Origin of the sequence: Leucobacter sp. NPDC058333 (assembly GCF_042726155.1) — a bacterium.
Lineage (GTDB): Bacteria > Actinomycetota > Actinomycetes > Actinomycetales > Microbacteriaceae > Leucobacter.
In genome coordinates, this window is record NZ_JBHXHV010000002.1 from 1 (window position 1) to 57,294 (window position 57,294).

50 protein-coding genes, 2 tRNA genes and 1 riboswitch (1 of these 53 only partly in view) are annotated in these 57,294 nt (G+C 65.2%); of the genes, 17 read left to right on the forward strand and 35 right to left on the reverse strand.

The window, feature by feature from the left end; translation table 11 throughout:
• Window positions 1-412: 412 nt before the first annotated feature.
• On the forward strand, window positions 413-1,762 hold the full coding sequence (tgt, locus tag ACFWHR_RS07970) for a tRNA guanosine(34) transglycosylase Tgt (RefSeq protein WP_382447764.1): 1,350 nt from the start codon (window positions 413-415) through the stop codon (window positions 1,760-1,762).
• Between the two features lie 13 nt (window positions 1,763-1,775).
• Here the strand turns inward: tgt and ACFWHR_RS07975 are convergent, their stop codons facing one another.
• From ACFWHR_RS07975 to ACFWHR_RS07990, 4 genes are read right to left on the reverse strand one after another with little or no spacing between them, the layout of a single operon-like run.
• On the reverse strand, window positions 1,776-2,762 hold the full coding sequence (locus ACFWHR_RS07975; RefSeq protein WP_382447765.1) for an NAD(P)/FAD-dependent oxidoreductase: 987 nt from the start codon (window positions 2,760-2,762) through the stop codon (window positions 1,776-1,778).
• A 19-nt stretch (window positions 2,763-2,781) separates the two neighbouring features.
• Entirely contained in the window at window positions 2,782-4,302 is a 1,521-nt protein-coding gene (gltX, locus tag ACFWHR_RS07980; RefSeq protein WP_382447766.1) for a glutamate--tRNA ligase, read from the reverse strand.
• Between the two features lie 10 nt (window positions 4,303-4,312).
• On the reverse strand, window positions 4,313-5,650 hold the full coding sequence (locus ACFWHR_RS07985; protein ID WP_382447767.1) for an MFS transporter: 1,338 nt from the start codon (window positions 5,648-5,650) through the stop codon (window positions 4,313-4,315).
• Window positions 5,651-5,658: 8 nt separating this feature from the next.
• Complete coding sequence (locus ACFWHR_RS07990) at window positions 5,659-6,618, reverse strand: LysR family transcriptional regulator (protein WP_382447768.1); 960 nt, start codon at window positions 6,616-6,618, stop codon at window positions 5,659-5,661.
• Window positions 6,619-6,711: 93 nt separating this feature from the next.
• On the opposite strand from ACFWHR_RS07990, the gene ACFWHR_RS07995 reads away from it, so the two are divergent.
• Window positions 6,712-7,776 (forward strand): aminotransferase class V-fold PLP-dependent enzyme, encoded by a 1,065-nt coding sequence (locus ACFWHR_RS07995; protein WP_382447769.1) that lies wholly within the window; start codon window positions 6,712-6,714, stop codon window positions 7,774-7,776.
• A 3-nt stretch (window positions 7,777-7,779) separates the two neighbouring features.
• Here the strand turns inward: ACFWHR_RS07995 and rlmN are convergent, their stop codons facing one another.
• From rlmN to ACFWHR_RS08060, 13 genes are all read right to left on the reverse strand, one after another.
• Window positions 7,780-9,033 (reverse strand): 23S rRNA (adenine(2503)-C(2))-methyltransferase RlmN, encoded by a 1,254-nt coding sequence (gene rlmN, locus ACFWHR_RS08000; protein WP_382448249.1) that lies wholly within the window; start codon window positions 9,031-9,033, stop codon window positions 7,780-7,782.
• Between the two features lie 99 nt (window positions 9,034-9,132).
• A complete protein-coding gene (locus tag ACFWHR_RS08005; protein WP_382447770.1) occupies window positions 9,133-9,570 on the reverse strand; it encodes a DUF779 domain-containing protein in 438 nt (145 codons plus the stop codon).
• 46 nt (window positions 9,571-9,616) lie between these two features.
• Complete coding sequence (locus ACFWHR_RS08010; RefSeq protein ID WP_382447771.1) at window positions 9,617-11,140, reverse strand: aldehyde dehydrogenase family protein; 1,524 nt, start codon at window positions 11,138-11,140, stop codon at window positions 9,617-9,619.
• A gap of 148 nt (window positions 11,141-11,288) precedes the next feature.
• Window positions 11,289-12,668 (reverse strand): transcriptional regulator, encoded by a 1,380-nt coding sequence (locus ACFWHR_RS08015; protein ID WP_382447772.1) that lies wholly within the window; start codon window positions 12,666-12,668, stop codon window positions 11,289-11,291.
• Between the two features lie 148 nt (window positions 12,669-12,816).
• On the reverse strand, window positions 12,817-13,917 hold the full coding sequence (locus ACFWHR_RS08020) for a YbdK family carboxylate-amine ligase (protein ID WP_382447773.1): 1,101 nt from the start codon (window positions 13,915-13,917) through the stop codon (window positions 12,817-12,819).
• Window positions 13,918-14,054: 137 nt separating this feature from the next.
• A complete protein-coding gene (locus tag ACFWHR_RS08025; RefSeq protein ID WP_382447774.1) occupies window positions 14,055-14,849 on the reverse strand; it encodes a fumarylacetoacetate hydrolase family protein in 795 nt (264 codons plus the stop codon).
• Entirely contained in the window at window positions 14,846-15,955 is a 1,110-nt protein-coding gene (locus ACFWHR_RS08030) for a branched-chain amino acid aminotransferase (RefSeq protein WP_382447775.1), read from the reverse strand. The genes ACFWHR_RS08025 and ACFWHR_RS08030 overlap by 4 nt, the downstream gene beginning before the upstream one ends.
• Window positions 15,956-15,989: 34 nt before the next feature.
• On the reverse strand, window positions 15,990-17,054 hold the full coding sequence (locus tag ACFWHR_RS08035; protein WP_382447776.1) for a 3-isopropylmalate dehydrogenase: 1,065 nt from the start codon (window positions 17,052-17,054) through the stop codon (window positions 15,990-15,992).
• A 78-nt stretch (window positions 17,055-17,132) separates the two neighbouring features.
• On the reverse strand, window positions 17,133-17,582 hold the full coding sequence (locus tag ACFWHR_RS08040; RefSeq protein WP_382447777.1) for a hypothetical protein: 450 nt from the start codon (window positions 17,580-17,582) through the stop codon (window positions 17,133-17,135).
• 92 nt (window positions 17,583-17,674) lie between these two features.
• Window positions 17,675-17,747 (reverse strand) — tRNA-Glu (locus ACFWHR_RS08045).
• Between the two features lie 114 nt (window positions 17,748-17,861).
• Complete coding sequence (locus ACFWHR_RS08050; RefSeq protein WP_382447778.1) at window positions 17,862-19,028, reverse strand: AI-2E family transporter; 1,167 nt, start codon at window positions 19,026-19,028, stop codon at window positions 17,862-17,864.
• Between the two features lie 75 nt (window positions 19,029-19,103).
• Window positions 19,104-20,534, reverse strand: coding sequence for a threonine synthase (gene thrC, locus ACFWHR_RS08055; protein ID WP_382447779.1), 1,431 nt, complete (start codon window positions 20,532-20,534; stop codon window positions 19,104-19,106).
• A 100-nt stretch (window positions 20,535-20,634) separates the two neighbouring features.
• A complete protein-coding gene (locus ACFWHR_RS08060; RefSeq protein WP_382447780.1) occupies window positions 20,635-22,149 on the reverse strand; it encodes a GuaB1 family IMP dehydrogenase-related protein in 1,515 nt (504 codons plus the stop codon).
• 199 nt (window positions 22,150-22,348) lie between these two features.
• Between ACFWHR_RS08060 and ACFWHR_RS08065 the strand changes: the two genes are divergently transcribed.
• Entirely contained in the window at window positions 22,349-23,299 is a 951-nt protein-coding gene (locus tag ACFWHR_RS08065; protein WP_382447781.1) for a DUF4190 domain-containing protein, read from the forward strand.
• 107 nt (window positions 23,300-23,406) lie between these two features.
• On the forward strand, window positions 23,407-23,889 hold the full coding sequence (mscL, locus tag ACFWHR_RS08070) for a large conductance mechanosensitive channel protein MscL (RefSeq protein WP_382447782.1): 483 nt from the start codon (window positions 23,407-23,409) through the stop codon (window positions 23,887-23,889).
• A 35-nt stretch (window positions 23,890-23,924) separates the two neighbouring features.
• Here the strand turns inward: mscL and ACFWHR_RS08075 are convergent, their stop codons facing one another.
• The gene (locus ACFWHR_RS08075) at window positions 23,925-25,334 is read right to left on the reverse strand and encodes a dipeptidase (RefSeq protein ID WP_382447783.1); all 1,410 of its coding nucleotides are present in this window, start codon (window positions 25,332-25,334) and stop codon (window positions 23,925-23,927) included.
• A 113-nt stretch (window positions 25,335-25,447) separates the two neighbouring features.
• On the opposite strand from ACFWHR_RS08075, the gene ACFWHR_RS08080 reads away from it, so the two are divergent.
• Entirely contained in the window at window positions 25,448-25,894 is a 447-nt protein-coding gene (locus ACFWHR_RS08080) for a YdeI/OmpD-associated family protein (protein ID WP_382447784.1), read from the forward strand.
• A gap of 11 nt (window positions 25,895-25,905) precedes the next feature.
• Here the strand turns inward: ACFWHR_RS08080 and ACFWHR_RS08085 are convergent, their stop codons facing one another.
• On the reverse strand, window positions 25,906-26,964 hold the full coding sequence (locus ACFWHR_RS08085) for a YihY/virulence factor BrkB family protein (RefSeq protein ID WP_382447785.1): 1,059 nt from the start codon (window positions 26,962-26,964) through the stop codon (window positions 25,906-25,908).
• 139 nt (window positions 26,965-27,103) lie between these two features.
• On the opposite strand from ACFWHR_RS08085, the gene ACFWHR_RS08090 reads away from it, so the two are divergent.
• Together ACFWHR_RS08090 and ACFWHR_RS08095 are read left to right on the forward strand one after the other, a co-directional pair.
• A complete protein-coding gene (locus tag ACFWHR_RS08090; RefSeq protein ID WP_382447786.1) occupies window positions 27,104-28,204 on the forward strand; it encodes a DNA alkylation repair protein in 1,101 nt (366 codons plus the stop codon).
• Window positions 28,201-28,833 carry a GyrI-like domain-containing protein gene (locus ACFWHR_RS08095; RefSeq protein WP_382447787.1) on the forward strand — a complete coding sequence of 211 codons (633 nt, stop codon included), beginning with the start codon at window positions 28,201-28,203 and terminating at the stop codon, window positions 28,831-28,833. The genes ACFWHR_RS08090 and ACFWHR_RS08095 overlap by 4 nt, the downstream gene beginning before the upstream one ends.
• Here ACFWHR_RS08095 and ACFWHR_RS08100 read toward each other — a convergent pair whose 3' ends face one another.
• Window positions 28,834-29,517: a FadR/GntR family transcriptional regulator gene (locus tag ACFWHR_RS08100; protein WP_382447788.1), complete on the reverse strand. Its 684-nt coding sequence runs from the start codon at window positions 29,515-29,517 to the stop codon at window positions 28,834-28,836. It abuts the gene before it with no gap.
• A gap of 69 nt (window positions 29,518-29,586) precedes the next feature.
• On the opposite strand from ACFWHR_RS08100, the gene ACFWHR_RS08105 reads away from it, so the two are divergent.
• Entirely contained in the window at window positions 29,587-31,362 is a 1,776-nt protein-coding gene (locus tag ACFWHR_RS08105) for a 2-isopropylmalate synthase (RefSeq protein WP_382447789.1), read from the forward strand.
• A gap of 34 nt (window positions 31,363-31,396) precedes the next feature.
• Here ACFWHR_RS08105 and ACFWHR_RS08110 read toward each other — a convergent pair whose 3' ends face one another.
• The 4 genes from ACFWHR_RS08110 to ACFWHR_RS08125 form a co-directional block, all read right to left on the reverse strand.
• Window positions 31,397-33,928 carry a M1 family aminopeptidase gene (locus ACFWHR_RS08110; protein WP_382447790.1) on the reverse strand — a complete coding sequence of 844 codons (2,532 nt, stop codon included), beginning with the start codon at window positions 33,926-33,928 and terminating at the stop codon, window positions 31,397-31,399.
• Window positions 33,929-34,118: 190 nt separating this feature from the next.
• Complete coding sequence (locus ACFWHR_RS08115; protein WP_382447791.1) at window positions 34,119-34,322, reverse strand: hypothetical protein; 204 nt, start codon at window positions 34,320-34,322, stop codon at window positions 34,119-34,121.
• A 78-nt stretch (window positions 34,323-34,400) separates the two neighbouring features.
• Entirely contained in the window at window positions 34,401-34,916 is a 516-nt protein-coding gene (locus ACFWHR_RS08120; RefSeq protein ID WP_382447792.1) for a hypothetical protein, read from the reverse strand.
• Window positions 34,917-34,946: 30 nt separating this feature from the next.
• The gene (locus ACFWHR_RS08125; protein WP_382447793.1) at window positions 34,947-35,363 is read right to left on the reverse strand and encodes a DUF4383 domain-containing protein; all 417 of its coding nucleotides are present in this window, start codon (window positions 35,361-35,363) and stop codon (window positions 34,947-34,949) included.
• 215 nt (window positions 35,364-35,578) lie between these two features.
• Here ACFWHR_RS08125 and ACFWHR_RS08130 point away from each other — a divergent pair, with 215 nt between their 5' ends.
• The 3 genes from ACFWHR_RS08130 to ACFWHR_RS08140 are packed head-to-tail and all read left to right on the forward strand — an operon-like array spanning window position 35,579 to window position 38,663.
• Window positions 35,579-36,706 (forward strand): type III polyketide synthase, encoded by a 1,128-nt coding sequence (locus ACFWHR_RS08130; RefSeq protein WP_382447794.1) that lies wholly within the window; start codon window positions 35,579-35,581, stop codon window positions 36,704-36,706.
• Window positions 36,703-37,422: a methyltransferase domain-containing protein gene (locus ACFWHR_RS08135; protein ID WP_382447795.1), complete on the forward strand. Its 720-nt coding sequence runs from the start codon at window positions 36,703-36,705 to the stop codon at window positions 37,420-37,422. Before ACFWHR_RS08130 ends, ACFWHR_RS08135 begins: the two co-directional genes overlap by 4 nt.
• Complete coding sequence (locus ACFWHR_RS08140; RefSeq protein WP_382447796.1) at window positions 37,419-38,663, forward strand: FAD-dependent oxidoreductase; 1,245 nt, start codon at window positions 37,419-37,421, stop codon at window positions 38,661-38,663. Before ACFWHR_RS08135 ends, ACFWHR_RS08140 begins: the two co-directional genes overlap by 4 nt.
• Here ACFWHR_RS08140 and ACFWHR_RS08145 read toward each other — a convergent pair.
• The 3 genes from ACFWHR_RS08145 to ACFWHR_RS08155 are packed head-to-tail and all read right to left on the reverse strand — an operon-like array spanning window position 38,633 to window position 41,358.
• A complete protein-coding gene (locus ACFWHR_RS08145; protein WP_382447797.1) occupies window positions 38,633-39,406 on the reverse strand; it encodes an ABC transporter ATP-binding protein in 774 nt (257 codons plus the stop codon). The two genes, ACFWHR_RS08140 and ACFWHR_RS08145, sit on opposite strands and share 31 nt — an antisense overlap.
• Window positions 39,403-40,260, reverse strand: a complete 858-nt coding sequence (locus ACFWHR_RS08150; protein WP_382447798.1) for an ABC transporter permease — start codon at window positions 40,258-40,260, stop codon at window positions 39,403-39,405. Before ACFWHR_RS08150 ends, ACFWHR_RS08145 begins: the two co-directional genes overlap by 4 nt.
• 3 nt (window positions 40,261-40,263) lie before the next feature.
• Complete coding sequence (locus tag ACFWHR_RS08155) at window positions 40,264-41,358, reverse strand: ABC transporter substrate-binding protein (protein ID WP_382447799.1); 1,095 nt, start codon at window positions 41,356-41,358, stop codon at window positions 40,264-40,266.
• 31 nt (window positions 41,359-41,389) lie between these two features.
• Window positions 41,390-41,490, reverse strand: a riboswitch (TPP riboswitch).
• Window positions 41,491-41,553: 63 nt separating this feature from the next.
• Here ACFWHR_RS08155 and ACFWHR_RS08160 point away from each other — a divergent pair.
• Window positions 41,554-42,216 (forward strand): YkoF family thiamine/hydroxymethylpyrimidine-binding protein, encoded by a 663-nt coding sequence (locus tag ACFWHR_RS08160; RefSeq protein ID WP_382447800.1) that lies wholly within the window; start codon window positions 41,554-41,556, stop codon window positions 42,214-42,216.
• 49 nt (window positions 42,217-42,265) lie between these two features.
• Here the strand turns inward: ACFWHR_RS08160 and ACFWHR_RS08165 are convergent, their stop codons facing one another.
• A complete protein-coding gene (locus ACFWHR_RS08165) occupies window positions 42,266-43,105 on the reverse strand; it encodes a glycerophosphodiester phosphodiesterase family protein (protein WP_382447801.1) in 840 nt (279 codons plus the stop codon).
• A 33-nt stretch (window positions 43,106-43,138) separates the two neighbouring features.
• Window positions 43,139-44,515, reverse strand: coding sequence for a cytochrome P450 (locus ACFWHR_RS08170; protein ID WP_382447802.1), 1,377 nt, complete (start codon window positions 44,513-44,515; stop codon window positions 43,139-43,141).
• A gap of 141 nt (window positions 44,516-44,656) precedes the next feature.
• Between ACFWHR_RS08170 and ACFWHR_RS08175 the strand changes: the two genes are divergently transcribed.
• The 5 genes from ACFWHR_RS08175 (at window position 44,657) to ACFWHR_RS08195 (ending at window position 50,550) form a co-directional block, all read left to right on the forward strand.
• Window positions 44,657-45,217 (forward strand): ArsR/SmtB family transcription factor, encoded by a 561-nt coding sequence (locus tag ACFWHR_RS08175; RefSeq protein WP_382447803.1) that lies wholly within the window; start codon window positions 44,657-44,659, stop codon window positions 45,215-45,217.
• A complete protein-coding gene (locus tag ACFWHR_RS08180) occupies window positions 45,214-46,095 on the forward strand; it encodes a M23 family metallopeptidase (protein WP_382447804.1) in 882 nt (293 codons plus the stop codon). The genes ACFWHR_RS08175 and ACFWHR_RS08180 overlap by 4 nt, the downstream gene beginning before the upstream one ends.
• 58 nt (window positions 46,096-46,153) lie before the next feature.
• Entirely contained in the window at window positions 46,154-47,173 is a 1,020-nt protein-coding gene (locus ACFWHR_RS08185; protein WP_382447805.1) for a DUF4031 domain-containing protein, read from the forward strand.
• A gap of 1,041 nt (window positions 47,174-48,214) precedes the next feature.
• Window positions 48,215-49,207 carry a CBASS cGAMP-activated phospholipase gene (locus ACFWHR_RS08190; protein WP_382447806.1) on the forward strand — a complete coding sequence of 331 codons (993 nt, stop codon included), beginning with the start codon at window positions 48,215-48,217 and terminating at the stop codon, window positions 49,205-49,207.
• The gene (locus tag ACFWHR_RS08195; RefSeq protein ID WP_382447807.1) at window positions 49,204-50,550 is read left to right on the forward strand and encodes a cyclic GMP-AMP synthase DncV-like nucleotidyltransferase; all 1,347 of its coding nucleotides are present in this window, start codon (window positions 49,204-49,206) and stop codon (window positions 50,548-50,550) included. Before ACFWHR_RS08190 ends, ACFWHR_RS08195 begins: the two co-directional genes overlap by 4 nt.
• 261 nt (window positions 50,551-50,811) lie before the next feature.
• Here the strand turns inward: ACFWHR_RS08195 and ACFWHR_RS08200 are convergent, their stop codons facing one another.
• The 6 genes from ACFWHR_RS08200 to ACFWHR_RS08225 form a co-directional block, all read right to left on the reverse strand.
• Window positions 50,812-51,903 (reverse strand): hypothetical protein, encoded by a 1,092-nt coding sequence (locus ACFWHR_RS08200; RefSeq protein WP_382447808.1) that lies wholly within the window; start codon window positions 51,901-51,903, stop codon window positions 50,812-50,814.
• A 699-nt stretch (window positions 51,904-52,602) separates the two neighbouring features.
• Window positions 52,603-52,677, reverse strand: a tRNA-Gln gene (locus ACFWHR_RS08205).
• Between the two features lie 121 nt (window positions 52,678-52,798).
• Complete coding sequence (gene lysA, locus ACFWHR_RS08210) at window positions 52,799-54,145, reverse strand: diaminopimelate decarboxylase (protein WP_382447809.1); 1,347 nt, start codon at window positions 54,143-54,145, stop codon at window positions 52,799-52,801.
• A 52-nt stretch (window positions 54,146-54,197) separates the two neighbouring features.
• A complete protein-coding gene (locus ACFWHR_RS08215) occupies window positions 54,198-54,665 on the reverse strand; it encodes a hypothetical protein (protein ID WP_382447810.1) in 468 nt (155 codons plus the stop codon).
• A 131-nt stretch (window positions 54,666-54,796) separates the two neighbouring features.
• A complete protein-coding gene (locus ACFWHR_RS08220; RefSeq protein ID WP_382447811.1) occupies window positions 54,797-56,335 on the reverse strand; it encodes an APC family permease in 1,539 nt (512 codons plus the stop codon).
• A 179-nt stretch (window positions 56,336-56,514) separates the two neighbouring features.
• Window positions 56,515-57,294 carry the final stretch of an aminotransferase class I/II-fold pyridoxal phosphate-dependent enzyme gene (locus tag ACFWHR_RS08225; RefSeq protein ID WP_382447812.1) on the reverse strand. It continues 852 nt past the right edge of the window, so only the last 780 of its 1,632 coding nucleotides appear in the window; its start codon lies beyond the right edge, outside the window — the gene reads right to left on this strand; the stop codon is at window positions 56,515-56,517.

A 57,294-nucleotide genomic window follows, 5' to 3' on the forward strand; every position in this document is an offset into this window, starting at 1 on the left:
TGTCGGGGATTATAAATTAAATTGGCATAAGACAATTTAAGTGCACACTATTGAGTTCTCAAAGACCAGACACCACCCGTCACCCCCAACCAAGGGAAGCTCCGAACGACAACCTGTCTAACTTACCACAAAACCTGTGGCGAGAAGCGCATGTAAATGAGCCGGACCATTTTCAAGTCCGGCTGCGTCGCGCTGACAAAGGAATACATTACGGTCACCACCCGTCCACCAGCAACTACAGCCCACATCCCGGGCGTGTCCCCGCACGAAACCGCCAATCCACCCACGAGACACCCCACCGACACACACGGTCCCCGAACCCCAATGTGGCGGGAATCAACTCCGAAACCGGTGAAACTGGCTCCGACACCGCGTACGCCGGGCGCGTCACCACGGGTGATTAGATAGTGGAGTGAATGTACCCACCGCTACGCCGGCTTCCCCCTCCCCCTCGGACTTCGTGTTCGAGGTCGATCATCGTCTCTCCTCCGGCGGCGCCGTCGGCTCAGATGGTGCCCCTCTCGGGCGAACCGGAACGATTCAGACTCCGCACGGTGTGATCCAGACCCCGGCCTTCATTCCGGTCGGCACCAAGGCGACCGTGAAGTCCCTGCTTCCCGCGACCGTACGCGAACTCGGTGGTCAGGCCGTCCTGGCGAACGCGTATCACCTGTTCTTGCAGCCGGGCAGCGATCTTGTCGACGAGGCGGGTGGGCTCGGCAAGTTCATGAACTGGGACGGCCCGACCTTCACCGACTCCGGCGGGTTCCAGGTGATGTCGCTCGGCGTGGGCTTCAAGAAGGTGATCTCGATGTCGGAGTCTGCGCACTCGGGCGCCGAGGTGATTGCGAAGAACAAAGAGCGTCTCGCGCACGTCGACGAAGACGGCGTCACGTTCAAGTCTTTCTTGAACGGTGACAAGCACCGCTTCACGCCCGAGGTGTCGATGCGCATCCAGCACGAGCTGGGCGCCGACATCATGTTCGCGTTCGACGAGTGCACGACGCTTCTGAACACTCGTGAGTACCAAGAAGACTCGGTCGCACGCACCGAGCGCTGGGCGGTGCGATGCCTCGATGAGCACGCTCGGCAGACCGCCGACCGCGGTCACCGTCCCTATCAAGCCCTGTTCGGTGTGGTGCAGGGAGCGCAGTACGAAGACCTGCGTCGCCAGGCGGCCGGGGGTCTCGCCCGGTTGACCGGCGCGGAAGCTACCGAGCAGCAATTCGATGGCTTTGGCATTGGTGGTGCGCTCGAGAAACAGGAGCTCGGCACCATCGTCAGCTGGGTGACCGACGAATTGCCGGAGGCGAAGCCCCGCCACCTGCTCGGCATCTCGGAACCCGACGATCTCTTCGCTGCCATCGCGGCCGGCGCAGACACATTCGACTGCGTCGCGCCCTCGCGACAGGCACGCGGCGGATCAATGTACTCCCCCACTGGTCGCATCAATGCGAAGTCAGCCGGTCAGCGCCGCAAGTTCGAACCGCTCGACGACGAGTGCGACTGCTTCACCTGCGAGAACTACACCGCTGCGTATCTGCACCACCTCTTCAAGGCGAAGGAAATGCTGGGCTCGACCCTCGCGACTATCCACAATGAGCGCTACATCGTACGACTGGTCGACCGCATTCGGACGAGCATCGTCGACGGCACGTTCGCTGAACTGCGCGACGAGGTGCTCGGCCGCCAGTACGGCACCGAGTTCGCGCGCGCAGCCGCAGCTCGTACGGCGACCGCTGGTGTGACGGCTCGCGACTAAACGTCGGGCTCGTCTACTCGTCGACGAGCCCGACGCCCAGCGCGCCGTGGATCATGTCGAGATTGAGTTTCGCGGCGACGCGCGCACCATTTCCGGCCGCGATCACCAGCTGTTGTGGTCCGGGCGGGACGATGTCGCCGACCCCGTAGACCCCCCGAATGGAGGTCTCCCCGCGCTCGTCGACCACGACGAGTCCCCAGGTGTCACGGGCGATGTCGAGATCACCGAGAAACTCGACCGGGGCGTGCCAGCGCGGGCGCACGAATCCGCCGACGCGCGGAATCACCTCACCGTCGGCGAGGCGCACTCCGGTCATCTCGGCACGTTCACCCACGATGTCGTCAATGGCGCGACGCTCCACCCGGATACCAATCCGCTCGAGCTGCGCCTGCTGCTCCGGCCGCACGGTGTCGGCCCCATGAGTGAAGACAATGAGATCCGAACTGAAGCGGCTGATGAGCAGCGCGCGCGCGAACACATCGCTCGTCTCACCGATCAGCGCGAGCGGCTTGTCGGTTTTTTCGAAACCGTCGCACTCGACGCAGCTGTGCAGCGCGGTGCCGTAATATGCGCGAATCATCGGGAACGCCGGCAATTCTTCGGTGAGCCCGGCCGCGATCAGCACCCGGCGAGCAACGAATTCGGCGTCGGCCGAACCGCGAATCCCGGTGCCTCGCACAGTGAACCCGATCCCGTCAGGGAAGCCCGCAGCGCGAGCCTCGTCCGGGGAGAGCGGCGTGACCTCACGCGTGATCGCCTGAGTGTAAATCGCGGTCGGGTAGCTCTCGAATTCCTCACGGCCGAGCCGACGCAGCTCAAGCGGCGACGCACCGTCGCGGGTCAAGAAACCGTGCGATCGAAGCGTTGCCGAGTGCCGCGGCCGATTGCTGTCGAGGATCGCGATGCGACGGTTCGCACGCACGAGTTGCAACCCCGCCGATAAGCCCGCTGGCCCACCGCCGATGATTGCCACGCCGATTGGCGCCTCGCTGCTGGTCATGTGCTTCCGTCTCCGAACGCTACGCCGTCAGGTGCGCTTCCAATCGGCGCAGACGAGCCAGCGACTCGTCGCGACCGAGCAACTCAAACGATTCAAAGAGCGGCGGTGACACACGGCGGCCCGATGCGGCGACGCGGAGCGGCCCAAACGCGAGGCGCGGCTTGATGCCGAGGCCGTCGATGAGTGCTGCCTGCAGCGCTTCCTGAATACGTTCGGTCTGCCACGCCACGCCCGGCACCGCTTCGAGTGCCGTGATACCGGCGGCGAGCACCTGTGGCGCATCGTCCTTGAGTGACGCAAGCGCATCATCTTCGTACTGCAGCTGATCCGCGGTCGTGAATAGGAAGCCGAGCATGCCCACGACGTCGGAGAGCACGGTCACTCGGCTCTGCACCAGGGGCACCGCTTTCGCGATGGTCGCGAGCTGCGCCTCGTTCGGCTCGATCTGCAACGCGCCACCGGCGATCAGATACGGCAAAATTCGCTCACCGAAGTCGGCCTCCGACAGCAACCGGATGTGATCTGCGTTAATCGAGTCGGCCTTCTTCTGGTCGAAACGCGCCGGATTCGGGTTGACGTTGGTGACGTCGAACGCGGCGACCATCTCATCGCTCGAGAAGACATCGCGATCCGGCGCGAGTGACCAGCCCAGCAGCGACAGGTAGTTCAGCAGCCCCTCGGGAATGAACCCGCGTGACCGGTGGTGCAGCAGATTCGATTCGGGATCGCGCTTGGAGAGTTTCTTATTGCCCTCCCCCAGCACGTACGGCAGGTGGCCGAACTGCGGAATCGCCTGGGCGATGCCGAGCTCAACGAGCGCGTGGTACAGCGCGATCTGTCGCGGAGTCGACGACAGCAGGTCTTCGCCGCGGAGCACGTGGGTGATGCCCATGAGTGCATCGTCAACCGGGTTCACCAGCGTGTACAGCGGCGCACCGTTCGGGCGAACCACCACGAAGTCGATCGTCGCACCCGCGGGGAACGTGATCGGACCGCGCACCAGATCTGTGAACGAGAGGTCTGAATCGGGCACTCGGAAGCGCAGTGCCGGCTCGCGACCCTCGGCGCGGAACGCCGCGCGCTGTTCGTCGCTCAGGTCACGGTCGAAGTTGTCGTAGCCGAGCTGCTTCGGGCGGCCTGCTGCGATGTTGCGCGCGTCGATTTCCTCGGCCGTCGAGAAACTCTCATAAAGGTAGCCGCCCTCGACGAGCTGCGCGATGACGCCCTGGTAAATCTCGCCGCGCTCTGACTGGCGGTACGGACCGTGAGGGCCGCCCACATCAATGCCCTCGTCCCAGTCGAGCCCGAGCCAGCGCAGCGAGTCGATGATCTGGCCGTAGCTCTCTTCGCTGTCGCGGGCCGCATCGGTGTCCTCGATGCGGAACACGAATGTGCCGCCGGTGTGCCTGGCGTACGCCCAGTTGAACAGTGCGGTGCGCACCATTCCAACGTGCGGGGTGCCGGTCGGCGACGGGCAGAAGCGAACGCGAACATCGGCGCCGGTCGCGGTGGAAAACTGGGGGCTCTCGGTGTGTGACATCACCGACATTCTAGCGTTGGGCGAGCGCTCCGAGGCGAACCGTCACGGCGATGCCCACGACGATGAGTGCGCCCGCGACGCTCGAGAGTACCGGGAAGCCTCCGACCGCGAAGAGCACGCCGGAGACGGCCCCGAAGACCGCACCCGCCGCGTTCATCGTCGTGTCGGCCTGCCCCTGGCGTGCGGGGCGGTCAGCGACCGGGGTCAGCGACGTAACGAGCGTCGCGCCCGCCACGGTCACCATGCACCAGCCCAGACCGAGCAGCACGAGCGACACCTGCACCACCGGAACTGAATCACCAGCGAGCGCGGTTCCGATCGCCGCGAGCGCAAGCACCGCGAAACCGGCAATCACGACGGGGACCGCGCCAATTCGACTCGCCGCGATACCCGCGAGCGGTGAGAGCGCGTACATGCCCGCAATGTGCAGGCTGATGGTGATGCCGACCAGCTCGATGCTGCCGCCGTGGTGCGTCAGGTGCAGGGGCGTCATCGCCATGATGCCGACCATCACCGCGTGGCCGAGCGCCACGAGCGCGATGGCCAGGAATTGCGGCGCACGGCTACTGGGGTCCAGTGCCGCGAACTCCGCTGACGGAGTTGGTGCGGGCTGGCTGACAGGCGGTGCGGGATCAGCCGCGGCCCGTGCGGCGGCAGCGGCGACCTCGGCAGCGGCGCTGGCTTCAGCCTGCGTCGCGATCCTGCGCGCCTCGAGCAGCGGATCTGGCCTGAGACCGAGCCAGACGACGAGCCCGGCGGCAATTTGCGCAACGATCGCGAAGACGAATATTCCGGACAGCGCGTGGAGGCCGAGCGCGGCCCCGAGCTTCTCGCCCGGCCCGATCAAATTGGGGCCGATGACGGCTCCAACGGTGATCGACCACACGACCAGCGAGAGGTCGCGGGCACGATTTGCGGGAATCGCGAGATCGGTGGCGGCGAAGCGAGCCTGCAATTGCACAGCTGCCGCGATCCCGAGAAGCGCGAGCCCAACGAACAACAGCGGCGAGGCCTCGATGCCCGCTGCAAGGATCACGATCACCGCACCGGCGACAGCCGTCAGGTTGCCCGTCGCGAGCGCGACTCGCCTCCCCCGACGTGCCGCGAGCCGAGCGAGCGGAATACCTGCGATAGCGGCACCGACCGCGTTCATCGTCGAGCCGAAGCCAGATAGCGCGGGATTCCCAGTGACATCAGTGATGAGCAGGGCACCGGCGGAGAGCGACGCGCCCACACCGAGGCCGCCGAGCACGGTCGCGAGCGCGAGCACGGCGACCGACCGTCGTTGCAGCGCGCGCTGTGAAGCGGCGACGGTGGGCGAGGACGTCCGTGACTGTGATTCCGTCACGCTGAGACCTAGGCGTTCTGAAGAACAGGCTCGAGGTGCCAGGCTGAACCATCGACCGCGGCGAGTAGCCTCTTCGCGAGCCGCACCTGGGGGCTCTCGTTTGCCGTCGCCATAGAGACGAGCCCGATCGTGCGGTAGCGCGGAGGATCGAGCGGCAGGGCGCGCGCGTCATCCGGCAGGATCCGCGCGGCGGCAAGTGCGAGCCCGGGTACGAGAGCAACCGCGCCACCGGCCGCCGCCATCGCGAGCATCGCCGGTACGTTATCGGTCTCCTGAATGATGTCGGGCTCGAAGCCAGCGTCGCCCGCGGCTGCGAGCAGGTGCCCGCGACACTTTTCGCACCCGGCGATCCAGTGCTCGGCAGAGAAGTCGCCCAACCGGGCCGTCTGCTCTCCTGCCGCGCGCTCGTCGGAGGCGACCAGGTGCACTTCCTCACGCCACAGCGGCAAGAACGCGCTGCCTGCCGGGAGCTCAGCCGCGCCCTCGTAGTCGAACACGAGCGCGCAATCCACCTCGCCGTCGCGCAGCATTGCGGTCGCTGCTGGCGGTTCTGCCTCGCGGTACTGCAGCGCCACGTCGGGCGCTTCGACTGCGAGTTGGCGCATGAGCATCGGCACCACCGTGGCGCTCGCGCTCGGGAACCCCACCAGCCGGAGAGTGCCAGCACGCTCACCGCGGAGGTCATCAATCGCCGCAAGGGCGGCATCGATCTCGGAGACAACGGTGCGGCCGTGATCCGCCAGGATCTGGCCAGCGGTAGTCAGTCGAATACCGCGTCCGCTGCGCTCAATGAGCGGCACCGCGAGGCGCGTTTCCACGCGCTTAATGCGCTGACTGACCGCCGGCTGGCTGAGCCCGAGGCTCGCCGCTGCCGCGGTCAGCGAACCGGTGGTCGCAAGAGCGTGGAGAATGCGAAGCTCGGTCGAGTCAACGGAACCGAGCGGGTCGCCGTGTCGCGTCGATGTCATGCCAGCAGTGTACACCGAAGCATAACCAGAAGCGAAGTAAAACATAAGAATGATTCGATTTCATTATGCTTCGCGGTCTTCTAGTCTGGCACCATGATCGCCCCCGAAACACTCTCAGCCGTGCAGCAGCGCTTTCCATCCGTGCCCGGGTACCTCTCGGCGTGCACCTCTGGCCTCCCCGCGCACTCGACGACCGCCGCCATGCGGTCGTTCATCGACGAGTGGTCGACCGGGCGCATGGATGCGCACAGTATCAGCGCCCAGGTCGAAGAGTGCCGCGCGCTGTTCGCGAGCCTCGTGGGAGTCGCCGCCGAGCGCGTTGCAGTCGGCACCCAGGCGTCCCAGTTCGCCTCGGTCGTCGCGACCGCGGTGCCCGACAACGGTGAGGTGTTGTGCGTCACGGGCGACTTCGCCTCTCTCACACACCCGTTCGAACTCGAGCAGCATCGCGGCGTCACTGTGAGATACGTCGCTCTCGAAGCACTCGCCGCAGAGGTGCGACCGGAGACTTCACTCGTCGCTTGGTCGCATGTTCAGTCGGCCTCCGGCGCGGTGTCAGACGCGGCTGCCATTTGCGCAGCGGCCGCAGCCGTCGGCGCCCTCACGTGCGTCGATCTCACGCAGGCGGTCGGCTGGCTGCCGGTCGCGGCGGGCGACTTCGACATCACCATTTGCCACGCCTATAAGTGGCTGTGCGCACCCCGCGGCTCAGCGTTCATGACCGTCCGCGCTGGTCTCGACGATGCGCTGCGCCCCGTCGCCGCCGGCTGGTACTCGGCCGACGATCCGTGGTCGTCGTGCTACGCCGGGCACACGCCGCTCGCCGCTGGCGCAGGGCGCTTCGACCTGTCGCCCGCCTGGCCCGTGATCGCGGGCACGGTGGCCGCGCTCGAGACCTTCGCGGCAATCGCCGCGATTGATCCTGCGCTGGCACACACTCACGCGCTCGACCTCGCTAACGCAACCCGTGAGGGCCTCGGCTACACCGCGGGCGACTCCGCGATCGTGACGTGGCGGGACGCCGACGGCGCCGACCTCGCCGCGATGACGCGGGCGGGAATCGTCGCGTCTGGCCGGGCTGGCAACGCTCGCGTGTCGTTCCACCTGTGGAACACGCCCGACGATGTTGCGCAGCTCATGACCGCGCTCGGGCGGTAGCGCTCAGGCCTCAGCGAACGCCTGAGCCTCAGCGACGTCCTGCTCGGTCGCTACGAGCTGGCCGCACGCGCCGTCGATCTCTTTACCGCGGGTGTCGCGCAGCGTCGTCGGCACTCCCGCGGCGTTCAAACGATCGACAAATTCGCGCGTGACTTCGCGGGTCGACGAGGTCCAAATCGATCCGGGCGTCGGGTTCAGAGGAATCGGGTTGACGTGCACCCAGCCGCGACCGCGCTCGTTCAGCTTGTCTGCGAGCAGGTCTGCGCGCCAGCCGTGATCGTTCATGTCTTTGATGAGCGCGTACTCGATCGAGACGCGGCGCCCCGTCGTCTCGTAATAGTGGTACGCGGCGTCGAGCACCTCCTCGACCTTCCAGCGACTGTTCACCGGGATGAGCTCATCGCGCAACTGATCGTCTGGTGCGTGGAGGGACAGCGCGAACGTGATCGGAATGTTCTCGGCCGCGAGCTTGCGAATGGCGGGCGCGAGACCCACCGTCGAGATGGTGATGCCGCGCGCCGACATGCCGAGCCCCTCGGGCGACGGCGCGATCATGCGGTGCACCGCGTTCATCACTCGCTTGTAGTTTGCGAGCGGCTCGCCCATGCCCATGAACACGATATTGTTCACGCGCTCGGCCTCAACCCCGTTGCCGACGCGGCGCGTACCGCCCAACCCACCCTCGGCGATGACCCGATTGGCCTGAACGATCTGGTCGAGAATCTCAGCGGTCGACATGTTGCGCGTGAGGCCAGCCTGACCGGTTGCACAGAACGGGCAGTTCATGCCGCACCCGCACTGGCTCGACACGCAGAGCGTGATGCGACCGGGGTACCGCATCAGCACCGATTCGACGAGCGCACCATCGAACAGGCGCCACAGGAACTTGATCGTGTCACCGTCGTCGGTGACCAGCCGCTTCACCTCGGTGAGCAGCGGCGGGAAGAACGCGGCGGCGAGCTCGTCGCGGCGGTCCTTCGGCAGATCCGTCATCTGCTCTGGATCGGTGGTGCGATGCTCGAAGTAGTGCTTCGACAGTTGCTTCGCGCGGAACTTCGGCACACCCATCTCCCCGACCTTCGCCTCGCGCTCAGCGAGCGTGAGATCGGCGAGGTGCGTGTCGGGCTGCTTCACGCGCGGCGACGCGAACTGCAGCGTCGGCCGACCGTCTGCATCCGCAATCTGCTTCCAGCCCTCGGCCTTTGGGCGCACCTGCGGGCGCGAGGCCACACCGGCCGCGCGTGGCCGGGTCTTCATGAGTGGCGTGCTCTCGGGAGCGCGGTCATGGTTGAGCTTGTTGGGATCCACGTGTCTATTGTCGCAGGTCTCTGCGCCGGCTCCCTGCCGCCCCACTCATCAGAGCAACCGCGAGCGGATCAAAAATCGCTTCCCCTCTGGTGCCTCAAGCGAGAATCCACTGCCGCGACCCGGGATCGCGTCGACCGTCAAGTGCGTGTGCGCCCACACACCAAACTGCTCCCGCGACATCCAGAACCCGATTTCGCGCTGGGCATGCTCGTCAGCCGGGGCGTGCCCGTCAGCCGGGCCGAGCGACGGCAGCTCAAGCGTGCCGAGCAACACGTCCTGACCACCGGTGCGAAACTCCCCCAACTGGTAACACATGGGCGAGCTGCCGTCACAGCATCCGCCCGATTGATGAAACATGAGCGGCCCGTGCATCGCCCACAGACGCTCAATCAGCTCGATCGCAGTCGCCGTGAACGCGAGGCGGCTCTCCGACTCCCCCTCGACCTCCGGTCGCGCCACGGTCAGCGCTGCAGCGGGCTCGCTCATGTGCTCATCTCCCTGTCTTCATGGCTCGGTCAGCTCGACGGCCGGTTTAGAAGAAACCGTCCGCCGTCTCGCGGTAGCTCACGAGCAGATTCTTGGTCTGCTGGTAGTGGTCGAGCATCATAAGGTGATTCTCCCGACCAATGCCGCTCGACTTGTACCCGCCGAATGCCGCGTGGGCCGGGTAGGCGTGGTAGTTGTTTACCCACACACGGCCCGCCTGAATCGCTCGGCCAGCGCGATAGGCCGTGTTACCGTTTCGGCTCCAGACTCCGGCGCCGAGGCCGTACAGCGAATCGTTCGCGATACGAATGGCGTCGTCGAAGTCGGTGAACGTCGTCGCGGAGACGACGGGCCCGAAGATCTCCTCCTGGAAGATACGCATCGAATTGTCACCGCGGAAGATGGTCGGCTGAATGTAGAACCCGCCGGAGAACTCGCCACCGAGATCCTCCACCCCACCGCCGGTGAGTACCTGCGCACCCTCCTGCCGGCCGATGTCGAGATACGACTTGATCTTCTCGAACTGGTCGTTCGATGCCTGCGCTCCAACCATCGTGTCGGTGTCGAGCGGATTGCCCCGCGTGATGCGCTCGGTGCGCTCGACTACGGCGTCAAGGAAGTCACCGGCGATCGACTCCTGGATCAGCGCGCGCGACGGGCACGTGCAGACCTCCCCCTGGTTCAACGCGAACATCGTGAACCCCTCTTGCGCCTTGTCCCAGTAAGCGTCGTCTGTGGCAAGAACGTCCTCGAAGAAGATGTTCGGGCTCTTGCCGCCCAGTTCAAGCGTCACCGGGATGATGTTCTCCGACGCATACTGCATGATCAGGCGGCCCGTCGTGGTCTCTCCCGTGAACGCGATCTTGCGGATGCGCTTGTTCGACGCGAGCGGCTTGCCCGCCTCCGCACCGAAACCGTTCACGATGTTCACGACCCCGGGCGGCAGCAGATCGCCGATGAGTTCAAACAGGAACAGGATCGAGGCGGGCGTCTGCTCGGCCGGCTTGATCACCACGGCGTTCCCTGCGGCGAGCGCGGGGGCGAGCTTCCAGGTGGCCATGAGAATGGGGAAGTTCCAGGGGATGATCTGCCCGACCACTCCGAGGGGCTCGTGGAAGTGGTACGCGACGAGATCCTCGTTGATCTGCGACAGCCCGCCCTCTTGTGCGCGAATGGCTCCGGCGAAGTAGCGGAAATGGTCTATAGCGAGCGGGATATCTGCATTCAGCGTCTCTCGGATCGCCTTGCCGTTGTCCCAGGACTCCGCGACCGCGATAGCTTCGAGGTTCTCTTCGATGCGGTCCGCGATCTTGTTCAGGATCACCGCTCGCTCGGCGGGGCTCGTGCGTCCCCACGCTGGGGCAGCTGCGTGCGCGGCGTCGAGCGCAACTTCGATGTCTTCCGCGGTCCCCCGCGCAACTTCACAGAACGCCTGACCCGTAATGGGCGTCACGTTCTCAAAGTACTGCCCCTTCACCGGGGCGACCCATTCCCCACCGATGTAGTGCTCGTACCTGGGCTTGAAGGTCACCAGCGAATCGGGCCGGCCGGGTGCTGCGTACACGGTCATAGTGCATCTCCTCTGACGTCATTGTCTCAGCCGCTCCGCTCATACGGTTCGGGTACCCCTGACCGTACGACGCGGGAGGTTGCACTGAGGTTGCGCGGGTGTTGCCCGGCCGATGCGCGCGGGTTACGGGTGCTGCCCCACGGGTGCTTTACGTAGCAAGTTGCGCCAGCCTGGCCACCACGCGGGCTCGTTTGGGCGAGAGCGGGGGCAGCACCTGCAGGAGCGTCTCCCACACCTGTGCGTCGTGCGGCGCCCAGTTCTGGGCATAGCCGAACAGTGTGTCGGCGGCTGCCGATTGCAGCATTGCCTCCCGCAGTGTCGCGTCTACTGCGTCGCGGAGTTCTTCGGCGCAGGGGGCGTCAGACGCCGGGAGCACGGGCCCCTCGTAGGCCGCGAGCGCGAGCCGGTGCGCGCCGCGCCCCAGCGCTTCGAGCGTCTCCTGCGCGTCGACGCGCAGCGGCGGGTCAAGCCGGTACGGGCGGGAGCGCAGCGTGATCTGAGGTGCGTGCTGATCGAGCCACCTCCGCAGCCGCACCATCTCTGGCCGCAGCGTGCGCTCATGGTCGGCTTCGCCGTAGACCCGCTCCGCGAGCGTCGTCGCCGAGAGCCCCTGAGGCGCCGCAGTGAGCGCGAGCAGGATCTCGGCGTGCCTGCCACCCACGGGGACTGCCTCACCCCCTCGTTCAAGCACCGCTGGGTCCCGGCCCAGCACCACCAGCCGGGGCGTCGGCTCGTCCGGGCGTTGCGTCGAGACTGCGCGGGGCTGGCGACCGGCGACGGCGCGAGGAGCGTCGGATCGGGATCGAGCTCCGCGATCCTGCTCAATGCGACGTTTCAGCGTCGCGAGCTGCAGCTCCGCCTCGACAGCGGCGAGGGTCGCCTCCATCAGCGGCATGAGGTGCGGCGACGCGGCACCGTCTCCCCCGGTGACGTCGATGACACCGATGATTGCGCCGCTCGCCGGATCGTGCACCGGCGCCGCTGTGCAACTCCAGGAGTGTGCTGCGCGGGAGTAGTGTTCCGCGCCGAGCACCTGGATTGCGTGGTCGAGCGCGAGGGCGCTGCCCGGTGCACTCGTACCGACCGCGCGCTCCGACCAATCCATTCCGGCGCGAAAACCCATCTCGGCAGCGCGGCTTCGCAGTGCCGTGTCGCCGTCTACCCAGAGCAAACGGCCAGCGGCGTCACCCACTGCCACGATGAACCCTGACTCGCTCGCCTCGTCAAGCAGGAGGCGGCGCACGACCGGGAGCACGCTGCCAATCGGGTGAGTACGGCGCAACTCGGCGAGCTGCTCGTCATCGAACGTTTGCCGGTCGGGCACTCTGTCGGGATCCACGGTGAGCCGTTTTGCGCGGAGCCACGATTCAAGCACGACGGGGCGCAGCGAAGTGGCACGGGCGAACTCGGGGAACTCAGGGAGTTCCGCGAAACGATCTCCGATGAAGCTCTCGTGCGCACGCTCAAGCATTCGGCGGCGTTCGAGCGCCGATTCGCCTCGGCGCAACGCGTGCCACACGTTCGACATCCGACCCCCTCTTCGCGGCCTCGATTACTCTGAGCGTACTCGATGGGGCAGGCGTTGTCAGCGGGCGGCTACGTTACCGTTCACACAGCGGAAGTCGACCACGCCGGGGCTATTTCGCGGTCTTCAGACAGCCGCCAGGCGCTCTCCGTCACTCAGCACGATGCCCGGCGCGGTAGAGCGCGAGCAGCCCAGTCATCCCCGAGTCTCGCCACGCAGCAAGTTGCAGCTGCGCAGCCCCCTGGTCTGCCCGACGACGATCGATAAATGCGCGCACGGTCTCGAGGTCACCCGCGTGGGCAAGTTCGTCACCGACGTGCGCAACGAGACGCTCCACGACCTCGACGGCTGGCTGTGGATCGCCCGAAATCGGGTCGACGAGCACAGATCCGAGACCGTTGCGCGCGGCGACCCAGTGCGCGCCCCGCACCACGTCTCGCTGCCACTGCGGCACGGGCTCCCCCGCGCTTGCATCGCGAAATGCGCGCGCGGTGAGCGCACGAAAGAGGAGACCATACGCGACCGCGTCTCGAGGGTCGAGCTGCGCGTCTGCGAGACGCGCCTCGATCGTGGGGTACTTGTCAGAGAGTCGGATCGACCAGTTGACCAGCCCGCTGTCGAGTAGTGCGCCCGAACGCACGAGATCGTTGACGACGCCGTCATACTCGGCGGCGCTGTCAAAACGGGGCGGAAACCCGGCGGTCGCCCACTGCTGCATCGACATGAACCGCCAGTCGGCGTATCCCGTCTCCTCACCCAACCACACCGGCGAATTCGCCGTCAGCGCGACGAGCACGGGCGCCCACGGCGCGATGCGTGCAATGGCGTCGACACCCGCGTCGCGAGACGGCACCTCCACATGCACGTGCGTGCCCGTGGAGTAGTACCGCGTCACCATGCCGCGCATCGTCGCTTCGATGTCGTGGTACCGAGCCTTGTCTACACGGCTACCGTGAGCATCGCCGCCGATGGGCGGCAATCCGGTACCCGCAAGCACGATGCCGAGGTCATCGGCGGCAGCGGCGGCCGACGTCCGAAACCCGGCGAGAAACTCGAGCGCCTGCTCCGACCGCTCGCAGACCGGGGTCGCTGTTTCCAGCTGACAGGCGTAGAACTCGTGCTCAGCCAACTGATCCGGAATCGCCGCGATAATATCGTCGACGCCGTCGCGAGGCGCTCCGGTTTCGGCATCGAGCAGCAAATACTCTTCTTCGATGCCGAATCGCGGCGCTGCGGTGAGGGAATGGGCCATATCAGCACCTGCTCCTTCGTCGGGAGATTCCAGTGTGGCATAGCAGCGAACCCGATCAGGTCACGTGACGCAATCACGCCGCTATGCCACCGGGTGTACGCAACCGGGCTTACGCAACGGGCCTGAGAAAACCGGGCTTATGCAACCCTGTTGCGGAGGATCCCGATCCCCTCGATCTCCACCTCGACGACGTCGCCTGCCTCGAGCAGACCGACGCCGGCCGGGGTGCCCGTAAGAATCACGTCACCGGGCAACAGCGTGAACGCCTCCGACGCGTACGACACGATGCGCGCGAGCGAGTGGATGAGCTGCGACGTGCTCCCGTCTTGGCGCACCTCACCGTTCACGCGGGTGACCACGCGCGCGTCGCTGAGATCGGGATCCGTCTCGATGACGGGACCGAGCGGGCAGAACGTATCGAAGCCCTTGCCGCGCGCCCACTGGCCATCGGCGATCTGAATGTCACGCGCGGTGACGTCATTCGCGCACGTGAAACCGAAGACGTACTTCAACGCGTCTTCCTCTGGCACGTTCTTTGCAAGTGCGCCGATGACGAGCGCGAGCTCGCCCTCGTGCTCGACGCGGTCGGAGATCGCCGGGCGCACGATCGTGTCACCCGGGCCGATGATCGAGGTGTTCGGCTTCAAGAAGAGCAGCGGCTCCACCGGAGCGCCACCGTCGATGCCGGTTACCCCCTGCATTTCAGCAACGTGGTCGGCGTAGTTCTTGCCCACGCAGACGATCTTCGAGCGCGGAATCACGGGCGCGAGCAGCTGCACATCCGTGAACGCGAACCGACGACCGGTGGTGTCGTACCCCGCGACCATCGGGTCGCCGCTGAGCTCCACGAGCTCCACGCCCGTGCCGTTCTCGGCCCGATCGAGCACACCAAAGGCGATCTCGCCGTCGACCTGGAATCGTGCAACCTTCATCGTGCAATCTCCTCAGCGGCGGGCACGATCACGTGCAACCAGTTGTGGCGATCCTCACCGACACCGAACTGAATGCCCGTGAGCTCCTCACGCAGCGACATCGTGAGTTCGCCCGGGGCAGCATCGCCGAAGTCGATCGCGAAGTCGGCGCCCTTGAGCTGCCGAATCGGCGTGATCACGGCGGCGGTGCCGCACGCGAACGCCTCGGTGATGGTGCCCTGGGCGACGCCCTCGCGCCACTCGGAGACGGTCACCTCGCGCTCTTCGACCGCGTGGCCGCGGTCTTTCGCGAGCTGGATCAGGCTGCGCCGAGTGATGCCGTCCAGGATGTTTCCGTTGAGCTGCGGGGTCACGAGCGTGCCGTCGGACCGCACCAGGAAGAGGTTCATCCCACCGAGCTCGTCGATGGTGTCTTCGGTCGCCGAGTCGGTAAAGAGTACCTGCTGGCAGCCGTTCTCTGCAGCGACCTGCTGAGGCAGCAGGGACGCGGCGTAGTTGCCGCCGCACTTCGCGGCGCCCGTGCCACCGCGACCGGCGCGCGCCAGATCCTCAGACAGCCAGATCGAGACCGGCTTCACGCCGCCGGTGAAGTACGGGCCAGCGGGGCTCGCGATGATGAGGAACCGCGCACGTTCCGCTGCGCGCACGCCAAGGAAGCTCTCGTCGGCGATCAAGAACGGCCGCAGGTACAAGCTCTGATCCGCACCACTCGGCACCCAGTCGGCGTCGACCGTCACGAGCTTGCCCACCGCGGCGACGAAGAGTTCCTCTGGGATCTCTGGGAGCGCCAGGCGATGCGCTGACTCGTTCAGACGGCGCGCGTTTGCCTCCGGACGGAAGGTGGCGATCGAGCCATCGGGCCTGCGGTACGCCTTCAGGCCCTCGAAGATCTCTTGCCCGTAGTGCAGCACGGACGAGGCCGGATCCATCGGGATCGGCCCGTACGGCAGCACCTCGGCGTCGTGCCACCCCGCTTCTTTCGTCCACACGATTGAGATCATGTGGTCGGTGAAGTGGTTGCCGAACCCCGGGTCTTGCAGGATCTCTTCGCGCTCTGCGGCGGGCAGGCGCTCGCCCTCGGTGCGGGTGAATGTCAGGTCAGTCATTGAAAATCTCTCTCGCGTCAAATGTGGCTGGGGCTCAGGCCCCGCGCTGCGGCAACTGGGCGATCACGGCGTCGCCGATCTCCCAGGTGCCGCGCGCTGCGGCGCCCCGGGAGGCGAGGTCGGCTCGAACGGCGGCGCGAATGCGGTCGCCATCGGAGACGAGCCCCAGGTGGTCGAGCATGAGACCCGCGGAGAGGATCGCCGCGGTCGGGTCTGCGATCTGCTGCCCGGCGATGTCGGGAGCGGAGCCGTGGACGGGCTCGAACATGCTTGGGAACGTGCCATCGGGATTGATGTTGCCGGAGGCCGCGAGCCCGATGCCGCCGCCGATAGCGCCGGCCAGGTCCGTGAGGATATCTCCGAACAGGTTATCAGTGACGATCACATCAAATCGCGACGGGTCCTGCACCATGAAGATGGTGGCCGCGTCGACGTGCATGTAGTCGACGGCGATCTCGGGGTAGTCGGCGGCGACCGATTGCACGATGCGCTGCCAGGTCGCCCCCGCGTGCACGAGCACGTTGGTCTTGTGTACCCACGTCAACTTCTTGCGGGGCCGCGCCATCGCGGTTTCGAAGGCGTAGCGCACCACGCGCTCGACGCCGAACGCGGTGTTCACCGACACCTCAGTGGCGACCTCGGCGTGCGTGCCGGGGCGCAGCCGCCCACCGTTACCGGCGTAGGGCCCCTCGGTGCCCTCACGCACGACGACGAAGTCAACGTCGCCGGGCTCCGCGAGCTTCGAGACGACACCCGGGAAGAGCGTGCACGGGCGAACGTTCGCGTAGTGCTCGAAATCGAACCGGAGCTTGAGCAGCAGCCCGCGCTCGATGTTGGCTGCCGCGAGGCGCGGGTCACCGGGAACGCCACCCACGGCGCCGAATAGGATCGCGTCGTGCTCGGCGATTGCCGCCTGCTCGGCCTCGGGGAGCGTGTCGCCCGTCGCGAGGAAGCGGTCGGCGCCGAGCGTGAACTCGGTGCGATCAAGCGTGATGTCGCCTCCCGCGAGCACGGCATCGAGCACACGATTCGCCTGCTCAATAACCTCGGGTCCGATCCCGTCACCCGGAATGACGGCGAGCTTGATAATACGGGTCACGTGACGCTCCTTCGGTGTGCGGGACAACCCCTCCAGCATACTGCGGAGGGGCGCACCACATCGCTGCCGTGCGCCGCGCTAATCGGTGGTGCAGGTGAGATCCGCAGACAGCGAACCTGTGACCTGCTGATGCCCTGACGCCTCCTCGCCAGGGCCGATCAAGTCGCCGATCATCACTTCGCCGGAGGTCTTCGGGAGTTCTACCCGCCCGTCAGTGACCGTCACGGGAACCTCCGAGGCTCGAAACGTCACGACTTCATCGTCCTGGCTCAGAGTAACTCGACCGGAACCCAGGAAACCATCGTCCCCCAAAGAGAAAACGAAGGTCCCGATCGGTTGATCGTTGACAGAGGAACCGACCACATTCTTGGCACGGCACTCCACCGAGCTCGGGTGCATTACGACGGTGCGCGTGTCTCCGTCGACCTCGAAGTTCAGCGTGATCGCGGAATCGGGCCCGGAACAGGCTGACAGGAGACAAAGCGCGAGCACCGCGACGGCAGGACCCGGCACGTGTCTGATATTCATGAGCAGTTCCCCTCGCGCACTCCTTGCAGACTATGCAACACCACCCCACAAACAACAGAAGCCCCACCCGAGGGTGAGGCTTCTGCATTCGGTGACCCCAGCGGGATTCGAACCCGCGTTACCGCCGTGAGAGGGCAGCGTACTAGGCCGCTATACGATGGGGCCGAATGCGATTGCCGGCTTCCGGGGCTTCCCGGCCGCGTTGGCAACTCATATATATAACCACACCCCCGGGCGCGAAGCCAAATCCGGCCGCGCCGCCCGGGAGTGTCTCTGCGGTTAGAGCTCTTCGGTGCGATGCGGGCGCGCCCACTTCGCCGGCGTGTCAGGTCCGTCCCACACCTTGACGATGCCCCACGCGACCGCCGCGAGCGGCACTGCGAGCACAGCACCCAGGATGCCGCTGAGGACCGTGCCGACGGTTAACGCAAGCAGAATCACGAGTGAGTGCAGCTTGAGCGCGCGCCCCATCAGCACGGGCTGCAGGAAGTTGCCCTCGAGCTGGTTTACGAGGATCACAACGCCAACGACGATCACCGCGTTCACGGGTCCGTTCGCGACGAGTGCGACCAGCGCCGCGAGAATGCCGGCCACGGTGGCACCGACGATTGGAATGAACGCGAGCACAAATACGAGCACCGACAGCGGCAGCGCGAGCGGCACCTGCAAGATGAGCAGACCGATGCCGATGCCAAGTGCGTCAACCGCAGCTACGCCCGCAGTGCCGCGAACGTAAGACCCCAGAGTCTCAACGGTCTTCGCGCCAGCGCGCTCGGCGCGACGCAGACCCTCACCCTGGAACGGACGCAGCAGGAAGCGCCACAGCTTCGGGCCGTCCTTCAAGAAGAAGAACAGCACGACGACCATCAGCACGAGGCCCGTGATAAAACTCGTCAGCGCGCCAACCCCCGCGAGCGCCCCCGAACCAAACTGCGCACTCGTCAGGAAGTCGGTGATTTGGTCGCCCCAGTCGTGCAGCTGCGACTGGTCGGGCAAGAACGGCAGCGTCTTCGACCAGTCGATCACCTGCGCGATGCCGTCTTGAGCCTGCGACGACAGGTCATCCCACTGGTCGCGAACGGCCCACACGATGAGCCAGCCGATGGCAGAGAGAATCACGACGATGCCGAGCAGTACGATCACAGCCGACAATGCCGATGGCACGTTGCGTCGGCGCAGCCAGCCGGTGACCGGTGCGAAAGTGCTTGCGAAGATCAGTGCGAGCAGAATCGGGATCACCACCGTCGTGAGCGTGCGCATGCCCCAGATGATTGCCGCGGTCAGCAGCAGCACAATGATGATCTGCAGTGACCGAGTCGCCATCAGGCCAAACCCGTCACCCCACACCTGACGCACGCTGCGCGGTGCATCGGACTTGTGACCGGCACCGATTTCCAGGCGCGTCAGCCGATCGTCCACCTCGCGGCTCGATCCCCATCCGAACATTCGCACTCCTTGTCGTTCACACACGTGGGTGACCAGCGGAATCGCGGCTGGTCATCGCGTCAGTATCTGTAGCCGTCAGCGCTTCACTGCGCGCGCTGCGATGAAGGTGCGCAGTTGCGCCGCGTCATCGGCCATCTCGGTCACGCGCTGCGGCAGTTCAAGCAGGCCAGCGAGGTGTTCTGGCATACCGAGTTGCTCACCGGTCGCCTCGAACACGATCTCGGGGAACTTCTCGGGCTTCGCTGTCTCAAGCACCAGCATCGGCACACCGGGCTCAAGGTGCTCGCGAGCGACCTTGACCCCGTCTGCCGTGTGCGGGTCGATCAGACGGCCACTGCCCTCAAAGACGGAGCGGATCGTGGCAACGCGATCCGCGTGGGTGCTCGTGCCACTCTGCAGGCCGAACTCCGCCTCGAACCGCGGCAGTTCAGCTGTGAGATCGATGCGACCGGTGTCGTCGAGCTCCCGCCACGCGGCGGCGAGCCGCTCGGGCTCGCGGCCCAGCAGATCGAAGATGAAGCGTTCGAGGTTCGACGCCTTCGAGATGTCCATCGACGGGCTCGACGTCGCGTGCGTCTCGGCCGCACTCCGGGGCTCGTAGATGCCGGTGCGGAAGAACTCGTCGAGCACGTTGTTCTCATTCGCGGCGAGCACGAGCCTGCGCAGCGGCAGCCCCATCGACTTTGCGAGGTGACCCGAGAGGATGTTGCCGAAGTTTCCGGACGGCACGGTGACCGAGACGCTGAAGTCGGCTCGGTCGTCGGTGGTCACGGCGTCGCTCGCGCGCAGCCACGCCCAGAAGTAGTAGACCAACTGCGCACTGATGCGGCCCAGATTGATGGAGTTCACCGTGCCGAGCTGATGTGTGCGCTTGAAGTCAAGATCACTCGAGAGCGACTTGACGAGGTTCTGACAATCATCGAACACACCGTCGACCGCAATGTTGTGAATGTTCTCGTCATCGAGGGAGTACATCTGCGCACGCTGGAACGCGCTCATGCGGCCCTGCGGCGACAGCATGAACACCGCGATCCCATCTTTGCCGCGGAGGGCATATTCCGCTGCCGAGCCCGTGTCGCCCGAGGTTGCGCCGAGAATGTTGAGCGCGCGGTCACTGCGAGCGAGCACGTACTCGAGCGACTGTCCGAGAAACTGCATCGCCATGTCTTTGAATGCGAGCGTCGGGCCCTCGGATAGTCCGACCAGGGAGATCTGATCATCGAGCGCAGTCAGCGGCACGATCTCCTCGGCGACGAACTGCTCAGCGCTGTATGCGTCTCGGCACATACGCTCGAGGTCGGCGCGGGGAATATCGGTGGCGAAGCGGCTCAGGATCTCTGCCGCGAGTTCTGGGTAGGAGAGCGAGCGCCAGGATTCGATCTCGGCTGACGTGACCTGTGGCAGCGTCTCTGGCACGACGAGACCGCCGTCTGTCGCCAACCCCTCAAGCAGGATCGCGCTGTACGGGGCCGGCTCCATGCCGCCGCGGGTCGAGATGTACTTCACCGATGCTCCTTACGGTCGTAGGTGCACCAGTCTATGGGGATCGTCGGCCCGGCCGCAGGGTGTCCGGCGCTGCAACGCGCCGCAGGCCAGCCTCATCGAGCTACCAGGAGACGGGCAGTGCCTTGCCCTCTTCGTATCCGGCAGCCGACTGCAGACCGACGCGAGCGCGCACGTGAAACTCGGGCACACTCCCGGCGCCCGCGTAGGTAAACGACGACCGCACGCCCGACGTGATCATGTCGATCAGGTCTTCTACGCCCGGACGCTGCTGGTCCAGATAGATCTTCGACGACGAGATGCCCTCCGCAAACAGTTCTTTTCGGGCGAGCGCGAACGCGTCGAGCCCACCGAAGCGCCCCTGCACCGCCTTTGTCGACGCCATGCCCCACGACTCCTTGTACTGACGGCCGTTGGCATCGGCCATCAGTTCGCCTGGCGACTCCGCCGTGCCCGCGAACCACGATCCGATCATCACCGACGATGCCCCCGCCGCGAGCGCGAGCGCGACATCTCTCGGGTAGCGCACGCCACCGTCGGCCCACACGTGAGCGCCGAGTTCGCGCGCGGCCTGCGCTGTCTCGAGCACGGCAGAGAACTGCGGTCGACCGACCGCCGTCATCATGCGCGTCGTGCACATGGCCCCGGGCCCGACACCCACCTTCAAGATGTTTGCCCCGGCACCTACGAGATCTTGGACACCCTCGGCGGTCACGATGTTGCCGGCGACGATGGGCAGCCCGAGATCGAGCGCGGCCACCGCGTCGAGGGCGCGCAGCATGCTCGCCTGGTGCCCGTGCGCGGTGTCGACGACGAGCACGTCGGCGCCCGCCTCCGCGAGCGAGCGCGCCTTCGCGGCGACATCCCCGTTGATACCCACGGCTGCGGCCACAGCGAGTCGTCCACGTGCGTCGAGCGCTGGCGCATAGATCGAGGCTCGCAGCGCTGACCGGCGCGAGAGCGTGCCGAGTAGCACCCCGTCGCGCGCGACGCAGACGGCGTCGGCGGCACCACCTGGATTGGCGCGGAGCGCGGCGTCGACCGCATCGAATGCGGCGCGCGCGTCGCCCAGATCTGACTCGTCGAGCACGACGGTCTGCGCGTGTAGCAGGTCCCCGAGTCGCGCGTCTGCCGGCACAGTCGCGAGACGGTGAGCGCCGAGGGTGCCGCGCACCGACGAAATCGGTACGGACGCGCTGGGCGCCTGCCACGCCTCACCCACAGACTGATTGTGCGCGTCATTAGCGACGACGACCAGCTGACCCTCGGCTCGTGGGATCCAGCGCAGCGCGTCCGCCGCCGTCGCGTCGGGCGGCAGCACGATCGCCGCGTCGACGGATACCGGCTCGGCCTTCACCCTGCGGATCGCCGCGTGCGTCGCCTCCGGCGAAAGATCTTGCGGCAGCACTGCGAGCCCGCCACGACGCGCGAGCACCGCCGCGAGCCGTGGGCCCGTAACCGAATTCATGTTGGCTGCGACGAGCGGAATCGTCGCTGGCGTCCCGTCGTCGGGCGCGAGCGCGACGTCGAGCCGACTTCCCACTTCGGAATGCCGTGGCACGAGGAAGACGTCGGAATAGGTGAGATCGACAGTGGGCATCGCGCCGAGAAACTCCATACGGCTAACGCTAGGCCATTGCCTGGCTTGGAGTACTGTTCACTTTCCTCAGTCAGGAAATTCGGACACAGTCCGCAGTTCGCACATAAGATGGTGTGGTGCGGCGGGGACCTGTGCCGCACCACCGGGGTTCCGCTCGTCGCCAGCTGCTGCGAATAGGCCCGGGGAAGCCGAATCCTGTGAAGGAGCAGTACCGCTCATGTCTGACCCGAATCTCCCGAACGGCGAGCAGCCGACGACGCCGCTGCAGCCGCCGGCCGCATCCGCAGAGCCGCCAGCTGTTCCGCCCACCACGCCCATCGCACCGCAGCAGCCGCAGACCGTGCAGCCGCCGCAGCAGCCCGCAGGCAATGCGCCGCAGCCGCCCGCGTACGGGTCCGTGCCGCCTGCTGCCCCGCAGCAGGGTGGACAGCCCCCGTACGGTTCGGCTCCCCCGCAGGTACCGCAGATGCCCCAGCCCGGTTACGCGGCCGGCGGCTACCCGCCGGTGCAGCCGAAGGGTCTCGCACTCTCCTCGCTGATCGTTGGCATCGCGAGCCTCGTGTTCTTCTGGACCTGGGTAATTGGGCTCCTCGGCGGTATCGCTGCCGTGGTCCTCGGCATCATCGGTCTTCGCAAGGGACAGTCGAAGGGCATGTCGCTCACGGGCATCATCACTGGCGGCGTCGCCGTGCTGATCTCGGTGGGTGTCATCATCTTTACGCTGTTCTTCTTCGGCGCGGCCGTGTCGGCCTCGAACAGCGCGCTGAAAGACCTCGACCAGGCAACAGAGGAGCTCGAGTCGACGATGCCGACCCCGAGCGACAGCGCTTCTGCCGGTGCATCCGAGGGGGCCTCTGACGTCGCTTCCGCCGCAGCCGCTGACGCCGCGGCTGACGCCGCCTCCGGCGGCTCGAGCGACACGGGCGATCGTTCGCCGGAGTTCTGCGATGCGTACAACTCACTTGCGACGGTGAGTTCATCAGCCGGAGTGACGGACGAACTTCTCGACGTGTTGCAGACGCTCGCAACTATTCCGAGCCCCAATCAGTCCGCGTACGAGGCCTACTACGAGTTTGCCAAGGACCCGACAGCGTTAGATCCGGGTACGTCATCAATCGGCGAGGATTTCGCAACCGCGCTGACTGAAGATGCGATGGCCTGCTACTAGCCACATCACTCGGCAGCGGGGCTTCGTGCGACACATTTCGCGCGGAGCCCCGCTGCGCGTCTGCGACCCGCTACCTTGGAATCGCAGTCACACTGGAAAGGACTCACATGCTTCAGGGATTTAAGTCGTTCATCTTGCGAGGGAACGTCATTGAACTCGCGGTCGCCGTCGTCATCGGCGCGGCTTTCAACACGGTCGTGCAGCAGGTTGTCGACTCGCTGATTACCCCAATCGTCGGCATGATATTCAATGCTGACTCACTCGAGGGCGCACTGAAGGTCGGGCTTCCCGGTGGTGGCGCGATCGCATTCGGCGCCGTCATTGCGGCGATCTTGAACTTCCTCATCGTCGCCGCAGTCGTGTATTTCGTCTTCGTATTGCCGATGAACAAGCTCCGCCCGAAGGTCGCAGAGGCACCGACCGGACCGAGCGACGTCGACCTGCTGGGCGAGATCCGCGACCTGCTCAAGGCACAGGCCGCGACCACATCACAGGCGCCGATCGGCTCAGCAGCGCCCGCCGCTCCCGTGGTCGTTCCCGGAGTAGCGCCCGTCGATCCCGCAGCGGGGACGACTGGTCACAAGCACTAGCGCTCGCGACCAGTCCCCCGGGTTCCTGGCGCGGTTCAGCCCTCGCGGCTGTCGAGCCGCGCCAGGAACAGTGCTTCGCTGAGCAGCGACTTCCGGAATGATTCGAGGTGCAGCGACTCATTCGGGCTGTGCGCGCGGCCATCGGGATCCTCGACACCCGTCACGAGAATCTGAGCACTCGGGAACTCCTCGACGAGCTCGGCAATGAACGGAATCGACCCGCCGACGCCGATGTCGACCGGCTGACGCTCCCAGGCGTCGGCCATTGCCCCGCGCACCTCGGCGACGGCCCAGCCGCTCGTGTCTACCTGAAACGCCTGGCCGAGCCCCGGGTCTTCAAACGTGAGGCGCGCGCCGAACGGCGCGTGATCCTGCAGGTGCGTCGTCAGCGCCGTGTAAGCCAGCTCGGGATCCTGCCCCGGTGCGATGCGCGCGCTAATGCGAACTCGCACGCTCGGGATCAGCGTGTTCGAAGCATTTGCGACGTCGGGAACATCAAGCCCCGTGATCGAAATCGACGGCTGCGCCCAGAGGCGCGAGAGGATCTCGCCGCGCCCGATCGGGGTCACCCCATCGAGCAGCCCAGTTTCCAGCCGCAGGCGCTCCTCGTCGTACTCGGGCACCGCCATGTCGGCGCGACCGAGACCGGTCACGGCGACCGAACCGTCGGCGTCCCACAGGGTGTCGAGCAGACGCACTGCAGCGAGCATTGCATCAGGGACGGCACCCCCGAACATGCCGGAGTGCGATGCGCGATCGAGCGTCTCGATGCGCACATTGAACGCCACCGCACCGCGGAGCGCGATCGTAAGTGCCGGGGTCATCTCGTCCCAGTTACTTGAGTCGGCGACGATAATCGCGTCGGCGGCCAGCAACTCGCGATTCTCGCGCAGGAAGTTGCCAAACGACTGCGATGCCCACTCCTCCTCACCCTCGATGAAGAGTGCGATGCCGAGGTCGAGCTCGCGTCCTTCTGCTTCGGCGGCCGCGGCGAGAGCTCGAATCGCGCCGATGTGCGCCATGACACCGGCCTTATCGTCGGCCGCGCCCCTGCCGTACATCCGCCCGTCACGCACCGTCGGTTCGAACGCGGGTGAATCCCAATGCTCCTCCTTACCGGGGGGCTGCACGTCGTGGTGGGCATACAGCAACACAGTCGGGCGGCCATTGCGCGCTTCGCGGCGGGCGACGACGGCGGGGTGCCCGGGCTCGGTACCGCCATCGATCGGCGCACGGCGTACGTCAACGACATCGAAGACGCCGACTTCGCGCAGCAGTTCAGCGATCGCCTCTGCGCTGGCTGCGACGTGTGCTGGGTCGAACGCCGACCACGAGACCGATGGAATACGGACGAGTCGTTGCAGATCGTCAAGCGTGCGATCGTGCCCGGCGGTCGCTGACGCGCGAAGTGCGGTCTCGAAGGTGTGCTGGTTGTGGTCAGCCACGGGTGGCCTGCCTTTCCATTCGCGAACAGGGATAAGCCCGCAACAGCGGGCGACTCGGCCAGCCTATCCCCCGTCATCTCGCGGTTATGGCCCGCCGGCAGTAGCATGACGCCATGACGCTGCACATCGACACCGTTCTCGAGCCCAAGGGCCCTGCAACTGCAATCGTGCTCACCGACGACCAGGTCCTTGAGCTCGGCGGCGGCCCGCGCGCGGCGGTTCTCGTGACCATCGGCGGCGCGACCGCCCGTCTGCGACTCGCGCGCATGGGAGGCCTGAATCTCATCGGCCTGTCGAAGGCGAATCGCACCGCACTCGGCGTTGATATCGGCGACTCGATCTCCGCCAACATCGACCTCGACACGGCGGAGCGTGTCGTTGATATGCCGGTCGATCTCGCGGCCGCGCTCGACGCGGCCGGCCTCCGGGATGCGTTCGACGCGCTCGCGTTCACGCACCGAAAGGAGCACGCGCGCTCCGTGACCGAGGCGAAGCGGGAGGAGACACGCGCCAAGCGTGTCGCCGCCGTCGTAGAAAAACTACGCGGGTCAGCGGCCTAGCTCGCGGCGGCTCACTTCGCGGCCGCCGAGCTCGCCGTCTTTTCGCGTTCTTCGCGCTCAGCCTCCTGTGCCGCGCGCAACTCGCGGGTTGCCGCGTGTACGAGCTCCTCGGCTCGCCTGCGCCTGTGCTGCACCAGCGTCTCAGCGCCGTACCTCTCCCGAAGGCGATCGCGTGCTTCAGCCGTCGCGGTGATGATGAAGCTGCTCGCGATGAGAATGACCTGCGACGACAGGTTGATCCAGAGCAGGAGCGCAATGAGCGCTGCGAACGAGGCGAGCAGCGGGTTCGAAGTAGCGCCCCGCACGAACAGACTGGACAGCTCTTGCAGCACGGTGAGCCCGACACCGCCGAGAATCGCGCCCGCCCACAGTGCCTTCGCGGGCGCTCGCACCCCCGACAGTACCCGGAACACGAGTGCGATCGACGCCGAGTCAATCGCAAACACAATGAGCACGCCGACGATGCGGGAGATCCACGCGGTGACCGGCCCCGCCTCAATGCCGAGCCACGAGAGGAGCGTCGTGATCCCCACCGACGCGAGCACGCTCAGCGCTGCAGCGGCCAGCAGCAGCCCACCGAACAGCACCGCAACGAGCAGGTTACGCAGAATCACCCACAGGATGAATACATCATCGTGCAGCTCGTCGGCGAGCGTCCGCAGCGCGGCGCGCAGACTGCCAATCGCGCTGATCGCCGCACCGAGTAGACCGACGAGCGAGATCGCGCCGACGATCGTGAAGCCGACGGGTTGCACGCTGCCCGGATCAATCAAACCGCCGATTCCGGGAATGACGGTATCGAGCGTGTCCAGCAGCGTCGACATCGCCTCTGGGTTCGACCCCAGCCAAATTGCGGCGATCGAAAATCCGAGCAAAATGCCCGCGAACAGGCTAAACAGCGCGCGGTAGGTGATGCTGTCCGCGAGCATCGGCCCCCGGTGCTCGCTGTACCGAAGATAGGCGCGCACGATGCGCAGACGCAGCGCACGCGCGATCAGTCGCGGCACAAACCCGCGCGGCGGGGTCTGCGATGCATTGTCGTCGACCCGCTGCTGTTCGTGCCCGCTCATGGTGCTCCTCCCGACGCCCGGAACAGGGCGTCAATTCGACGGTATCCGGCACGCCCGGGAGCGGCAAGCGGGTTTCATCGCGCGCGTGGCGTACCGTACACTCCACGCGTGTTGTACACCTCGCAGAGCGGAGTCTCCGATGCCGATGACCGATGAGCTGCTCGGGCCGCAGCGGGTATCCGAGCTCGGTCGCATCCTTGCGGACGCCGATCCGGCAGCCGCACAACATTCGATGTCGGCCGCGGCGCGGTCGCTCGACGGACTCGCCCTGAGCGCACGCGCACGCCTGCTCGCGGTCGCAATCCGCGACGATCACGGCCGCACGCCCGAAGCGCTCAATGCGCTGGTGCGCGCCGCTCTCGACGATCCCGACTTCACGGGTTGGATGCTGTGGCCAGCCGGGCTCGCGGTGGCTTGGAGCGCGGTCGAGCACGACACCCACGAGGCACTCGACAACGCCCTCGACGTGCTTCGGGAACTCACCCCGCGAATGTCGTCGGAGTTCTCCATACGTCCACTCCTGCGACACGACCTCGACCGCAGTCTTGGCCACCTCAGCGAGTGGACCACACACTCAAGTTGGCATGTGCGACGCCTCGCCTCCGAAGGAAGCCGTCCACTGCTGCCGTGGGCCGAACGCATCCCGGCCTTGGTCGCTGACACGACGCCATCGCGCCCTATTCTCGACGCACTGTTCGACGATCCTGAAGAATCGGTGCGGCGCTCCGTCGCGAATCACCTGAATGATCACAGCCGCGCACATGAGCAGTTCACGGTCGACACCGTGCTCGGCTGGCAGCGCCGGGGCGGGACTCACGTCGACCGCACCACGCGGCACGCGCTGCGCACGCTCGTGAAGCGCGGTGACCCCGGCGCGCTCGATGTGCTCGGCTTCGGCTCCGCGCAGCTCACGGTGTCTGCACTGCGGCTCGAGTCCGTGAGGGTACCGATCGGCGGCGAATTGCGCTTCGCGGCGGACATCACCAACGTGGGGGCGACCTCGGCCCGCCTCGTAATCGACTACGTGCTCGCGTTCCCGGACGCTCGCGGCCGCGAGCGCGTGAAGGTGTTTAAGTTGGCGCAACGCGAGCTGTCGCCCGGCGCCTCGACCACAGTCACCACTGCGCAGTCATTTCGGCCGATCACCACGCGCACGTACTATCCCGGGACGGCGGCGATCGCGCTGCAGATCAATGGCGTGATGCAGGATCGCGCGGTCTTCGAACTCGGTGTGGCATGACCGCCGGCCAGGGTGCGAAGGTCGATCTGAAGCGTGAGCTCGACGCCTATCGCGCGCTTCACGGCGAGTTTCGCTTGCTCGAGGTGCCGCCGCTCAATGCGCTGATGATCGACGGCCACGGCGACCCCAACACCGCGCCCGAATACGCTGCCGCTCTTGCTGCACTGTATCCGCTCGCCTACGCAGTGAAATTCGCGAGCAAATGTGAGCTGGGGCGCGACTTCGTCGTGATGCCGCTCGAGGGTCTCTGGTGGGCCGACGATCACGCCTCGTTCACTTCGCGACGCGACAAGTCGCAGTGGCACTGGACGATGATGATCGTGCAGCCCGATTGGATCGACGACGACTTCGTATCGGCCGCGCGTGAGGCGGTGCTCGCCAAGGGAACTACCGCCGGTATTGAACGCGTGCGGTTCGAGCGCTTCAACGACGGGCTCTGCGTGCAGACCCTGCACCTCGGTACATACGACGACGAGGCGCCGGTGCTCGCAGAAATGCACGCGAATGCCATCGTCGGTCAGGGCCTGAGACTCACGGGCAAGCACCACGAGATCTATCTCTCTGACCCGCGGCGCACCGCCCCCGAGCGTCTCCGCACGATTCTGCGTCAACCGGTCACGCGCGACTAGTCACGCGAGCGCCCCCCGCAGCGCAGCAAGGTGCGCTCGGCTCAGTTCCCGGGCGGTCTCCGCCTGGCGTGACACTACGGACTCGGCGAGTTCGACGTGCGTGTGGTGATCCTCATCGCCACCGAATACCCGCTTGATGCGCAGCATCTCAATCATCGCGCGCCGCATGCGCGGCGTGCAGCCGTCGAAGAGTTCGAGCAGGATCGGGTTCTGCGCGGCAGCAACGATCGTGCGGTGGAATGCCGTATCGGCGTCAACGTGCGCCTCAATCTCCGAACGCTGTTCCGCGCGTGCGGATAGGGCGCGGCGGATAGCGCGAATGTCGGACGGCGTGCGCCGCGCTGCCGCAAGGGCCGCGGCCTCGCTCTCGATCGCAATGCGCGCCTCGATCACCGACACGATATCCGCACGAAGCAGCACCGAGTCCCAGTCCTCACGCGCCTCGAGCGACGTCACGAACACCCCGGCCCCCTGGCGGCTCGTCAGTACGCCACGCCCCGCGAGCTGGCGAATCGCCTCGCGCACGGTCGACCGCCCGACCCCCAGCTGCGGTGCGAGCGTGGTCTCCCCCGGGAGCTTCTGCCCGAGCGCCCACTCTCCAGCTCGCACTCGTGCGAGCAGCAGCTCGGCGGCTTGGTCGGCAAGCGGGGCGCGGCGCTGCACGGTCTCGGCGTTCTGAGTCATGTGATCCTCTCGGTCGTCACACCCTATCACTCCTCAACTTGTCTGAGGAGTTGTGCTACTCTCGGCGCCATGACTCATCCCGCTCCCGCCTCGACCGCCACTCGCGCCAGCTGGAATCGCCAGCAGCCCTCCCCCATGCCATCGCACCGGTATCGCGACGCCTTCGCACGCGTCGTCCTCCCGCACCCGCTCCCGGGCACCGAGCGAGCCTGGCCGAACGCCCGCTGCACCGAAGCGCCGCTCTGGGTACCCGTCGACCTGCGCGACGGCAACCAGGCGCTCGCTGAGCCGATGGATCCCGAGCGCAAGCGTCGTTTCTTCGCGTTGATGGTCGAGATGGGGTACCGCGAGATCGAGGTCGGTTACCCGTCGGCGTCGCAGACAGACTACGACTTCGTTCGGCTCATCGCGGAGTCAGATCTCGCCCCGTCCGATGTCGCCATCGTCGTCTTCACTCCCGCACGCCGGGACCTGATCGAACGAACCGTCGAGTCGATCGCCGACATCACCAACGACGTGGTGATTCATATGTACACCGCGACGGCGCCCGATTGGCGCGAGACCGTGCTCGGGCGCGATCGCGTCGAGTTGAAACAGCTCATTCTCGATGGCGCAGGCGACCTGCTCGAACTCGCCGGGCATCTGCCGAACGTGCGATTCCAGTTTTCTCCGGAGGTCTTCAATCTCACGGAGCCCGACTACGTACTTGAGGTGTGCGACGCCGTCACCGAGCTCTGGGATGCACGCCCGGAGCGTCCGGTCATCATCAACCTGCCAGCGACGGTGGAGATCGCGACCCCGAACGTCTACGCCGACCAGATCGAGTACATGCATCGCGCCCTCGCCCGCCGCGACGGCATCATCCTCTCGGTGCATCCGCACAACGACCGCGGCACGGGTGTCGCGTGCGCCGAGCTCGCGGTGCTCGCCGGGGCGCAGCGCGTGGAGGGCTGCATCTTCGGAAACGGGGAACGCACGGGGAATGTCGATATTGCGACCCTCGCACTGAATTTGCACGCGCAGGGTGTCGATCCGATGATCGATTTCTCGCACATCGACGAGGTGCGTCGCACGGTCGAATACTGCAACCGAATTGAGGTGCACCCGCGGCACCCGTACGTCGGTGACCTCGTGCACACCGCGTTTAGTGGCACCCACCAAGACGCGATCAAGAAGGGATTCGCTGAGCACCGATCCCGCGCGGCAGCGGCCGGGCGGCCCGAGTCGGAGATTGACTGGCGCGTACCGTATCTCCCCATCGATCCCGCCGACATCGGTCGCAGCTACGACGCGGTTATTCGTGTGAACTCGCAGTCAGGCAAGGGCGGAATCGCGTATCTGCTCGAAACCGAGTACGGCATCGAACTCCCCCGCCGCTTTCAGATCGAGTTCGCGCGACGCGTCCAAGAGCACACCGATGGCAGCGGCGGCGAGGCGACAGCGGCCGAACTCTGGCGGATCCTGGAGCGGGAGTACATTGCTGACGCCGCGGGCGCACCCCTGGGCGCTCCCACACTCACTGCGTGTGACACCCACGACACCGGTTTCGGATCGCGCACAGCCATAACGCTGCTGTGTGACGGCATCGAACACGCGACCGTACACGACGGCGTAGGTCCCGTTGCTGCACTCACTGCGGCTCTTGCCGATGCCGGAGTCGTCATCGAGGTGCTCAGCCTGCACCAGACGAGCATTGGCGCGGGTTCACACGTGCGAGCGCTCACACTGGTCGAGTGCCGCGGAGCCGATGGGCAGACGGCGTGGTCGGCGGGATGCGACCCGTCGGTGCTCACCGCGAGCACGGCGGCCGTCATGCGCGCTGCGCATGCCTCGTTCGGAGGGTAGGCCGCCGCGCTCGCGGCGCGGCACCTCGTGTTCGCTACGCGGTGTCAGCGCGACGACGTCGCGCGGCACCGAGGGCGAGCGCGGCAGCTGCCAGCAGCGCGACGGCGCCGGCTCCCATGATCCACGGCAGCATACTTGCGCCGCCGGTCACAGAGAGATTCGCCGCGTTCGCACCGGCTTCGGATGCAACCGCACCCGACGTGGATGCCGAGGCACCGGAGGTGGACGCCGACGCTGATGCACCTGATGCGCCGGATGCCGAGGCGCCCGAACCCGAAGCATCGGCTGTGCCTGCGACGTTCGCCGTACCAGCAGCGTCGGCCGTGCCAGCAGCGTCAGCCGTGCCAGCAGCGTCGGCCGTGCCAGCAGCGTCAGCCGTGCCGCCAGCGCCAGAATCGGCGTTGGCCTCAGCGGTGCCCGGCTCCGCCGCGACGACCTCGATCTCGCCCCACCCGATGAGCTCGCCTACAGCGGAGCGCAGCGCGAGCTTGTGCACCCGCAGCTCAGCATCACCGGGGAACGTCACCGGCACAGCGTTTCCCGTCACCTGCGATTCGCCCAGTTCAACGGGATCCGAGAACAGGATCGCGCTGAAGGTTTCACCGTCGTACTCGTCGCTTGGCAGTTGCGCCGTGATCGTGCCGCCCTGTTCGACAGTCGCAGGAAGCACAATGCCGCCGCGCGTCTCGTCGGTCAGGTCGGCCTCGGTGATCGGCGGCAGCGCCGCTGTGGTGTGGTCGACGCTGCACTCCGTGCAGGTGACGCCGAGCGAATCTGCGCGCGCCGACACCGGCACGCTCGCACCGTACGCACGATCCGAGAGTGTTGCTGTGAACGACACGCTTGCCGGTTGTGCGACAGCGGTCTCCGGCAGCTTCCAGGTGAGTGTCGACCCGTCGAGGGTGAGGCCCGCGGGCAGCGCCGATGCGTCGATCGTCGCCGATGCGAGCAACCCGGCAACGTCGATTGAGACCGAACCGTCCGTTACGGGCACCTTGCCCGTGTTCGCAGCCGACACCGTGTAGGTGACGTCACTCCCGACCGGAACTTCTCCCGGTGCTGGGTCACTCGACAGCGCGAGATCCCAGGTCGATTGCCACGCCGGCTTGTCTGCGTCGAAAATCCAGTCCTGGAAGAACGCGTCGAGGTCGCGGCCCGAAAGCTCCTCTGCGAGCGCCTGGAACTCCGTCGTGGTCTGACTTGTTCCCGCGTTTCGTTCGTTCCAGGTCTTGATCAGATCGGCGAACACCTCCGGCGTCAGGGCTTGCTTGAGCGCCTGGAACGTCATCGCCCCGCGGGTGTACACCTGCCAGTCGAAGAGCTCTGCAGGGTCGGTCATCGCGCCGGTCGGCACTGCCCACCGCGCGCTCGACGCCTCCGTGCCGTTCCACGTATTGAAATAGGTGTCTGCGGTCTTCGCGCCGCCCGACACCTCCTCCGTATACATCCCAGACGCGTAGGTCGCCATGCCCTCACTGATCCAGATACTGTTCCAGTCTGCCGGGCTCACCGAGTCGCCGAACCACTGGTGTGCCAGCTCGTGCACGAGCGTGCCCAGAGACACCGAGCGCTCAAAGTAGGAGCGATCCTGGGTTTCCAGGGCGTACCCGAGGCTCGTGACGTCGACGACGACGCCCGTGCTGTTGCCGGGGTACGCGCCGTACTTCGATTCAAGGAACTGAATGATGTTCTGCAGCTGGTCGCGACGAGTCTGGATCGTCGCCTGCGTCGTCGGGCTAATCCCCGAATCAACGAAGCTCCAGTCAGTGATGACCCGGCCGTCTGTCAGGGTGATCGGCGACTCGTAGACGTTGTAGTTGCCGATGGACAGCATCGTGACCATCGTGGCCATCTGCTTCTGCTGCTTCCAGGTCCACGTCGTCTCGGTGCCATCGGCCGACGGAGTCCTCGATATAAGCTCACCGTTACTGGCTGCTGCCGCGTCTTTGCCGTTGATCTGGGTCGGGATCGTGAACGCAAAGTCGTACGTCGCCTTGTCTGCCGGCGTGTTGTTGCTCGGAATCCAGGTCATCGTGCCGACCGGCTGCCCCAGAGCCGTCGCACCGTCCGGGGTCGGAACCCATCCCTCGAGCGAGTCGTCGGGATCAATGTGGGTCGAGGGTGTACCGGAATACGCCACCTCAACAGTGAAGTCGCCAGCCGGAACGACAGCGGCCGGAGTGATGTGCAGCTTGTATGCCACTGCATCAGCATCGGCACTCCGCGAGTACTCGGCGGCGACGCCGTTCACAAGCACGGAATCGACGTTGAGACCCTCGAAGTCGAGGGAGAACGATCGCAGTGCCTCCGGCGCATTCGCGGAGATCGTCGTTACTGCCGTGATCGACTTGTCAGCGAGATACCGCAGCTTGACGTCGTAGTGCGTGACGTCGTAGCCCGTGTTCCCGATGCCCGGAAACAGGGAGTCGCCGATCGACGGGCCGCCGTCGATCGGTTCGGCGGCCTGCGCGGCAGTCAGGCCGAGCGGCGCCGTCAGTGCAATACTCGCGGCAGCCAAAGCCGCGATCATGCCCGTTCGGGCACGCTTGTGAGGAGTGATCTTCATCGGTCACGCTTTCTCGTCAGGCTCAGCGCTACATCGCGCCATCACCGACTGGTCGAGGAAATGGCCCCGCGTGGGGCCCGTCCTCACGCTACCGAAGGCGTGTTACGGGAACAATAAACGATTGCAGGGACGGCTCCATAGCGCGTCTGCACCGCGACAGCGGCGCTCTGCACCACCTTCGTAGCCGGTATTACGGCGCGGGCGGGTTCGACGGATCCGTGGGGCTCGAGATATCGACCGCCGAAGCATCTGCTTCCGCAGCGCGACGACGCCGGCGTACCGCTGAGAACACGATCAGCGCGATAGCGAGCACGATCAACACGGCCGCGACGATCATCAGCGTCATGAAGCCCGAGCTGCCCGTGCTGGCAAGTTGATCAATAGCCTGATGCATGACGTGCTCCTCTCGGCCCGGCACACGGCGCGCCGGGGATCCTAGCCCCACCCTACGGGATGGCGCTTTCGGGCTCGATCACTGCCCCGCTGGAGTCGTTTCGTGCGCGGCGCCATGCGACGCCCCGTGCGACGTACCGTGTGGCACCGCAAATTCGCCCGCCTCACTTGCGGCGAGGGCCGGTGTCGCGATCGCCGCGACGAGCATCGCCTCCGCGACAAGCACGAGCGCAAACACGCCTGTTCGCCGGGGCCGTCCGCTCGCGGCGGGAGCAGCTCGCAGTGACCGAACCTCAATCACAGCCGCAATCGCGATCCACCAGTGAAAGACGAAGAGCGCGAGAAACGGGATCAGGGCGAGCGGACCCGTAAGCAGTAGGAATCCTGACCCGAGGATGCCGACCGCGCCGCCAGCGACCGCTGCGCGGGGCACGACGAGCCGTTCGGCCCGAAGTACGCTGAACCCCCACGCGATTTCGACGACCGCAACTCCCCCGACGGGAATCGCCACTGCAAGACCGGCACCCGCAGCTGTCGCGAACAGCACGAGGCCGGCCCCGATCGCTGCGAGAGCCGGCCACAGTGTCTTAATCATGAGCAATGCGATATCGCGTTACTCGCCGCGTCAGACCACGGCTCGCGTTGCGGGCGCGACGTTCTTATCCGCCGCAATCGCCACGACGAGCAGCACGAGAGCGCTGCCGAGGTGAAGGATGTGGTCGGCGGTGTTCAGAGCGAGGATGTTGGCAGCAGTATCGGCAATGAAGAAGCCGACGATACCGAGCAGCAGGTAGACCGCTCCAACTGTGCCGTTCGCACCCTTGGCGGCGCGCACATTTGCGAGGCCAGCGAGCAGCAGCACGGCGCCGATCAGCAAGTGGGCAATGTTGTGCAGCGGGTTGACCTCGAAGATGCCGAGGAGCAATCCGCCCTCGGTGGCGACGAAACCAACGCCACCTGTGACGGCAAACCCGAGCAGGCCGACGAGGACATAGACCGCGCCGAAGATGACTCCGAGAATGCGGTTCGGTGAGTTCTTCACGACGTTCTCCTTCTATTTGATGGCGGTGACGGTGTTGCCTACGCGCACGTCACCCGGTGTGTGTACTGTCCTCTCTTCGGAGCAGACTTACTAGGTGGTTGCATTCTGCGGGCAACATGCAGTAAGTTCCCAGCTTTCTCTCTGATTGGTCCGCCACCCCAGTCCATCCGTGTCAAGCCCTGGGCTTCGCCACGCCACGGGGCTAGGTTTGCGTCATGGTCACGCAGATTCTCGCCATCGGCACCGCTGTTCCGTCGGCTCGCCTCGCCCAGGAGCGCACCCGCGACTTTTTTGCCGCGCAACCGGGGGTGAATCGGCTGACGTCTCGGCTTATCGGCGCAGCGTTCGATCAGTCAGCGATCGATACGCGTTACTCGGTGATCGGTGGCCTTGATTCTGTCGGTGACGCGTCTTCGAATTCAGACGTGTTCACCGAAAATCGCGAACTGCTGCTCTCCCCGAGCACAGGAACACGAAATCTGGTGTACCGGCGAGAGGCTCCGTTGCTCTCGGCTGCGGCGGCGCGTGACGCGCTCGAGCGGGCCGGGCTTTCCCCCGCCGATGTGACGCACGTCGTGACCGCCTCGTGCACCGGATTCTTCGCGCCCGGCCCCGATTTTTTGCTCGTGAAAGAGCTCGGCATCCCCGCGAGCGCGGAGCGCTACAACATCGGCTTCATGGGGTGCGCGGCCGCCTTCCCCGCCCTTCGCGCAGCCACCCGGATCGCTGACGCGCAGCCCGGCTCGGTGATACTCGTCGTCTGCACCGAACTCTGCTCGCTCCACATTCGGTCGTCGAATGACCCCGAGCAGATCGTCGCCTCCGCCGTATTCGGCGACGGCTCAGGGGCGGCGATTGTCGCGTCTGATCCAATCCCGGATCGACAGGCCGGCCCCGCGCTCCAGGTCGGCGCGTTCTCGACGGCGATCACCGCTGATGGCGAGCAAGACATGGACTGGACGATCGGCGATCACGGCTTCGAGATGCGCCTCACCGCGAACGTGCCGCGCATCATCGGCCGTGAAATCGCCGACGTCGTCGGTCCGATGCTCGGCGGTGCCGACGTCGACGCGTGGGCCGTGCACCCGGGCGGCCGAAGCGTGCTGGACCGCGTGCAGGGCGGGCTTGAGCTCGCCGACGACGCAATGCAGGTGTCGCGCGATGTCTTGCGCGAGTACGGAAATATGTCGAGTGCGACGATCCTGTTCATCCTGCAGCGCATTCTCGCTGATCACTCTCTCCCGGAGGGTGCGAGCGTCGTAGGCCTGTGCTTCGGACCCGGCCTCACAGTCGAGACCGCGCGCTTTACCCGCGTGGGCACCGAAGCGGGTTCTGACAAGTGAGATTCGTCTCCCTCGCGCAGCGCGACACCCGCCTGACGGAGATCATGGATGATCCAAGCTGCGACGCGGATCGTCTCCGCAGAACGTTCCAGGGCTTTGACGCGATGAACCGGGCAGTTGCCGCCTGGGGCCGCGTGTACCGCACACGGCTGCGGCCGGTGCTCGCCGCCGCAGCGGCGATGCACACCGGACCAGCCCGCCTGCTCGATGTCGGCTGCGGCGGCGGTGATGTGCTGCGTCGCATCGCGCGCCTCGCCGCCCGAGATGGATTCGCGGTGACGGGAGTGGGCATCGACCCTGATCCGCGCGCTATCGCGGTCGCGACCGCGGCGGCGCGCATTCCCGGCATCACGTATCGCCAGTGTTTCTCGTCCGAGCTCGTTTCCGAGGGCGAGCGATTCGACATCGTGCTCTCGAACCATCTGCTGCACCACCTCAGTGAGTCGGAGTTCGACGTGCTGATCGCTGACTCTGAAGCGCTCACGAGCCGAGTGGCCGTGCACTCAGACATCGCGCGGGGGCGGCTCGCGTACGGCGCATTCGCGGTCGGTGCCGTACCCGTGAGCCCGGGCACTCTGCTGCGCGTCGACGGGCTTCGCAGCATCCGGCGCAGCTACACCCCGAGCGAGCTCGCCGAGCGGCTGCCGGCGGCTTGGAACGCAGAGAGCGTGAACCCGTTTCGCCTGCTGGCGGTGCACACCGCGGGCGCCGCGTGACCGAAACGGTCGCGTGCGAGGTGCTCGTGGTGGGCGCAGGCCCCTGCGGATCCCTGGCTGCGTCCGAGCTGCGGCGCTTTGGCATTGACGTCGTACTGCTCGAGCAACGCAGCGATGCGGAACCCGGCTCGCGTGCAATCGGCGTGCACCCACCGGTGCTCGCGGCGCTCGAAGCGAGCGGTGCGACGGAACGCATCCTCGCCGAGGCAGCGCGCATTCGGAGAGGCGTCGCATACGCGGCAGTGCGGAATCGACCAGAGGCGCACCGCCTCGGCGAGGTCCGGTTCTCCCGACTACGCACTCGCTTCCCGTTTGTGGCTGCGGTGCCGCAGGCGGTCACCGAGGCCGCCGTCTCAGCAGACGGCCCCACTCCCCTGAGCGGCGTCACGGTCTCCGAACTGCAGCGCGAACCCGGCGGCGTGCGGGTGCTCGCGTTCGACGAGACCGGTCAACAGCGCGTGTGGATCGCCCGCACCGTTGTCGTGGCCACCGGGTCGTCGGGGCGCCACCTGCTCCCCGCGCAGTTTCGACGCCGGTCACGCGCGTATCCCGATCGCTACGTCATGACGGACCTCGCGGAATCTCCCGACCAGCCAGCGGACACCGCCGTGCTCATGCTCGGCGAACACGGCGTCGCTGAATCGTTTCCGCTCCCGGGCGGCGGGCGGCGACTGGTGGCGCGGATCGCGGGGCAACGTGGCGCCACGATCGACGCCGATCTCGATCCCGCGGCTGTGCTCAGCGAAGCGATCGCGACCCGCACAGGCAACGCTGAGCTTGCGGCGCGCATCTCGCACGCGACCAGCTTCGGTATTCGCCGCGTGCTGCTTGACCGAATGGTGCTGGGGCAAAGGAATACTCACTCGCGGCTCCCGGCGCTCCCCGACTACGCGGGCTTCGTCATTGCGATCGGCGATGCGGCGCACGAGGTGAGCCCCATCGGGGGCCAGGGAATGAACCTGGGCCTGCTCGACGCGGCCACCCTGGCGCCGGTGCTTGCGGGACGGCGGGCGCCCCGCACCGAGAGTACCCAGCCAGCGACGCTCGCGGACTGGCAGCGCCGCCGCCTCGCATCGGCCCACACGGCCGCACGTCTCGCCAGCCTGAACACCACGATCGGCAGACCCTGGCCCCACCTGGGAGCTCAGGCCCTCACAACCGCGTTCGACCTGGCCATGCGAACCCCCATCGACCGGCTTCCCGAGCGGGCCTACGCGATGGGTTTCGACCGCGACTCCTGAGTATCGGCGTACAGCGCCGCGCGGAGCGCGAGTTCCAGCGGCGGCACCCGCGTATCGGTAAGAAACTGCTCGTCGCGTGGGATATCCCGGGTGACGACGACCTCACTCGCGATGGGCCCCGGCGCCGACGGGAGCACGAGCACACGATCCGCCAGCCGCACTGCCTCGCGAATATCGTGCGTGATGAACAGAATCGTCCAGTGAGTCTCGCGCCACATGTCGAGCAACCAGCGCTGGAGCTCGTCGCGGGTGATCGCGTCGAGCGAGCCGAACGGTTCGTCGAGCAGCAGGATCGGCTGATCCTGCACCACCGCCCGCAGGAACGACACGCGCTGCCGCATGCCGCCCGAGAGCTGGCGCGGGTACAGCCGCTCAGCGCCGCTCAGCCCGAACGGGTCGAGCAGCGCACGCACGAGTTGCCGCGCGGCTGGTTTCGGCACCCCCTGAACCTCAAGCCCGATCGCCGCGTTCTCAACGACGCGGCGCCACGGCAACAGCGCATCGCGCTGCGGCATGTACGCGAACGGTCGGCGACGGGACGGGAGCGGCGCACCGCCGAATCGCAGCTCCCCGCGATCGGGCTGGACTGCCCCCGTGAGCAGCGACAGCAGCGTCGATTTTCCGCTGCCGCTCGCGCCAACGAGGGCGACAATCTCACCGGCTGCGAGCATGAACGACACATCGTCGAGCACGGCGCGATCCGCGAATCGCTTGCCGACGCCACGCACCTCAAGCGTACTCATGAGAGGCTCCGCAGCTTTTCGGCGCTGTCGCGGGCGAAGCCGCCGTCACCTGCGCGCCCCTGCTCGATGCGCAACCACGGCGCCGCAAAGCGTTCAATTAGCACGACCAGTCCAAACAAGCACAGGGTGAGCGCCGTGCTCACGAAGACGGCGGCGAGCACGAGATCGGTGCGAAACACGTTCTTCGCCGACTGCATATAGACGCCGAGGCCCGCGACCGCACCCGCGTACTCCGCAAAGATCGCACCGACCACTGCATAGGTAATCGAGATGCGCAACGCTGAAAAGAACGACGGGGTCGCCGCGGGCAGCCGCACGAGCCGAAACACCACGGCGCGCGACGCTCCCATCGAGGTGAGCAGGTGCTCAGCCTCGGGATCGGCCGCAGCAAACCCGCGCAGCAATCCGACGACCATCGGAAAATACGTCACGAACGCGACGAGCAGAATCTTCGGCAGCAGCCCAAACCCGAACCACAGCACCACGAGGGGCGCGAGCGCGATCAGCGGGAGTGTCTGACTGACGATCAAGAGCGGCAGCAGGGCGCTTCGCAGCACCCGTGAGAAATCGAGCAGCGCCGCGGTCACGGCCGCCAGGGTGACTGAGAAGGCAAACCCGGCGATGGTCGCGAGCAGGGTCGGGATCGTGTTCCGCACGAGTGCGTCCCGCTCGGCGAACCCGGCGGACACAATGCGCGACGGCGGGGGCAGCATGTCACTGGGCACGAGCCCGCTCGACGACACCGCCTGCCACGCCGCGAGCAGCAGCAAGAACGCGACTGCCGGGGCGGCGACGGTCGCCAGCGCCCCCGAGGCCCGCGTCGTGGCTGGCCAGAATTGCCGTGCGCGAATCACGGCTTAACCCAGGTAGTCGTTTGAGTAGTACGCGCTCCAGTCGGGTTGCGACGTGACCTTCTTACCGTCGGCGTCGACGAGCAACCCGCGATTGAAAAGAAACTCCCCGAATTCGCTCCACGACTCAGAGTTCGCCTCGCCGATGTTGCGACCCGGCGCGGTGAGGTAGTCGTCTGCGAGCAATTGTGCGCTCTCATATACCAGATCGGACGCGGTGCCGAGGGTGTCGGGGTTTGCGGCAATCAGCAGATCAGCGGCCTTGTCCGGGTGTTCGGCCGCGTACGCGTATCCCTTGGCGACCGCGTGCACGAAGGCTTTCGCCTGCTTCGGGTGCGCGTCAAGATACGCACTGCTCGACACGATGCCAATCGCTTGCTCATCTGGCACGCCGAAGTCCTGGTACTTGAACGCCCGGTACGGGTGACCATCGAGCTTCGCCTGCAGGTCCTCCCAGGTCGCGATCGACAATGTGAAGTCGATACGGCCCTGCGACAATGCCTCGTACGATCCCGTGTCGAGCGACACCTCCTCGAAGTCGCCCTTCCCACCATCACCCTGGATCGTCTCGCGCGCGAGCGCGGTGTAGAGCGGCGATCCGAACCCGCCGAATGTGTGCCCGTCAAGATCGGCGGGGCGCGTCACATCGGAGCGGTCACCGAGCACGACGAGCCTGCCAGAGTCGGTCTGCGTCACCCCGAACACCGAGACGAGGTCGAGGCCGGCGGTGCGGGCCATCTGCACGCCCGACTGCCCGCCGATGCCAAAGTCTGCCTCGCCGGCGGACACGAGCTGGGTTGCGGGGGTGGAGGCGTAGGGCAAGACTTCGACGTCCAGGCCAGCGTCGGAAAAATACCCGAGCTCGTCGGCAACGTAGACGCCAATGTGGTTGGTGTTGGGTGCCCAGTCGAGGGCGAACGTCACCGGGGTGAGCTTGCTGTCGCCGCCCGCGCCGCGCGAGGTGTCGGCGCTGGCCGCGCAACCCACCAGGGCGAACGCCCCTGCGGCGAGCGCGGCCGTCGTGAGGCGAAGCATGCGGAGTTGGTGCTTGCGGGTGATGGCTGATGCGGCGCCGTCGGCGCCGGAATTGCGGTTGCGCATGTGTGCGTGCCCCTCTGTAATGGATTGGGCACGGGTTCGTAGAGTGTCTCCCTGCGCTGGCATGATCCAGATCAGGTTCGACGGTCGAAAGTTGAGTACTTTCCTCTCAGCCCGGCCTACCGGACTCCCGTGTGGGGCCCACCCTAGCAAGCTTTGTTTTGCCGCGGGGCGGCTCATGCACCCTAAGGTGGGGGCGTGACTTCTCTGACAGATGACCCCGCTACGGTTCTCGCTTCCGGCATCGACATCACCCCGGAGCAGTACGGCGTGGGTGCGCGCTTCACGCTCTCGGCGTATGACTCCGACTACGTGCGCATCATTCTCGGCGCGCTCGGCGGGGTGGACGCATCGGGTCTCGCCACTGAGACGAACGATATTTCAACGTTCGTGACCGGCAGCGAGCAGCGCGTGGCACAGTACCTGCGCGACGTCATCGCGGCGACGGCAGCGAGCGGCGCGCACGTGTCAGTCGCGATCCTGTTGTCCCGCGGATGCCCGGGTGAGCTGCAGTGCGCGCTGCCCGCAGGGGTTTCGGCGCTCGGCGCGGCACCGGTCACCCTCGCTTCGACCGGCATTCGGGCGAGCGCTCACTGGTCGCTGTACCCGTTGCTCGATGCGGGCGCTCCGAGCGGATCAGCAACACCGGCCGATCACATGACCCCGATCTACTCCGCAATCGAACAGGCGAAGGTCGAGGGTGTCTATTCGGGATCCGACCATTTCGCGACCCGTCTCGACGGCGACCTCGCCTCAGTGCTCGAGACCGTGGCCAATGCGTGGATCGCCGTTGGCGCGACCGTGCAGCACGTCGCGACCCACGTGACGCTGTCGATCAATTCGCCCTCGCACTCCGGGTAGCTCGGCATCGAGCGCGGCGGCTGCGCAAGTGTGGTCAGCGCTGGTGAGGTCAGCGCTCGCGACCCGGCCCACTGCTCAGCTCGCCCCCGAGCTCGTCGCGAAGCGTGGCGAGCGCGAGATCCGTGCGATCGGTGATCACGCCGTCGACCCCCATCGCCGCAAGCCTTCGCATGTCGGCGCTGTCGTTGACCGTCCATACGTGCACTTCCACACCGTTCGCGTGCGCCGCTCGCACGAGCCTCGGTGTAAGCACCCGCAGCCGGCCCTGCCGCTCCGGGATCTGCACCGCGTCGAACCCGGCGAGTGCGCGCCTCGCCGCGGTTTCCGAGAGGCGCGCGAGCGCGACCAGTAGGCGAATCAGTGAGCCTTTTCCCGGCGACGTGGCTGGCAGGATCGCGGGGCGCTCCCCCGCCGCAGCCTTGAGCGCGGCCCGCCGGTACGCATCGGCAAAACTGGTCACCAGTACACGGTGACCGTGCGTCGCCACGATCCGCCCGAGGGGCGCGGCGACGGCTGCCGCCTTGACGTCGATGTTCCAGCGAGCGTCGGCGAAATCCACGAGCGCGTCATGGAGGGTGAGCAGTCCACCGCGGTCGGCGAAGAGCGCTTCGAGCTCGACGCGATCCACATCTGATATCTGTCGTGGATCACCCGTCACCCGCGACAGGTCGGCGTCGTGCGCGAGCACGACCTCGCCATCGCGCGTGAGATGACAGTCGGTCTCCAGATAGCTCGCTCCGGCGGCGAGCGCTGCGGTGAAGGCCGCCCGCGTGTTCTCGGCGATACCGGAGACTGCGAGCTCGTCCGAGACCCACCCACGGTGTGCGATGACGCGCGGGCGCGCCGTATCAGCAAGGTACGGGTGCGGCACGTGCGGGACCGGTGGCATGCGATCACCGTACCGCGTCGGCCCCATCGTGCATTAGTGAACTGGGCAGCCGCCCGTGCTTCCCGCTGAGCGCACTCGCCCGCCGGAGCGTGGTTTGGTCGGGAGGCGGCGCCGATTCACTTCGAGACCCTCGTCGAGCACGCGCAGCCGCGGGTCGCTCAACGTTGCGACCGCCGACGCAAGCCCCGCAATCGCGAGCTTCTCGCCCGGGCAACGATGCCCGTGCTGCACGCTGGCCCCGCCGTGAGGAATGAACGACTCGATCGCTTCGTAATCGTCGACGCCGAGGAATCGCGACGGGTCGAACTCGTGCGGACGCGTCCACGACTGCTCATCAGTGTTTGTTCCGAGGATGTCGAGCACCACTCGGCCGCCCTCGGCAACGGTTTCGCCGTCGACCTCGATGTCAGCGAGCGCCCACCCCGGCAGCACCGGGACGAACGGCGCCGTGCGCCGCACCTCCTGCGCGAACGCGACCGCCGCGGGATCCGAGGCTGGCCCCGTAGCCCGTCCCGCCACTGACTCCGCGACCCGGTCGCGCCACTCCGAGCGGTCATGCAGCTCCTTCGCGGCGAACGCCACGAAGCGGGCCACTGCGATCATGGGGCGAATACAGTTCTGCAGTTCGATCCCGGCGAGATTCGCAGGGAGTAGTTCGAACTGTTCGTCGCGGTGCCAGGCCCAGGCGTGGAGTGCGGAGTCCTTCGGGGCATCGAGCGTTCCGGCGCGCACCGCCTCAATCAGCTGACGCGCGTGCCGATCCGACCACGCACGATTGGCCGCCGCGAGGGCGAAACTCGGCGAATAGGGAGCACCGAAACCGTCAACGATCTGTGCGAGTCGCCCCGCCCAACGGGTGAGCGCCGCGTCGGTGCCCGGCAGGCCCGCCCAGTGCATGATCGAGCGCCCAAATACGCCGGCCGCCGCGTCGTAGGCGGATCGCTCGCCGCCCGAGAGCCAGTGTTCCCGCTCGACGTCCCACTCTCGTTCGAGCAGAGGCCGCAGCGCCTCGACCGCCGCGTCCTCGTAAGCGACATCTACGAACGTCGCCTTGCGATGCAGGTGCTCGGCGCCGTCGAGACTGTGCACGGAGCCGTGGCCGAACAGCGTCTCCTGCACGATCGCGGGCATCGCGCCGTGGCGAGCGATGCGATCCGAATCGTAGAACGTCGCAACCCCCTCAGCGCCCCGCACCAGCAACGCGGATCGCCCGAGCAAGCGCATCGGCACCGCACGGGCTCCGGCCCGCGCACGCTCCCAGATGGAAGCCCCAAACCCGTAGCCCTCGGTGAGCAATTTTGGCGCGTCGTCCTGGAGCACGCGGGCTGCGCCAATGCGCGCCCGTCGCGCGGCACGCGAGAGCGAGTGGGTGGGCACTGAGCTGGTGGGCACTGAAGTCGAAGTCGCCATAGTGTCAGCCTGGCAGCGCGCATCCGGCTGCGGCAGGGGGCGGCGCCGGGCTGAACGGTGTGGTACGTGGGGCGGGGCGGTCCCTGACGCACGCAACAATTCACACTTGATCGTAAAAACGTAGTTTCGTACTATTGCCGTATGGATGATCTTCAGTCCCTCAGAGATGGCCTCCGTTTGCTCACCGACCGCGTGGCTGCACTTGAGGGCGACGGCTCCGGCGGCCCCGCAGTCGAACCGGCAGGTCACGTGCCCGACACGGCGGCTCTCCCGGTTTCTGACACCGAGGTGTTCTGGGCACTCAACGGCGTACAGTCGCGCCGCGACAATCACCCCTCCACCGAGCAGGGCGAGGTGATGCTCGTCGGTTCCGTGACGCTGCCAACGGGTACCCCGGTGGCCTGGCAGCAAGGAGCGGCAACTGGCGCACTCTTCGAGGAGGACTGGTCGGAACGCGCGGCGTCGTTTGCCGCCCTCGGCCATCCCATCCGGCTGGAACTGCTGCGGCAGATTCTGAGCGGTGTACGCACAACCGCCCAGCTCGCGTCCACAGAAACGCTCGGCACGACGGGCCAACTGCACCATCACCTGCGACAGCTCGTCGCCGCCGGCTGGGTGCGCCACAGCGGTCGAGGCAGCTACGAGGTGCCTCCCGCTCGCGTCGTGCCCTTGCTCGCGTGTCTTGTCGGGGCCGAGCGATGAACCGGCTCGTCGAGTCAGGCCTCGCGGTGTACCGCCTTCGCGGCGCACTCATCGCCGTCGGCGCGGTCGTGCTGCTTGCCAGCACGCTGCTTGGCCCGATCCTGGCCGGTATCACGAGGGAGGTACGCCTCGGAGTCAGTTTCACCGGCATGGGCGTGTTGCTCGTTGGCGGCGTCGTGTCGATGATTGGACCGCGCCTCATCCCGGAGCGCAGCACGGTCGACGTCACTCCGCCGGTTACGGGGCGCTGGCTCGCAATGAACAGCCCAGCGTCGAAGGTGCCGAGCCACGGCGTGCGTGCGTATGGCCAGGCGTACGCTATTGATCTCGTCGCCGAGCCAGCTCCCGGCGGGTGGGAAGCGGAGGCCCCGCTCGCAGCGCGCCCCGAGTTTGGATCGACCGGGGCCATGCGCGATCCCGCGGACTATCCGGCGTTCGGGGCACCCGTCAGGGCCATGATTGAGGGCACCGTCGTGCGGGCATCGGGTTGGCGGCGAGACCATCGCGCTCGATCGAACATGCTCGGCATCATCTACATGATGGTCGAGGGTGCGGTGCGGGAGTGCGGTGGCCCGGGGTTCATCGTCGGCAATCACGTCGTCATTCGCGGCGCGGACGGGGTGTACGCACTGCTCGCACACCTCAAACGTGGTTCAATCACGGTTCGCCCCGGAGACGCGGTTCGCCCCGGAGATGCCATCGCGCAGTGCGGCAACTCGGGCAACACCAGCGAGCCTCACGTACACGCGCAGCTGATGGACCGCGCGTCGGCCACGCTCGCTATCGGAGTGCCGATGCGGTTCGTGGGCATCTCGCTCGACGAGGATCGGCAGCCCGTGACCGGGCTGCCCCGCACCGAACAGCACATGACGGCGTAGGCGCGAGCGCGGGCGCGAAGTCGGGACACCGCAGGCGACGCGGCGGTAATCTGAGGGCATGGCGATCCTGATCGATCCTCCCGCGTGGCCCGCGCACGGCACGCTGTGGAGCCACCTCGTTTCGGACGAAAGCTATGAGGAATTGCACGCCTTCGCACGGCGCCTCGGATTCTCCCGCCGCAGCTTCGACCTCGATCACTACGACGTGTCGGCCGCCAACTTCGACCGCGCGGTAGAGCTTGGGGCGTTGCCGGTGAGCGGCAAGGAGGTCGTATTTCGCCTGCGGAAGAGCGGTCTTCGGGTACGCCAGGCGGATCGCGGCTCGGTCACCCCTCAGCGTCGCCGGCAGTATCTCGTCGATCAGTGGGCCCGGCTTGGCGAAACTCTGGATGTCACTGCATCCGGCGACGACTGGCAACGCCTCGGCGCGGACTTGATCGCCCGCTGGAACGAGCCCCACCGGAGCTATCACGACGAACGCCATCTCGAGGACGTGCTCCTCGCACTCGATCACCTCGGCATGCGCGGTGAACACGTCTCCCCCGTTCCCCAGCTCGCGGCTTGGTTCCACGATGCCGTGTATGAGGGAGCCGCGGGCGCCGACGAGCGCGCGTCTGCAGACCTGGCGGTGAGCGCTCTGACTGACCTCGGGATCGATGCCCACGTCGTTGATCGGGTGCGTCGCTGCATCATTGCGACGATTCCGGGCGGCCAGGTCGCCGGCGCTGCAATCGAATCCGCAGCTCACGGCGCCGAGGTCGACCAGCTTCTCGACGCGGATCTCTGGATATTTGCCTCCCTTTCAGAACGCAACGCCGAGTACGCCTCCTCCGTGCGCGCCGAATATGTGAGTGTCCCGGATCGAGAATTCGCGGCGGGCCGCGCCCGCATCCTGGCCAGCTACCTCGACCGCCCAGCGATGTACCGCACCACTGCTGCCCGCCACCTGTGGGAGCCTCGAGCCCGCATCAATGTGGAGCGCGAGTTGAAACAGTTGCGCGAGGTGAGCGCTCGCTTTTCGGCCCAGCCGGCTGATTTGTGCGCCGGGCCACAGATCTACCGCAGCCCAACCGCGTGACCCAAAGCCGACTCAAAACGCCGACCACGTCACGAACGTCACTATCTGGCTGGCACTCTCCACCTCTGTTCGCAATTTTCACCAGGCAGGTTTACCCCTGATAAGCTACGGAAACTGGCCATTCTTCGACAGCGCCCAGAGGGTTTGAACAAGCCGGTTTCCCCTCGACGCCAGGAGCTATCGCTGCGGCTTGGCAAAGAGAAGGTGGCCGAGCTAGTGCGACGCGTCGAGGCGGGTGAGAGTGCCCCGTCGCTCGCGCGAGAAATCAAGGTCTCCAACTCGACATTGATTCGGATGTTCCGGGCGCAAGGTGTGGTGCTCCCAAAACGGCAGGTGACTGACGAGGAGGTAGCCATCATGGCGAAGGAATACAGGGCAGGTGTTACCGTACGCGAGATCGAAAACAAACATGAGTTCTCGCACGGAGCGGTATTGCGGAGCTTGCATCGCAGCGGGGTTGAGATGCGGGCGAAGGCACCGCGGACGAGCTAACGGCGCTTCCGTTGCTGTTTCGCTTGCAGCTTTCGCGGGAGCGATCCGCCAACGTCCTGGCTAGACAGGTCGATGATTGCCTTGGCAAGGCGTCGCACGTCCGGCTTCGGACGAGCGACGGCAGCAATGCGCACACTTCGATTCTTCGCAGTAGTAGTTCCCGTGGCTTGCCGTGTGGCGACTCATTGCTCGTGAAGCCCTCGGGCAAGCAGTAACACCTGGAGTGCACGTCCCGTTTTCTGGGGTAGAGAAGGGAAGGCCTTGGTCATGACGGCACGGTGCTTCAGGGCTTCCACGTCGCTGAACGGTTCGGTTGGAGCATAGAAATCGTGGAGGTCATGCTGGCATTGGAGCGATACATCACCAAAAGCAATCGCATTGTGGTCATGCCACTCCTCGATGAGGAGGCGACGCTGAGCGAGATAGTCCCTGGAAGTGAGTCGCGGCATAGATACTACTCGCCATGGACCACTCCCCCGAGGATGCAAGCACATGCATGTCCGAGGTACTTGCAATAATCAGCATGATGGCGCATAAATAAGGACACGAATGAATACAGAGCAATCCAACACAACTACCCCACGACGCGTGCTCACTATCGACGGCGGCGGAATCAAGGGCGTGTTTCCTGCGGCCTTTCTTGCTGACCTCGAGAGCGAACTCGACCAGCCGTTAGCTTCCTACTTCGATCTCATCGTCGGAACGTCGACAGGTGGAATCATTGCGATCGCGTTAGGCCTTGGTGTTCCAGCCGCGGACATCCTCAAGTTCTACGAGGACAAGGGTCCGCACATTTTCAAGGGAAGTAAGAGATTCGGCCCGCTGCGCCAACTCGTCACCGCCAAATACGATCCGGCGCCACTCAAAGCTGCTCTCAGCGAGGTATTTGGTGATCGAAAGCTGGGCGAAAGCTCGACGCGCCTAGTGATCCCGTCGCTCAATCTCTCAACTGGTGAGGTCAACGTCTTCAAGACTGCTCACCATGAACGATTCGAACGCGATTACAAGATGCTCGCAGTTGATGCCGCGATGGCCACCGCTGCCGCACCAACGTACTTCCCCACGCACCGACTCACGAACGGCGTACCGCTTGTCGACGGAGGCATGTGGGCCAATAACCCCATGGGAACGGCAGCAGTCGAGGCAATCGGTCTCCTCGAGTGGCCGAAGGGCAGCATCGAGCTGCTCTCCGTCGGGTGCACCGATGCACCAGCCAATTTCAAGGCAAGTCAAGAACGCCGACACGGTCTCGTCAATTACTGGGCAAAACGAATCGTGAAGATATTTATGTCAGGGCAGTCGTCGGCTTCAATCGGGACTGCCATGCTCCTCCTTGGTCATGATCGCGTCGTGCGAGTCTCGCCAAGCGTCGACGAGAACCAGTACCGGCTCGATGGCGTTGAAGGAATCCCAGAACTCCGAGCACTCGGAGCAGATCAAGCACGCACTCAACTACCGCTCCTGCGCAAGCGCTTCTTCACAGATACTAAAGAACCCTTTGTCCCGGTTCGCTCACTCGAGAATCCTGAGGTTAACCGATGAAACTAGTCAAACATTTCGACGCCTTCCTGAAGTACAAAGTCGACCTGAGCGATACCCGAATGACCCAGCTGAACGACCGCACCACAGCGATCACCAACTTCCTCCAAACCGGGGAAGACGATTTCGCGAGCAACTTTGTTGACGTCTTGCCCCAAGGTAGCTATGCGCACCGGACAATCATCAATCCAGTGCGCGCAAACGATGAGTTCGACGCAGATCTTCTCCTCTATATTGATGAGATCGAGGACTGGGAGGCTGAAGATTACGTCCAGGAGCTTTACACCGTCTTCCGTGGAAGCTCCACCTACCGCGACATGGTCAGTCGACACGATCGCTGCGTCAAGATCGACTACGCAAACGAGTTCCATATCGACGTCGTCCCGTACCTGGAGAGACACGGCCAGCACTACATCACGAACCGGGCCGAAAACCGCTTCGAGCTAACGAACCCCGAGGGCTACAACGAGTGGCTCGACGAGCGAAACCGACTCGCGAACGGTCGTTTGATCAAAGTGATCCGCCTTATCAAGTATCTTCGCGATTTCAAGGACACCTTCAGCTGCAAATCAGTGATTCTTTCAATCCTCCTGGGCAACAGTGTCAGCGACGCGTCAGTGTGGGGTGACGACAGCCTCTATCCCGATGTCCCGGCTGCGCTCAAGAACATCATCGGAGACCTGGATGACTATCTTCAGGCGAACGCAACGATGCCAAGCATCGATGATCCCAGTGAGCCTACCGAAAACTTCAATCATCGTTGGAACCAGGACGAGTACGCCAACTTCCGCACGAAGATTCATGTCTATCGCGGATGGATTGACGATGCCTTCGAGGAAACTGACGTCGAGGAGTCGACAGTCAAATGGCGTCGTCTATTTGGAGACAAGTTCGGCACTTACGACACGGCGGTGAAGAAGGCAAACGAGGCTCACATTGGTCGCCAAGGAGTCAGAAATACCGACGAAACACTCTCAAGGAAGCTGGGGATCGCTACTCATCCCAACAGGGCATATCGGGTCAAGCTGACTGGACGAATTCCGAAGCGAAACGGCTTTCGCGAATACGAAATTAGCAAGTATGGAAATGTCGCTCCTCGCGGCAGCACAATCAAGTTTCGAGCAAAACACAATGTCCCTGGGCCAGTAGAGGTCTATTGGAAGGTGCGCAACACAGGCGAAGAAGCGATCAATGCTGATTGTATCCGAGGGCAGATTGAACTCGACGGTGGAACGCTAACACGAAGCGAGCCAACGAAATATCGCGGCCGTCATTATGTCGAAGTCTACGTCGTCAAAGATGGCATCTGCGTGGCAGTCGACCACCAAGACGTCATCATCAGGTAGCACTCGGTGCAGGCAGATTCATGGCCGGGGCGATGTTCTGGTTACGACACAATTGGTACATCCAACAGGGGTGAGATTTTGGCGCAAAACTCGACCGTCATCGCAGGTGCTCAAACAGATTCATCCCGGAGCACAGTCATTGCTCGAGCAGATGACTCGAACTCGCGCGGCGCTACCTTCCCAGCGGTCGTCAGCTTTCGGTTAGTGCTACAAGTGGTGTACGTGCAGTAGCTTCTACCCAGTGGCATGGTAAAGATAACGTCAGTCACGTTGAGGGTGGTTTCGAACAAGTTGAATCGCTGACACCGAAGTCCAAAAGATCCAGTCCAGGTACTCATCGCCGTAGTCCCCTCGCTGGGCAGTATCTCCATGGCGAATCATGAATTTGTTGAAGATCTGGAAGAGGGCGTTCTCATCGCCGGAAGTGAACTGAACGGATTTCAAATCTTTGCGTCGAAGTTCCAGGTAGTTTGCGAGCTGCGCAATTGCCGCTCGACGATCTGTTGTAGTTGCTGCTCGCTTGCGATAGAGCTGGATTGCCTCCGCGACAATGTTGTCGCGTTCGGACTTATCTACGGCGACTGCCTGATCAGCCAGTTCGTCGAGACCCAGAGCGGCATGCCGAATGAGCTTGCCCGTTTCATCGCCCCGACTACCTAGCCTTAGGCCAACATCATACGAGTCAAGAAGATCGTTCACTCGCCAGCGGTAGACAACTCCACCAGACGCCTTATTGTAGTCGTCGTAATGGTAGCCGCAATCGTTCCAACCATGCATCGAGCGCGTTCGTGGACGTTGAGCTTGGTCATGAAGGTACTCAATAACGGAGAAGAGAACATCGTCCGGGAAGGACAAGGACTCTTGTTTCAGATCATCTGGCCAAGCGACATCGTACAATATCGCCTTACTAATGTCGGCACCTGGATTTTCATTCCAAGATCCATAGATGTCGACGCACCCTTTGGGTAGCACTTTAGGGAAATACCCGCACTCCTGCATGTCCTCTATAAGTTCAAGGAAGGCTTGGCTGAGAAGCTTTCGCTGAGCCCTCGGTGAGGCGCCTTCCTGCCGCTCCAGCCAATACTGCGCACGCTTATAAGGCCTAACCGGGCTGCCATCGGCGATCAATGCCCGCAAGCGCGTACGATCTTGGTCATCGTTTGAGGCGCTACTGGGCCAGGACGTTGCCAGCGTCGTTGCGCCAGCGACATCAGCATCTGCGAATGCTTCGCTGAGGAGGGCTTCAATCTTGGCAGAAAGATCTCCTTTCAACGCCAGGATCCTCTTGGCCTCCCATTCAAAGAGTTCCCTTGGCCAAACTAGAGAGTAGTCGAGGCCTGCCTCATCAATCAACAAGAGCTCCTGTCCCATAAAAAACTGCCAATCTCCTTGAGGGTATCTGTGACTTCTGGCGTGCGCAGAACGCCTCACCGAAGATGCTCGCATGGATCCACCACCGAGTGCACTCCGCAAATTGCGCAGATAAACGGAACACGCAGCGTGCCGTCTCTAGCGCTCATCGGCTCTGGCTCGCAGTCAGCACCGCGCGCCGCGCAGGTGCGGTAGCTCAGGTCTTCGGGGAGCGGGCGGATCTCTATACGGCTAACGCCCCTCTGGCCGATACGGACTCCATCCGCCCAGGAAGGGCTTCAGGTTATCCGGCTTGGGCTCCCGGATGTCCGGCACCAGCAGCTCGGGTGAGCTGAGTGGGTCGAGCTGCCGCATTATGACCTCCGCATCGCAATGCCGCAGCACTCGCGTACCTCGAACTACTGCTCAATCCTGGCGAGCTCTACCGCAACGCCGCGGACAAAGTCCGACGCCGCCTTCTCCAGGCCTTCTTCACTCGGCTCCGCATCTACGAAGACAGCGATACCGTACATATCGAAGCGGAGCGCACGGAGGCGAACAACTCCTTCCGCGACGCGGCAGCGACCGCGCGCAGCCAGACGCCGGCGGAGAAATCAAAAACTCCCCGCAATGCTGCGAGGAGTTCCGATCTTCTGGGAAAAATGCCAGTTCATTTGGCTTTTGGTTTGAACAAGAGCACTATGGCTGGGATACCAGGACTCGAACCTAGAATGACGGTACCAGAAACCGTAGTGTTGCCAATTACACCATATCCCAAAGCGGAAATCCGCAGCTCCAAGGAGCGCGGCACCGAGAGTTAACTCTACCCTGATTGCGTGGCTAACTCAAAACGAGGTGCTGCAGAGTTCCGCCCGCGCGCGTCGTGGCAACGCGCTCCTCAATCCCGCTCAATCCCTTCAAGCGCTGGTGCGTGCAGCGCGAGCAGTTCCTCGTAGGTCTCGCGCCGCGCGACCAGCCGGGCTACCCCGTCGCGAACGAACACGATTGCGGGCTTCAGCGCGCCGTTGTAATTGTTAGCGAGCGTATAGCCGTAGGCCCCGGTGGTGGCGAGTACGGCAAGGTCTCCCACTCGGGCTTCGGGCAGCTGCGCCCGATCGACGAGCAGGTCGCCCGACTCGCACTGGCGACCGACCAGCTGCGCCGTCTCGGTCCACGGTTCAAGCACGCGATCGGCAAGCACCGTCTCAAATCGTTGGCCCATAAGCGCCGCGTCCATCTGGTCGGCCATGCCGCCATCGACCGCCACGAACGTGCGCCCGGTGCGCTTCACCGTCGTCACGCGGTACAGCGTGACACCAGCCCTCGCCACGAGCGCGCGGCCCGGCTCAATCATGAGGCGCGCGCCCGACGGCAGGTGCTCTTTGGCGGCCGCAACGATGGTGTCGAGATACTCGTCGACCGAGGGCGCGACCTCGTCGAAGGTGTACTTCACGCCGAGACCGCCGCCGACGTCGTAGACATCGAATTCACCCGCGGTCGAGATCTTCGCCACGGCCTCGCCGAACTGGTCGACATCGAGAATCTGCGAACCGATGTGCAGGTGCACGCCCTCAAACGCCATCAGGGGATGCGCGCGCATACGCTCGATTGCGCGCAGCGCCTGATCCATCGGCAGCCCGAACTTCGAGTCGGATCCGCCGGTCGCCTGCGACGCGTGCGTCTTCGCTTCGACCCCGGGAATGACGCGCAACAGCAGCTTCTGCGGCTTCGTAAGCAATCGTTCGAGCCGGTCAAGCTCGTCTTCGTTATCGACGATGATCGTATCGAGGCCCGCGTCAATCGCCATCTGCAGCTCGGCGTCAGACTTCGCGTTGCCGTGAAAATGCAGCTTTGAGGGAGACACCCCGGCGGCGAGCGCGAGCTGCAGCTCTCCGCCACCCGCGATGTCAACTGACAGGCCCTCTTCGGCCGCGAGACGATACATGCCGACAGCCGGGAAGGACTTCGACGCGAACAGCACTTCGGAGTCTGGCCAGCGCGCGGCAAGACCGTCGATGAAGCGCCGAATCTGTCGCCTCAGCCCCGCCTCGTCATACACGTACAGCGGGGTACCGTATTGCTCCGCGAGTTCACGCACTGACACCCCACCGATGTGCAGTACGCCGTCTGCGTCGACACCCGATTCCTCGGGCAGAATCGACCACAGCTCCCCCACTCGCGTGCCGGGCGGGTTCGGCTGAGTGATCTGGGATGCGCTGCGCGCGGGATCAGTCGCTGACGTCATATGAGTATTCCTTACTTGGTGCCGATTATGAGGTACCGCACGCCGTCGTGGCTCAATCGAGGTCGTCCGGTGTGATCAAGCGAGCGCCGTCATCGTGGAGTAGTAGTTGCGCCCTCAGTGGAGCGGGCGCGCCGCCTGCTCCGGGCCGAAGACCGCTCTCCTCGGAGATGGCGGCCGCCCAGCGCCGGTCCCGGTGGCTGAGGGTGCCGCTGCCTCTACGCTCCCACATCCACAGATACTGATGTGCACCGACGAATTCTGCCACCATGCGCGCTCGTTCGACCAACACTTTTGCGAACCGAACGACGCCGAGGTCTTCAGTCGAACAGGGCTCGTCTGGCTCCGTCGGAAGTTCATCCATGGGCATCAGTGGGCCGGTGAGTCGGTGCTCGTTGTCGAGAAACATCAACCACACCTGACGCTTCTCGGCGCGTTCAAACACGCGCGTGAATTGGTCTGCGAGGGCGACGTCGGTGGCGAGTGAGCGGAGTGGATCGATTCGGGTGTCTGTGGATGTCATGTGATCAAGCCTGCGGGGCTGGGTGCCGCCGTGGATCCTCAGATCGCAATCTGTGGATACATCGGCGGCACCCAGCTTCAGCATGACCCTGTGCACGGACTCCCGGTTACGCGAGACTGCCGCGCACCGCCCTATCGCTTCGAGTTCTCACCCTCGCGACGATCGCTCTCAAGTTCTTCACTCTCAAGATCGCCACCGTCGTACACGTCCCCCTCAGACGACCCCAGACGGTAGCGCCCCGGCCCGACGAGCACGATCATCCCGGTATCGATGCGGCGACCCAGCACCGAGTTTTTGCGGCCGGTGAAGTAATACCAGACCAGCACGAGTACTGTCCAGATCGCAAAGACCTCGATGGTTACGAGGCGCAGATCCTTGATGATCCAGAGGCAGCCAATGATCGACAGGATCGGAATCACCGGGTACAGCGGCACTCGGAACCTCCGCTCGAGATCGGGCTCGCGGCGGCGCAGAACGATCACGGCGACCGAGACCACTGTAAATGCGGCGAGCGTACCGATCGACGTCATCTCAGCGAGGAAGTTGATGGGGATGACCCCCGCAAGAATCGCTACAATCACGGACACGATGATCGTGTTTGCGATGGGCGTTCCCGTGCGCGGGTTCACACGGCTGAAGATCTTCGGCGCCATGCCGTCTCGCGACATCGTGAAAAGAATACGGGTCTGACCGTACAGTACGACGAGTGTCACGCTGAAGATCGAGATCACGGCACCCGCGGCCACGACAGTACCCGGCCATGATGCACCGACGATATTTTCGAGGATCGCCGAGAGGCCAGCACTCTGCCCGTCGAAGTCCCCGGTCGCCTGCGCGCCGAGCGCCGTTACTGCCACCATCACGTAGACAGCCGTGACGATGATCAGTGCTGCGATCAGTGCGATCGGCAGGTTACGACGCGGGTTCTTCGCTTCGTCACCCGCGGTCGCGACCGCGTCGAGGCCGACGAACGAGAAGAAGATAATGCCCGCACCAGTCATGATGCCGCCGAGACCGAACGGCGCGAAGTTCGCAAAGTGGTCGATGTTCCAGCCCGTGATTCCCACGGCCACGAAGAAGATGAGCACGGCGATCTTGATGCACACCATGATCGTGTTCGTGATGACCGAGTGGGAGGTGCCGCGAATCAGCAGCAAGCAGCAGAGCCCGATCAGGATCACCGCGGGCAGATTGACAATGCCACCCTCTTCAGGTGCATACAGGAGTTCATGCGGAAATTCGAATCCGAACAGGTTCTTGACCAGCTGGTTCACGTACTGCGACCAGCCAACCGCGACCGCTGCCGTCGACACACCGTACTCGAGCAGCAAACACGCGGCGACGCCCATCGCGGGCAACTCGCCGAGCGTGCTGTACGCATATGAGTAGGAGGATCCGGACACCGGGACGGAACTGGCGAGTTCGGCGTAACACAGCACCGACAACCCCGCCACGAGACCCGCGATGATGAATGACCAGATCACGGCCGGACCTGCCACGGGCACGGCCTCGGAAAGGATGAAGAAGATACCGGTGCCGATGGTGCCACCGACACCGATCATGGTCAGCGGGAAGAGGCCGATGCTGCGCTTGAGCTGACTGCCGCTTTCACCGCCGTCTCGGGGAACGGGCTTCACGCGGAATAGCTGCTGGCGCAGGGAGCTTGCCATGGGTGTTGTCTCCAGACTTCGTTGTCACAGGGCCCGCGGGCCCGGTCGTTCATCCCGACGCGGTAGTGCTTGCCGGGTTCGTGGTGTCCTGCAGCGGCTCCTGTCGCTGAGGGTCCGCGGCGGTGGGCCGCGAAGTCAGAGCGGCACCGTCACGGGCGCCGCGGTTCTCCTGCTCGGAGTCAGCTCTCCCGAAGCACTCGGAAGCTCCCGACACTCGTGTCGATTGCTCCGCGAACGTAGCCAGTCGGAGAGGCCGCGACGGCCTGTAAAAATGCTACCGCCTCGTCGGTGATTTCTTCGCCGGGCATGACGTTCGGGATGCCCGGCGGGTACGCCGCGAGCGTGTCGGCGGACACGCGCCCGATGGCGTCAGCCGCAGCGACGACCTCGGTGTCACCGAAGAAGCCGTCACGCGGGCTGACCCGGTACGCGCCCGGCTTCGGCAAATTCGGGAAATCGTGAATGTCGCCAGCGGCGGCGCGCTCGACGTCGGCTTCCGGCGACTCGACGGACGCGACCATGGCTGCGTACACCGCGTCAAAGTCGGGCGTCTTCCCGGCGCCGATGACCGCGACGATGGACGTTGCCGTCGACATCTCGAAGAAAATATCGTGCTGCTCGATGAGGTGCTGGCGCAGCCAGTGCCCTCCGACCCCGGCGCCGCTCACGTCGATCGGCACCCGAAGCAGGTCGGTTGCCACGATGTCGTCAAAGCGATCGAACGTGTCGCTCACGACGCTGAAGCGATCATCTGCGCGCAGGATCTCGCGGAAGCGACGCGCTCCCGCGACCGAGCGTCCGATTTGCTCCTCGCCGGTCGCAAGCGCGTGCCTGGCGATGTCGAGGGAGCCGCGCAGGATCGCGCTCGTCGAGGTCGACGCCGTCATGCTGAAGGCGCGCTCGATCAGGGGTTCCAGGCGGTCCGCGAACGGGCCATATCCCAGGTGCAGCATTGCCGA

Excerpts from the sequence above, each read along its gene's own strand:
- ACFWHR_RS08155 (WP_382447799.1), bottom strand. The coding sequence starts at position 41,358 with ATGCGCAACCGCAATTCCGGCGCCGACGGCGCCGCATCAGCCATCACC.
- ACFWHR_RS08100 (WP_382447788.1), bottom strand. The coding sequence starts at position 29,517 with ATGACTCAGAACGCCGAGACCGTGCAGCGCCGCGCCCCGCTTGCCGAC.
- ACFWHR_RS08080 (WP_382447784.1), top strand. The coding sequence starts at position 25,448 with ATGACGCTGCACATCGACACCGTTCTCGAGCCCAAGGGCCCTGCAACT.
- ACFWHR_RS08010 (WP_382447771.1), bottom strand. The coding sequence starts at position 11,140 with ATGACCGTGTACGCAGCACCCGGCCGGCCCGATTCGCTGGTGACCTTC.
- ACFWHR_RS08085 (WP_382447785.1), bottom strand. The coding sequence starts at position 26,964 with ATGAGCGGGCACGAACAGCAGCGGGTCGACGACAATGCATCGCAGACC.
- ACFWHR_RS08195 (WP_382447807.1), top strand. The coding sequence starts at position 49,204 with ATGAAACTAGTCAAACATTTCGACGCCTTCCTGAAGTACAAAGTCGAC.
- ACFWHR_RS08175 (WP_382447803.1), top strand. The coding sequence starts at position 44,657 with ATGGATGATCTTCAGTCCCTCAGAGATGGCCTCCGTTTGCTCACCGAC.
- ACFWHR_RS08110 (WP_382447790.1), bottom strand. The coding sequence starts at position 33,928 with ATGAAGATCACTCCTCACAAGCGTGCCCGAACGGGCATGATCGCGGCT.
- ACFWHR_RS08065 (WP_382447781.1), top strand. The coding sequence starts at position 22,349 with ATGTCTGACCCGAATCTCCCGAACGGCGAGCAGCCGACGACGCCGCTG.
- ACFWHR_RS08020 (WP_382447773.1), bottom strand. The coding sequence starts at position 13,917 with ATGGCCCATTCCCTCACCGCAGCGCCGCGATTCGGCATCGAAGAAGAG.
- ACFWHR_RS08180 (WP_382447804.1), top strand. The coding sequence starts at position 45,214 with ATGAACCGGCTCGTCGAGTCAGGCCTCGCGGTGTACCGCCTTCGCGGC.
- ACFWHR_RS07995 (WP_382447769.1), top strand. The coding sequence starts at position 6,712 with ATGATCGCCCCCGAAACACTCTCAGCCGTGCAGCAGCGCTTTCCATCC.
- ACFWHR_RS08190 (WP_382447806.1), top strand. The coding sequence starts at position 48,215 with ATGAATACAGAGCAATCCAACACAACTACCCCACGACGCGTGCTCACT.
- ACFWHR_RS08095 (WP_382447787.1), top strand. The coding sequence starts at position 28,201 with ATGACCGCCGGCCAGGGTGCGAAGGTCGATCTGAAGCGTGAGCTCGAC.
- ACFWHR_RS08030 (WP_382447775.1), bottom strand. The coding sequence starts at position 15,955 with ATGACTGACCTGACATTCACCCGCACCGAGGGCGAGCGCCTGCCCGCC.
- ACFWHR_RS08130 (WP_382447794.1), top strand. The coding sequence starts at position 35,579 with ATGGTCACGCAGATTCTCGCCATCGGCACCGCTGTTCCGTCGGCTCGC.
- ACFWHR_RS08215 (WP_382447810.1), bottom strand. The coding sequence starts at position 54,665 with ATGACATCCACAGACACCCGAATCGATCCACTCCGCTCACTCGCCACC.
- ACFWHR_RS08185 (WP_382447805.1), top strand. The coding sequence starts at position 46,154 with ATGGCGATCCTGATCGATCCTCCCGCGTGGCCCGCGCACGGCACGCTG.
- ACFWHR_RS08120 (WP_382447792.1), bottom strand. The coding sequence starts at position 34,916 with ATGATTAAGACACTGTGGCCGGCTCTCGCAGCGATCGGGGCCGGCCTC.
- ACFWHR_RS08170 (WP_382447802.1), bottom strand. The coding sequence starts at position 44,515 with ATGGCGACTTCGACTTCAGTGCCCACCAGCTCAGTGCCCACCCACTCG.
- ACFWHR_RS08025 (WP_382447774.1), bottom strand. The coding sequence starts at position 14,849 with ATGAAGGTTGCACGATTCCAGGTCGACGGCGAGATCGCCTTTGGTGTG.
- ACFWHR_RS08090 (WP_382447786.1), top strand. The coding sequence starts at position 27,104 with ATGCCGATGACCGATGAGCTGCTCGGGCCGCAGCGGGTATCCGAGCTC.
- ACFWHR_RS08115 (WP_382447791.1), bottom strand. The coding sequence starts at position 34,322 with ATGCATCAGGCTATTGATCAACTTGCCAGCACGGGCAGCTCGGGCTTC.
- ACFWHR_RS08050 (WP_382447778.1), bottom strand. The coding sequence starts at position 19,028 with ATGTTCGGATGGGGATCGAGCCGCGAGGTGGACGATCGGCTGACGCGC.
- ACFWHR_RS07975 (WP_382447765.1), bottom strand. The coding sequence starts at position 2,762 with ATGACCAGCAGCGAGGCGCCAATCGGCGTGGCAATCATCGGCGGTGGG.
- mscL (WP_382447782.1), top strand. The coding sequence starts at position 23,407 with ATGCTTCAGGGATTTAAGTCGTTCATCTTGCGAGGGAACGTCATTGAA.
- ACFWHR_RS08040 (WP_382447777.1), bottom strand. The coding sequence starts at position 17,582 with ATGAATATCAGACACGTGCCGGGTCCTGCCGTCGCGGTGCTCGCGCTT.
- ACFWHR_RS08060 (WP_382447780.1), bottom strand. The coding sequence starts at position 22,149 with ATGGAGTTTCTCGGCGCGATGCCCACTGTCGATCTCACCTATTCCGAC.
- ACFWHR_RS08105 (WP_382447789.1), top strand. The coding sequence starts at position 29,587 with ATGACTCATCCCGCTCCCGCCTCGACCGCCACTCGCGCCAGCTGGAAT.
- lysA (WP_382447809.1), bottom strand. The coding sequence starts at position 54,145 with ATGACGTCAGCGACTGATCCCGCGCGCAGCGCATCCCAGATCACTCAG.
- rlmN (WP_382448249.1), bottom strand. The coding sequence starts at position 9,033 with ATGAAGACCCGGCCACGCGCGGCCGGTGTGGCCTCGCGCCCGCAGGTG.
- ACFWHR_RS08220 (WP_382447811.1), bottom strand. The coding sequence starts at position 56,335 with ATGGCAAGCTCCCTGCGCCAGCAGCTATTCCGCGTGAAGCCCGTTCCC.
- ACFWHR_RS07990 (WP_382447768.1), bottom strand. The coding sequence starts at position 6,618 with ATGACATCGACGCGACACGGCGACCCGCTCGGTTCCGTTGACTCGACC.
- ACFWHR_RS08145 (WP_382447797.1), bottom strand. The coding sequence starts at position 39,406 with ATGAGTACGCTTGAGGTGCGTGGCGTCGGCAAGCGATTCGCGGATCGC.
- gltX (WP_382447766.1), bottom strand. The coding sequence starts at position 4,302 with ATGTCACACACCGAGAGCCCCCAGTTTTCCACCGCGACCGGCGCCGAT.
- ACFWHR_RS08005 (WP_382447770.1), bottom strand. The coding sequence starts at position 9,570 with ATGAGCGAGCCCGCTGCAGCGCTGACCGTGGCGCGACCGGAGGTCGAG.
- ACFWHR_RS08015 (WP_382447772.1), bottom strand. The coding sequence starts at position 12,668 with ATGTCGAACGTGTGGCACGCGTTGCGCCGAGGCGAATCGGCGCTCGAA.
- ACFWHR_RS08165 (WP_382447801.1), bottom strand. The coding sequence starts at position 43,105 with ATGCCACCGGTCCCGCACGTGCCGCACCCGTACCTTGCTGATACGGCG.